The organism is Avibacterium sp. 20-129, from assembly GCF_026226845.1.
In the GTDB taxonomy this organism is placed as follows: Bacteria; Pseudomonadota; Gammaproteobacteria; order Enterobacterales; family Pasteurellaceae; genus Avibacterium.
On record NZ_JAKKOE010000002.1, the window covers coordinates 345769 to 394855 of the forward strand.

General features: G+C 38.9%; 44 protein-coding genes, 3 tRNA genes and 1 pseudogene (1 of these 48 cut by a window edge). 29 read left to right on the forward strand and 19 right to left on the reverse strand.

The window, feature by feature from the left end; translation table 11 throughout:
• The 5 genes from L5B90_RS09250 to L5B90_RS09270 form a co-directional block, all read left to right on the forward strand.
• Positions 1-28 carry the final stretch of a TSUP family transporter gene (locus L5B90_RS09250; protein WP_250363375.1) on the forward strand. Its footprint begins 737 nt before the window's first position, so only the last 28 of its 765 coding nucleotides appear in the window; its start codon lies off the left edge, out of view; the stop codon is at positions 26-28.
• Positions 29-38: 10 nt separating this feature from the next.
• On the forward strand, positions 39-992 hold the full coding sequence (lpxM, locus tag L5B90_RS09255; protein ID WP_250363374.1) for a lauroyl-Kdo(2)-lipid IV(A) myristoyltransferase: 954 nt from the start codon (positions 39-41) through the stop codon (positions 990-992).
• Between the two features lie 81 nt (positions 993-1073).
• Positions 1074-1616, forward strand: a complete 543-nt coding sequence (apt, locus tag L5B90_RS09260; RefSeq protein WP_250363373.1) for an adenine phosphoribosyltransferase — start codon at positions 1074-1076, stop codon at positions 1614-1616.
• 21 nt (positions 1617-1637) lie between these two features.
• On the forward strand, positions 1638-3728 hold the full coding sequence (gene dnaX, locus L5B90_RS09265; RefSeq protein WP_265762729.1) for a DNA polymerase III subunit gamma/tau: 2091 nt from the start codon (positions 1638-1640) through the stop codon (positions 3726-3728).
• A 269-nt stretch (positions 3729-3997) separates the two neighbouring features.
• Positions 3998-5485, forward strand: coding sequence for a carbon starvation CstA family protein (locus tag L5B90_RS09270; protein ID WP_265762730.1), 1488 nt, complete (start codon positions 3998-4000; stop codon positions 5483-5485).
• A gap of 70 nt (positions 5486-5555) precedes the next feature.
• Here the strand turns inward: L5B90_RS09270 and L5B90_RS11645 are convergent.
• From L5B90_RS11645 to L5B90_RS09295, 5 genes and pseudogenes are all read right to left on the reverse strand, one after another.
• Positions 5556-5672: pseudogene (locus L5B90_RS11645) on the reverse strand (hypothetical protein); the annotation flags it as partial.
• A gap of 135 nt (positions 5673-5807) precedes the next feature.
• Positions 5808-6722, reverse strand: coding sequence for a siderophore ABC transporter substrate-binding protein (locus tag L5B90_RS09280; protein ID WP_265762732.1), 915 nt, complete (start codon positions 6720-6722; stop codon positions 5808-5810).
• Positions 6723-6736: 14 nt separating this feature from the next.
• Positions 6737-7510, reverse strand: coding sequence for an iron ABC transporter ATP-binding protein (locus L5B90_RS09285; protein ID WP_250349779.1), 774 nt, complete (start codon positions 7508-7510; stop codon positions 6737-6739).
• Positions 7501-8469: an iron chelate uptake ABC transporter family permease subunit gene (locus tag L5B90_RS09290; RefSeq protein WP_265762733.1), complete on the reverse strand. Its 969-nt coding sequence runs from the start codon at positions 8467-8469 to the stop codon at positions 7501-7503. Before L5B90_RS09290 ends, L5B90_RS09285 begins: the two co-directional genes overlap by 10 nt.
• Positions 8462-9418 carry an ABC transporter permease gene (locus tag L5B90_RS09295; protein ID WP_268738985.1) on the reverse strand — a complete coding sequence of 319 codons (957 nt, stop codon included), beginning with the start codon at positions 9416-9418 and terminating at the stop codon, positions 8462-8464. Before L5B90_RS09295 ends, L5B90_RS09290 begins: the two co-directional genes overlap by 8 nt.
• A 206-nt stretch (positions 9419-9624) precedes the next feature.
• On the opposite strand from L5B90_RS09295, the gene L5B90_RS09300 reads away from it, so the two are divergent.
• Positions 9625-10764 (forward strand): NADH-dependent flavin oxidoreductase, encoded by a 1140-nt coding sequence (locus tag L5B90_RS09300; protein ID WP_265762734.1) that lies wholly within the window; start codon positions 9625-9627, stop codon positions 10762-10764.
• 243 nt (positions 10765-11007) lie between these two features.
• On the opposite strand, the gene L5B90_RS09305 is transcribed toward L5B90_RS09300, so the two are convergent.
• The 3 genes from L5B90_RS09305 to L5B90_RS09315 all read right to left on the reverse strand — a co-directional run bounded on the left by L5B90_RS09305 (position 11008) and on the right by L5B90_RS09315 (position 13509).
• Positions 11008-11093 (reverse strand) — tRNA-Leu (locus tag L5B90_RS09305).
• Positions 11094-11108: 15 nt separating this feature from the next.
• Complete coding sequence (secG, locus tag L5B90_RS09310; RefSeq protein ID WP_250349781.1) at positions 11109-11447, reverse strand: preprotein translocase subunit SecG; 339 nt, start codon at positions 11445-11447, stop codon at positions 11109-11111.
• A gap of 133 nt (positions 11448-11580) precedes the next feature.
• On the reverse strand, positions 11581-13509 hold the full coding sequence (locus L5B90_RS09315; protein WP_265762735.1) for a DNA topoisomerase III: 1929 nt from the start codon (positions 13507-13509) through the stop codon (positions 11581-11583).
• Between the two features lie 117 nt (positions 13510-13626).
• Here L5B90_RS09315 and L5B90_RS09320 point away from each other — a divergent pair, with 117 nt between their 5' ends.
• Positions 13627-13956, forward strand: a complete 330-nt coding sequence (locus tag L5B90_RS09320) for a YbaB/EbfC family nucleoid-associated protein (RefSeq protein ID WP_103853095.1) — start codon at positions 13627-13629, stop codon at positions 13954-13956.
• Between the two features lie 82 nt (positions 13957-14038).
• The gene (recR, locus tag L5B90_RS09325) at positions 14039-14644 is read left to right on the forward strand and encodes a recombination mediator RecR (protein WP_250349783.1); all 606 of its coding nucleotides are present in this window, start codon (positions 14039-14041) and stop codon (positions 14642-14644) included.
• Positions 14645-14676: 32 nt separating this feature from the next.
• On the opposite strand, the gene L5B90_RS09330 is transcribed toward recR, so the two are convergent.
• Positions 14677-14753 (reverse strand) — tRNA-Val (locus L5B90_RS09330).
• A 204-nt stretch (positions 14754-14957) separates the two neighbouring features.
• On the opposite strand from L5B90_RS09330, the gene pyk reads away from it, so the two are divergent.
• Positions 14958-16397 carry a pyruvate kinase gene (pyk, locus tag L5B90_RS09335; RefSeq protein WP_250349784.1) on the forward strand — a complete coding sequence of 480 codons (1440 nt, stop codon included), beginning with the start codon at positions 14958-14960 and terminating at the stop codon, positions 16395-16397.
• A 164-nt stretch (positions 16398-16561) separates the two neighbouring features.
• Positions 16562-17224: an NAD(P)H-dependent oxidoreductase gene (locus L5B90_RS09340; RefSeq protein WP_265762736.1), complete on the forward strand. Its 663-nt coding sequence runs from the start codon at positions 16562-16564 to the stop codon at positions 17222-17224.
• 305 nt (positions 17225-17529) lie between these two features.
• Here L5B90_RS09340 and L5B90_RS09345 read toward each other — a convergent pair whose 3' ends face one another.
• Together L5B90_RS09345 and L5B90_RS09350 are read right to left on the reverse strand one after the other, a co-directional pair.
• Positions 17530-17787, reverse strand: a complete 258-nt coding sequence (locus tag L5B90_RS09345; protein ID WP_250349786.1) for a DinI-like family protein — start codon at positions 17785-17787, stop codon at positions 17530-17532.
• 74 nt (positions 17788-17861) lie between these two features.
• The gene (locus tag L5B90_RS09350) at positions 17862-18296 is read right to left on the reverse strand and encodes a LexA family protein (protein WP_265762737.1); all 435 of its coding nucleotides are present in this window, start codon (positions 18294-18296) and stop codon (positions 17862-17864) included.
• A 346-nt stretch (positions 18297-18642) separates the two neighbouring features.
• Between L5B90_RS09350 and sstT the strand changes: the two genes are divergently transcribed.
• The 6 genes from sstT to L5B90_RS09380 all read left to right on the forward strand — a co-directional run bounded on the left by sstT (position 18643) and on the right by L5B90_RS09380 (position 24092).
• The gene (sstT, locus tag L5B90_RS09355; protein ID WP_250349788.1) at positions 18643-19887 is read left to right on the forward strand and encodes a serine/threonine transporter SstT; all 1245 of its coding nucleotides are present in this window, start codon (positions 18643-18645) and stop codon (positions 19885-19887) included.
• A gap of 76 nt (positions 19888-19963) precedes the next feature.
• A complete protein-coding gene (gene modF, locus L5B90_RS09360) occupies positions 19964-21409 on the forward strand; it encodes a molybdate ABC transporter ATP-binding protein ModF (protein ID WP_265762738.1) in 1446 nt (481 codons plus the stop codon).
• A 47-nt stretch (positions 21410-21456) separates the two neighbouring features.
• Positions 21457-22377, forward strand: a complete 921-nt coding sequence (locus tag L5B90_RS09365) for an SPFH domain-containing protein (protein ID WP_250349790.1) — start codon at positions 21457-21459, stop codon at positions 22375-22377.
• Positions 22378-22437: 60 nt separating this feature from the next.
• Positions 22438-22890: an NfeD family protein gene (locus L5B90_RS09370; protein ID WP_265762739.1), complete on the forward strand. Its 453-nt coding sequence runs from the start codon at positions 22438-22440 to the stop codon at positions 22888-22890.
• Complete coding sequence (locus L5B90_RS09375) at positions 22891-23523, forward strand: NAD(P)H-dependent oxidoreductase (protein ID WP_265762740.1); 633 nt, start codon at positions 22891-22893, stop codon at positions 23521-23523.
• A complete protein-coding gene (locus tag L5B90_RS09380; protein ID WP_265762741.1) occupies positions 23523-24092 on the forward strand; it encodes a TorD/DmsD family molecular chaperone in 570 nt (189 codons plus the stop codon). Before L5B90_RS09375 ends, L5B90_RS09380 begins: the two co-directional genes overlap by 1 nt.
• 160 nt (positions 24093-24252) lie before the next feature.
• On the opposite strand, the gene L5B90_RS09385 is transcribed toward L5B90_RS09380, so the two are convergent.
• On the reverse strand, positions 24253-25188 hold the full coding sequence (locus L5B90_RS09385; RefSeq protein WP_265762742.1) for a Kdo(2)-lipid IV(A) acyltransferase: 936 nt from the start codon (positions 25186-25188) through the stop codon (positions 24253-24255).
• 132 nt (positions 25189-25320) lie between these two features.
• On the opposite strand from L5B90_RS09385, the gene hldE reads away from it, so the two are divergent.
• The 3 genes from hldE to L5B90_RS09400 all read left to right on the forward strand — a co-directional run bounded on the left by hldE (position 25321) and on the right by L5B90_RS09400 (position 28279).
• Complete coding sequence (gene hldE, locus L5B90_RS09390) at positions 25321-26748, forward strand: bifunctional D-glycero-beta-D-manno-heptose-7-phosphate kinase/D-glycero-beta-D-manno-heptose 1-phosphate adenylyltransferase HldE (RefSeq protein WP_250363351.1); 1428 nt, start codon at positions 25321-25323, stop codon at positions 26746-26748.
• A gap of 222 nt (positions 26749-26970) precedes the next feature.
• Complete coding sequence (locus tag L5B90_RS09395; RefSeq protein WP_265762743.1) at positions 26971-27309, forward strand: YegP family protein; 339 nt, start codon at positions 26971-26973, stop codon at positions 27307-27309.
• Positions 27310-27448: 139 nt separating this feature from the next.
• Positions 27449-28279 (forward strand): DUF5718 family protein, encoded by an 831-nt coding sequence (locus L5B90_RS09400; protein WP_265762744.1) that lies wholly within the window; start codon positions 27449-27451, stop codon positions 28277-28279.
• Between the two features lie 53 nt (positions 28280-28332).
• Here the strand turns inward: L5B90_RS09400 and birA are convergent, their stop codons facing one another.
• Positions 28333-29265, reverse strand: coding sequence for a bifunctional biotin--[acetyl-CoA-carboxylase] ligase/biotin operon repressor BirA (birA, locus tag L5B90_RS09405; RefSeq protein ID WP_265762745.1), 933 nt, complete (start codon positions 29263-29265; stop codon positions 28333-28335).
• A 133-nt stretch (positions 29266-29398) separates the two neighbouring features.
• Between birA and guaB the strand changes: the two genes are divergently transcribed.
• The 3 genes from guaB to guaA all read left to right on the forward strand — a co-directional run bounded on the left by guaB (position 29399) and on the right by guaA (position 33470).
• Positions 29399-30862 (forward strand): IMP dehydrogenase, encoded by a 1464-nt coding sequence (guaB, locus tag L5B90_RS09410; protein ID WP_250349799.1) that lies wholly within the window; start codon positions 29399-29401, stop codon positions 30860-30862.
• 112 nt (positions 30863-30974) lie between these two features.
• The gene (locus tag L5B90_RS09415; RefSeq protein ID WP_265762746.1) at positions 30975-31865 is read left to right on the forward strand and encodes a DMT family transporter; all 891 of its coding nucleotides are present in this window, start codon (positions 30975-30977) and stop codon (positions 31863-31865) included.
• Between the two features lie 45 nt (positions 31866-31910).
• Positions 31911-33470, forward strand: coding sequence for a glutamine-hydrolyzing GMP synthase (gene guaA, locus L5B90_RS09420; protein ID WP_265762748.1), 1560 nt, complete (start codon positions 31911-31913; stop codon positions 33468-33470).
• A gap of 291 nt (positions 33471-33761) precedes the next feature.
• Here guaA and ettA read toward each other — a convergent pair whose 3' ends face one another.
• Positions 33762-35432, reverse strand: coding sequence for an energy-dependent translational throttle protein EttA (gene ettA, locus L5B90_RS09425; RefSeq protein ID WP_250349802.1), 1671 nt, complete (start codon positions 35430-35432; stop codon positions 33762-33764).
• 352 nt (positions 35433-35784) lie between these two features.
• On the opposite strand from ettA, the gene zevA reads away from it, so the two are divergent.
• On the forward strand, positions 35785-36417 hold the full coding sequence (gene zevA, locus L5B90_RS09430) for a zinc transporter binding subunit ZevA (protein ID WP_265762749.1): 633 nt from the start codon (positions 35785-35787) through the stop codon (positions 36415-36417).
• Positions 36408-37436, forward strand: a complete 1029-nt coding sequence (gene zevB / locus L5B90_RS09435) for a zinc transporter permease subunit ZevB (RefSeq protein WP_250363346.1) — start codon at positions 36408-36410, stop codon at positions 37434-37436. The genes zevA and zevB overlap by 10 nt, the downstream gene beginning before the upstream one ends.
• Before the next feature lie 66 nt (positions 37437-37502).
• Here the strand turns inward: zevB and L5B90_RS09440 are convergent, their stop codons facing one another.
• Both L5B90_RS09440 and L5B90_RS09445 read right to left on the reverse strand, forming a co-directional pair.
• Positions 37503-38474 (reverse strand): calcium/sodium antiporter, encoded by a 972-nt coding sequence (locus L5B90_RS09440; RefSeq protein ID WP_250363345.1) that lies wholly within the window; start codon positions 38472-38474, stop codon positions 37503-37505.
• A 162-nt stretch (positions 38475-38636) separates the two neighbouring features.
• Positions 38637-38712 (reverse strand) — tRNA-Asn (locus tag L5B90_RS09445).
• Positions 38713-39102: 390 nt separating this feature from the next.
• Between L5B90_RS09445 and uvrB the strand changes: the two genes are divergently transcribed.
• From uvrB to L5B90_RS09470, 5 genes are all read left to right on the forward strand, one after another.
• Positions 39103-41139, forward strand: a complete 2037-nt coding sequence (gene uvrB / locus L5B90_RS09450) for an excinuclease ABC subunit UvrB (protein ID WP_250363344.1) — start codon at positions 39103-39105, stop codon at positions 41137-41139.
• Positions 41140-41156: 17 nt separating this feature from the next.
• Positions 41157-42332 (forward strand): glycosyltransferase, encoded by a 1176-nt coding sequence (locus L5B90_RS09455; RefSeq protein WP_250363343.1) that lies wholly within the window; start codon positions 41157-41159, stop codon positions 42330-42332.
• Between the two features lie 2 nt (positions 42333-42334).
• On the forward strand, positions 42335-43480 hold the full coding sequence (locus L5B90_RS09460; protein WP_250363342.1) for a glycosyltransferase family 4 protein: 1146 nt from the start codon (positions 42335-42337) through the stop codon (positions 43478-43480).
• Between the two features lie 234 nt (positions 43481-43714).
• Entirely contained in the window at positions 43715-44395 is a 681-nt protein-coding gene (locus tag L5B90_RS09465) for a glycosyltransferase family 25 protein (RefSeq protein WP_250363341.1), read from the forward strand.
• On the forward strand, positions 44391-45416 hold the full coding sequence (locus tag L5B90_RS09470) for a glycosyltransferase family 9 protein (protein ID WP_250364583.1): 1026 nt from the start codon (positions 44391-44393) through the stop codon (positions 45414-45416). The genes L5B90_RS09465 and L5B90_RS09470 overlap by 5 nt, the downstream gene beginning before the upstream one ends.
• Before the next feature lie 47 nt (positions 45417-45463).
• On the opposite strand, the gene L5B90_RS09475 is transcribed toward L5B90_RS09470, so the two are convergent.
• The 3 genes from L5B90_RS09475 to L5B90_RS09485 all read right to left on the reverse strand — a co-directional run bounded on the left by L5B90_RS09475 (position 45464) and on the right by L5B90_RS09485 (position 48869).
• Positions 45464-45871, reverse strand: a complete 408-nt coding sequence (locus L5B90_RS09475; protein WP_250363340.1) for an OsmC family protein — start codon at positions 45869-45871, stop codon at positions 45464-45466.
• A gap of 273 nt (positions 45872-46144) precedes the next feature.
• A complete protein-coding gene (locus tag L5B90_RS09480) occupies positions 46145-47104 on the reverse strand; it encodes an AEC family transporter (protein ID WP_265762750.1) in 960 nt (319 codons plus the stop codon).
• A gap of 127 nt (positions 47105-47231) precedes the next feature.
• Entirely contained in the window at positions 47232-48869 is a 1638-nt protein-coding gene (locus tag L5B90_RS09485; RefSeq protein ID WP_265762751.1) for an NAD-dependent malic enzyme, read from the reverse strand.
• Positions 48870-49087: the final 218 nt, after the last annotated feature.

Here is a 49087-nt window from a genome sequence, read left to right on the forward strand (position 1 = left end):
GGCCTATGATCAAGGCTGGTTTGGGTAGTTGAGGATTTATGACACAACAAGATGATGTACGTTTAACCGCGCGCATAGGCTATGATCCCAAATGGCAATGGGCGTTTTTATTGCCAAAATATTGGGCTGTTTGGCTAGGTATTTTGGCTTTGGCGTTATTCGCCTTTATACCTTTTCGTTTCAGGGATAAGCTTGCGGCGAAAATTGGTTTAATTGTAGCGCAAAAAGCAAAAAAACAACGTCATAGAGCGAGCGTGAATTTACAATATTGCTTTCCTGATTGGACAGAAGAGCAACGCGAAAAGGTGATTGACGAAATGTTCATCACCGTAAGCCAAGTGATGCTGGGCATTGGGGAAATTGCATTGCGTTCCAAAAAACATTTGCAACAGCGTAGTGAATTTATTGGTTTAGACGTTATTCAGCAGGCCAAATCGGCAGGTCATAATATTATTTTAATGGTGCCACACGGTTGGGCAATTGATGCTTCGGGTATTATTTTACATACTTATGGAATGCCAATGACGTCGATGTATAATCCACATCGTAATCCCTTAGTGGATTGGCTATGGACAATGGCACGTCAGCGTTTTGGCGGAAAAATGCACGCTCGTCAAAATGGGATCAAACCCTTTCTTAATGCGGTCAAAAAAGGCGAAATGGGGTATTATTTGCCCGATGAAGATTATGGCGAAGAATTAAGTGAATATGCTGATTTTTTTGCCACTTATAAAGCCACTTTACCGGGGCTGAATAAAATGGCAAAACTTGCTAAAGCCGTGGTGATCCCAATGTTTCCTCGTTATAACGCAGAGCGGGGCAAATATGAAATGGAAATTCATCCACCAATGCCAATCAGCGAAGATCCCGCACAAATGGCACGGGAAATGAACAAAGAAATTGAGCAATTTGTAACCCCAACGCCAGAGCAATATGTATGGATTTTACGTTTATTAAAAACCAGAAAAGATGGTGCGGATATTTATCGTTAAATTAAATAATCTGTGGTAATATGCGTGCCGCTCTTTTTTATAGAAAACGGTCGAAAATTTGACCGCACTTTAGGTAAGAAAATGAACAAACAATTAGAACTGATTAAATCATCGATCAAATCTATTCCAAACTACCCGAAAGAAGGCATTATCTTTCGTGATATTACAAGCCTCGTTGAAGTCCCAGAGGCGTTCAAGGCAACTATTGATTTAATCGTGGCGCAATACAAAGACAAAGGGATCAATAAAGTTATTGGCACAGAAAGCCGTGGTTTTATTTTTGGTGCACCCGTGGCATTAGCGTTAAATGTTCCTTTTGTATTAGTGCGTAAACCAGGTAAATTACCTCGTGAAACGATTGCCCAATCCTATCAATTAGAATATGGTCAAGATACCTTAGAAATTCACACTGATTCTATTCAATCAGGCGATAACGTATTGATTATTGATGATTTATTAGCCACAGGTGGTACGGTAGAAGCTACCGTGAAATTGGTTGAACGTTTAGGTGGGGAAGTGAAAAATGCCGCTTTCGTCATTAATTTACCTGAACTCGGTGGTGAACAACGGTTACGTGATTTAGGGGTAACGCCATTTTCCTTAGTGAATTTTGACGGACACTAATTTATCCTAAGCGAGCAAGCAATGAGTTATCAAGTATTAGCAAGAAAATGGCGACCGCAAAAGTTCTCCGATGTAGTAGGACAGAAACCTGTTCTTACTGCACTTGCTAACGGATTGAATGAAAATCGCTTACATCACGCCTATCTTTTTTCGGGAACGCGTGGCGTGGGGAAAACTTCGATTGCTCGCCTGTTCGCAAAAGGATTGAATTGTGTTGAAGGGGTAACAGCGAATCCTTGTGGGGTTTGTGAGCATTGCAAAGCCATTGAAGAAGGGCGTTTTATCGATCTTATTGAGATTGATGCCGCTTCACGTACTAAGGTAGAAGACACCCGTGAACTGCTTGATAATGTGCAATATAAACCGGTGCAAGGGCGTTATAAAGTGTATTTAATTGACGAAGTGCATATGCTCTCTCGTCATTCTTTCAATGCGTTACTGAAAACCCTTGAAGAACCGCCTGAATATGTCAAATTCTTACTGGCAACCACAGATCCGCAGAAATTACCGATTACTATTTTATCACGTTGTATTCAATTTCATCTTAAAGCACTTGATCAGCAACAAATTGCCGATCATTTAGCCTTTATTTTACAGCAAGAGAAGATCCCTTTTGAACCGCTTGCCATTGAAAAATTAGCGAAAGCCGCACAAGGCAGTATCCGTGATAGTCTAAGCTTAACAGATCAAGCTATTGCAATGAGCAACGCGAATATTACCCTTGATGTGGTAAATACAATGCTTGGCTTACTCGATGATAGCCAGCCTATTGATATTTTGTATGCCTTACAGCAAGGTAACGGCGAAGGCTTAATGAAGGCAATTCAAGCGGTGGCGGAAAAAGGCGGTGATTGGAACGAATTGTTAAAAGCTGTGGCAGAAAACCTGCATAAAATTGCAATGTGTCAATTGCTACCACAGGCGCAAATTAGTGATGAAAGCCATATTGGCTTTTTGGCAAAACACCTTCCACCAGAAGATGTGCAATTTTTCTATCAAATTATCTTAAACGGACAGAAAGAGCTTTCCTTTGCACCAACCCAGCGAATGGGCGTAGAAATGATTTTACTACGTGCGTTGGCTTTTCACCCTAAACTTATCCAAGCAGCGCCTGAAATGCAACCAGTGGAACAAGTGAATTCCTCCCAGAATTCAGTGCAAAGTGCGGTACAAAATCACACAAAATTAGTGGAAATGCCCGTGGTATCGCAACAATTTAAGGCACATCCAGAATCAAAAACAACGCAATTTGTTGCGCAACCACAAGGACATTCAACATCAAATCGTCCATCTTCTGCGATGAGTAATGCAGCGTTAGAAGTGATGGATGCATTGGATCAACTTTCTTCCCCGGTAACGAGCGAAAAAAAAAACACTAATACCAATCAAGTGACGGATCTCCCTGTGGTAGAACGCAAATTTAGCCAGCAGAAAAACACTGGGCGATCTATCCATCAGCAGATTTCTCAGCCATCAATTCCTCAACCGCTAGAAGCAGAGATACCACCAATGGATATGCCTGTCATTCAAAGTGCGGTGCAAAATCAGCCAGATTTTTCTGCTGATCTTGATCAGGAAGATGATCTCAATTTAGCTGAAAACTACCGTTGGAACTGGAGCAATCCAGCAATGGCAGAAGAACAGGATAATGCAAGTCCGTCAGAAATTCGCAAAGCCATTTTAGAAAATACAACGCCAGAACTAAAAGAAAAAGTACTGACTATGGCAAAAGCGAAGGATAAATGGACGGATATTATCGAACAGTTAGCTATTTCAGGCTTGGCAAAACAAATGGCAATGAATTGCGTAATTTTAAGCCAGAGTGAAAACCAAATTCAGCTAGGCTTGCACCGAGATAAATTGCATCTGAATAATGAAAAACTTCGCATTCAGTTACAAACAGCCTTAAGTCAATTTTATCAGCAAGATGTGGCACTTTCTGTGGAAACTAATGCAGATCTCCAACAGCTCACCCCAATGGACTACCGTAAACAAATCTACCAAGAGTTAAGCGAACAGGCGCGAGAAAATTTACAAGCAGATGAACGTTTACAGCGCTTCTGCGAAGAATTTGATGGCGTATTGGCACTTGATAGTGTTCGTCCAGTTTAATCATTTGAAACGCAGTTTATGGCTAAAAAATAAAGTGCGGTGATAAATTAGGGCATTTTTTCGCTTAAAAAATCATCACTTCATTGTTATATTGACCACGCGAAATACCCATAAAGAAGTATAAGGATCGGATTGACGGATCTTTTTTATCAATCCTTGCATAAAAACTGTGCGGAAGATCACATAAACTGCAACAATATATTTACATCAGATTTACTCTTGTTAAACTTCCGCACGAAATTTTATGTTTAATTTTTATGAGGTTCTTTATGTTATGGTTTCTCTCCTGCGTAGCCTTGCTTTTATTGGGCTACTTTTTATACGGTTCTGTGGTTGAGCGTGTCTTTAAGATCAATCCAAACCGTGCAACCCCTGCTCATACAATGGCTGACGGCGTCGATTATGTGCCGATGTCTAAAAAGAAAATCTGGCTTATCCAATTATTAAATATTGCAGGAACGGGGCCAATTTTTGGTCCAATTCTTGGTGCATTATATGGACCTGTTGCGATGCTATGGATCGTTTTTGGCTGCATTTTTGCAGGTGCCGTACACGATTATTTCTGCGGAATGCTAAGTGTTCGCAATGGTGGACAATCAGTGCCTAACCTTGCGGGTAAATATTTAGGTGCGCCAGTTAAGCATTTTATGAATGCCCTTGCCCTTGTATTGTTAATTCTTGTTGGGGTTGTATTCGTCATTTCACCAGCCAGCTTATTAACCAATCTAACAGTGGATAATGTCGGTGAAATGTTCAACCTAGAAACGAAAAGCACGTTATTAGTTTGGACAGCAATTATTTTTGGTTATTACATCATTGCTACTTTAGTGCCGGTGGACAAAATTATTGGTCGCATTTATCCATTGTTTGGTGCGTTATTGCTATTTATGTCTTTTGGAATGTTATTTGCCTTATTATTTGAAGACAAAGCCTTATTCCATACTGTTGGTGAGATGAGTTTCTCGAAATTCTTTGAAAATATGCATCCAAAAGATTTACCAATTTGGCCATTGATTTTCGTTACCATTGCTTGCGGTGCGGTTTCGGGTTTCCACGCAACACAATCTCCATTGATGGCACGTTGTATGGAAAATGAAAAAGAAGGTCGCTTTGTTTTCTATGGTGCGATGATCGGCGAAGGGGTGATTGCCTTAATCTGGTGTACGGTTGGCTTAACTTTCTATGATAGCCCAGCACTAATGAATGATGCAATCACTACAGGTACACCATCAAAAGTGGTTTATGATTCCGCCACCCATATGCTAGGCTACTTCGGTGGTATTTTAGCGGTGCTTGGTGTGGTGGTATTACCAATCACTTCTGGCGATACCTCGTTCCGTGCTGCACGTTTGATTATCGCGGAATTTTTCAAAATCGATCAGCGTAATTTAGTTAAACGCTTAATGATCGCTATTCCATTATTCGTACTAGGTTTCATCATTTCTAAACTCGATTTCCAAGTAATTTGGCGTTACTTCGGCTGGGCAAACCAAACGACTGCAATGGTTATGTTATGGACAGCAGCGGCTTATTTATATCGCTATCATAAATTCCACTGGATTTGTACAATTCCAGCAATCTTTATGACAATGGTTTCTGCCACTTTCCTTGCTTATGCAAAAATTGGCTTAGGTTTAAGCTATGATGTGTCTGTTTGGGTAGGTACAGGCTTAACACTATTAGCGATCATTTGCTTCTTCACCTTGTTAAAACCAATTTCCAATGGTGATCCTGATTCTGAAACAGTCAGAAATTAAAAAAACTCCACAAAATTCACCCGCACTTGAGAAACCAAGTGCGGTTTTTTTATTCTCACGTTTAGATAAGTTATTTTCCTATCATTTGGAAAGAACGCACATAGCTCAATGACATTATGCACGGTATGCAGCCAAGTAAGGAATTTGAGAAATTACTCACAGGGGAAGCAGCAAGAGCGGCGATTGCAACTGCTGATGCCTGTACAAAATCTCGTTATGAAAATCGTAAAGTTGAGGTGCGAGAGGTAATGTAATGTGAGATAAAAAATTCCCCCTTTAAAAAGGGGGAATTCATAGTTTGTTGTTTGTGATAAAAAATGCCCTATTTTTCCACCGCACTTTTCACTTCATCGATCATAATCCCCATACTTTCCAAACCACCGAAAGTTAAATACCAATTTGCGGCATTTAAGTAAACAATATGATTATTTTTATACGCTTGAGTTTGGTGAATAATAGCGTTATCTAACACGGTTTGGGCATTATTGGCTTTGTCCGTAATGGCTGCGGTACGATCCACGATCAATAAATAATCTGGATTTTTTTCTAGCACATATTCAAACCCAATGCTCATTCCGTGGGTGGAGGATTTAATATTTTTATCAATAGGGGTGAAGCCAAAACCACTATAAACGATACCATAGCGAGAGTTTTCACCAAAAGCACTCATACGGCTTTCATTGACTAAAGCAAGTAGGGCGGTTTTGCCTTTGGTTTTCTCTGCAAGGGCTTTCATTTGTTTGTCTAGCTGTGCCAGTTTTTCATCTGCCACTTGTTGTTTATCAAAAATTTGTCCAAATGCGTGGATATTTTGTTGGAAACTTGGATAGAAATTATTGTAGTCCACTTTAACAAAAAAGACTGGTGCAATTTCTTTTAAGCGATCCAATACTTTTTCTTGGCGACCGGTGGCGATGATAAGGTCTGGGTGAAGATCATTGATTTTCTCAAACGCAGGCTCTGGTGGCACGCCAACACTCGCGTAATGTTCTTTGCTAAATTCGCTTAAATATTCAGGCACTTTGCCGGCATTGCTGATGCCAACAATGCGATCTTTTGCACCTAGCGCGCGAAGGGTATCCACAGCTGAGAAATCAAGCACCACAACACGCTTAGGATTTTGTGGCACAACTTGTTTGCCAACTGCATTTTCTACGGTAATATCCGCTGCATTCGCACTGGCAACGCCGAGTAAGGCGCAAAGACTGAGGGCAAGGGTTGAGAAGGTTTTTTTCATAGCATACTCCTATATTAAGCTGATTGATGTCGAAAATACACAGCAATTTTGTGCTGATTAATTTGTTGAATTGGGATTGGCATATCGTAAATGCTCGCTAAAACGGGTTCTTGCATCATTGTGGCAACGTCTCCTTGATGAACTAATTTGCCGTCTTTCATTGCAATAATGTAATCAGAATAACAAGAGGCAAAATTAATATCGTGGATCACAATGACCACCGTTTTATTCAATTCAGTAGTGAGCTTGTGTAGCACTTGCATAATTTGGACGGAATGTTTCATATCTAAATTGTTCAGTGGTTCATCAAGCAAAATGTAATCTGTATCTTGCGCTAAGGTCATTGCGATATAGGCACGTTGGCGCTGCCCACCGCTAAGCTGGTTGATATATTGATGACGAAACTCGCCTAGATCCATATAGGCAATCGCATTATCAATAAAAGTGCGGTCGTTTTTGGTTAAATTTCCTTGGCTATAAGGAAAGCGCCCGAAGGCAACCAATTCTTCCACCGTTAAACGCAAGTTGATGTGATTAGATTGTTTTAGAATAGAAAGTTGTTTAGCAATGTCACTGCTTTTTTGCTGATGTAATGGCACCCCATTTAGGCTTACCGTGCCGCTATCCGCACGCAGTAAACGGCTGATAATGGCAAGCACCGTGCTTTTTCCTGCACCATTTGGGCCGATAAACGAGGTAATTTTACCTTGCGGAATGGTAACCGAAAGGTTATCTACGACTTTTTTAGTACCATAAGATTTATTAATATTTTTAATCTCTATTGCCATTTTTTATTTGTCCTTAATAACAGATAAAGGAAATAGACGCCACCAACAAAGTTCACGATAATGCTCAAGGTGGTGTTAAAGGTGAATACTTGGGAAACCAGTAATTGCCCGAAAACAAGGGTGATCACGGCGATCAGCATTGCGGCGGGGATTAATATTGTGTGGCGATAAGTACGAATAAATTCAAAGGTAACATTCATCACCAATAAGCCCAAGAAGGTTAAAGGCCCAACAAGTGCGGTGGAAATTGACGTTAAAATCGCCACAACAATGAGTAATCTCTTAGTGATCGCGGGATAATCCACACCTAAGTTAATTGCTTGTTCACGTCCAAGAGCAAGCACATCAAAATAACGCACATAGCGTAGGGTATAAAGCATTGTGGCAAGTAAGCCAGCTAGCGCGATCCATAAAATATCAAGATTGATACGGTTAAAACTGGCAAAGCCGATGTCTTGTGCGATCTGAAATTCATTGGGATCGATGAGTACTTCCATAAAAGAAGTTAAACTTTGGAAAAAGGTGCCAAAAATGATCCCAACTAAAAGCAAGAAAAACAGGCTTTGTTGTTCATTTTTAAACAAAAAATGATAGAGACCCAGTGCGAATAACATCATCAAACTGGTGCAAACAAAAAATAATACAATGGGGTTCATTGAGGTTAATGTGCTTGAACCAAAGAGAAAAATAATCAGGGTTTGAATGAGCAAATACAGATTATCCAAGCCTAAAATACTCGGCGTTAAAATGCGATTATTTACAATGGTTTGGAAGATCATCGTAGCCAGTGCAATTGCCACACCTGTCATTACAATAGCAAGTACGCCAAGAGCGCGGTTATATAAGGCATATTCCCAGCGAGTAGGGAGATGATAAAACACATACAGCACTATGCTAAGTAATGCGAAAATACTCAGTAAAATCAATGATTTTTTAGGATCGTAAACGTGCTTAACCATTTTGAACCCTTTGTTTTAACAGCATATAAAGAAAAATGGCACTGCCGAATACGCCCACAATGGCGTTAATGGAAATTTCGTAAGGATAAATCAACGCGCGCCCCAGAATATCGCAAAACAGCACAAAAACAGCACCTAAAAGTGCGGTGTGAGACAGCACTTTTTTCAAATTATCCCCCAAATAAAGGGTAACAATATTGGGAATAATTAGTCCGAGAAAGGGGATAACGCCCACCGAGACAATGATGATCGATGATACCGTTGCAACTATGGCTAAGCCTAAATAAAGCACTTGCTGATAGTTCAAACCAAGATTGACTGCAAAATCCTGCCCCATTCCTACAATGGAAAAGCGATTGGCAAAAAGATAAGCAAGCACCAATGCCGGAAGGCTGAAATATAACATTTCATAGCGCCCAGCCATTACTAAGGAAAAATCGCCTTGCAACCAACCAGAAAGGTTTTGTAACAAATCTTGTTGATAGGCAATAAATGCGGTGATAGCGCTAATAATATTGCCAAACATAATGCCGACTAACGGCACAAAAATGCTATCTTTAAATTTCAGCTTAGAAAGCAACGTCATAAACAACAATGTGCCACAAAAAGAAACCAGAATTGCAACACTTGTTTTGAGTAACATTGAAGCAGAAGGAAATAGTAATATTGCAATTAAAATGCCTAGCCTTGCGCTATCCATCGTGCCTGCCGTGGTTGGGGAAACAAACCGATTACGGCTTAACTGCTGCATAACCAATCCACAAATACTCAATGATGCCCCAGCAATCAAAATACTGACTAAACGGGGCAAGCGGCTAATCAAAAATATTTGCCACTGCTGAGCATCAAAATTGAGTAATCCTTGCAAATTAACGGTACTTACGCCTAAAAAGAGGGAAATACCCGAAAGTAACAATAATAAGATAAACAAATAACGGCGTTTAATCATATTAATAGATTTTAAAAATGAGAATAATTAGCATAATTATATTGAATGTTATCACGTCAGCGTTGAAGAGCAAAGAAAAATCAAAGTGCGGTGCAAAAATCCCTCATATGTATTAAATTTTCCTCTTGTAAGGGAAAACACTATTTTTCTTATCATTTGGCGCGTATGATAGAAAAGATTTTATAAATAAATGAATGAGGAATCGAATGGAACAGCAATTTTCAGCGTTATTTCAACCGTATTTTTTGAATAACAATGTTGAAATCAAAAATCGTTTAGTGGTTGCCCCTTTAACCCATTTTGCATCAAACCCTGATGGCACATTAGGAAGCCAAGAGGCTCAATTTTTGCAAGGGCGTGCAGAAAATATGGGAATGTTTATTACCGCAGCAACATTGGTGTCAGAAAATGGTAAGGCATTTCAAGGACAGCCAGAAGCGTTAAATGAATTTCATTTGGAAAGTTTAAGTAAAACTGCGGAGATTATTAAACAGCAAGGTGCAAAAGCCATTCTGCAACTTCATCACGGCGGAAAATTAGCGCTATCTGAATTATTGAATGGAAAAGAGAAAGTGGCTCCCTCAGCAGATCCTGACACACAAACAAGGGAGTTGACTCAAGAAGAGATTTTGCAAATTATTCAAGATTTTGCTTTCGCCACAGAGCTTGCTATTCGCTCGGGGTTTGATGGGGTAGAAATTCACGGGGCGAACGGTTATTTAATTCAGCAATTTTTCTCTAAGCAAAGTAATCAACGTACCGATGAGTGGGGAGGGAATTTGACAAATCGTTTGCGTTTCCCACTTGCTGTGATCGATGCAGTGAATGCAATGCGTGAGAAACATCAATGCCCAGCATTCATTATTGGCTATCGCTTATCGCCAGAAGAGCCGGGTGAGAATGGATTAACAATGACAGATACGCTTGAATTGGTGTCCGCTTTAGCTGAGAAGCCATTACAATATTTACACGTGTCATTGTGGGATTTTTATAAAAAGGCTCGCCGTGGTGCAGATACTCATTCTGCTCGTCTTGAATTAATTCATCAACGTCTAAATGGCCGTTTACCGCTTATTGGAGTGGGAAATTTATTCAGCGCAGAACAGCTTGTTGGCGCCTTGAATACAGGATGGGTAGAGTTTGTTGGTGTGGGTAAGTCTATAATGATTAACCCAAATCTTGCGACGTTAATTGCCCAAGGAAAAACGCAAGAAATTATCACCGCACTTGATCCTGAGCAGCCAGATCATTATTGCATACCTGATTATTTATGGTCTTTATGTATAAAAGGCAGCCCTTGGTTACCACCAGTGAAAGGGCAAGATTGGCAACCTGTGGATATTTAAAACGCAAATAGCACTCGGTATGGGTGCTATTTTTATATCCATTAAGTGCGGTGTACTTTTAGTCACTATTAAAAATGAGATCGTAACGATATTCCTCTCATAGTTAGCATTATAGTTATTACGATCCGCCCTTTAACTCAATTAGCTACGGTTAGTTGCGATAAGCAAAATAGGCTAACGCCTTGAAATTACAGGCATTAAAAAAGCCTTTCGAGTGATTACGAAAGGCTTAGTTAAGTGTTATGGTGCTCTGAGCGAGACTTGAACTCGCACGTCCTATGGACACTACCCCCTCAAGATAGCGTGTCTACCAATTCCACCATCAGAGCAAAATTCGGTTTAGATTATTGTGGGATATCTGAATTTTGTTTTTCTTCCACTTTTGGTTGCTGTTCTTGAATTTTTTCTGCAACTTGTGAAAGATTATCAAATTTGCCTTGTTTTACCTCACCGTGGTGAGAGTTAATGTTAGCAATAGCAAGGCTAGTAACAAAGAAGATAACTGCTAAGATTGCGGTTGTACGGGATAAAAAATTCCCTGCACCACTTGCACCAAATACTGTACCTGATGCACCGCCTCCAAATGAAGCACCTGCGTTTGCACCTTTACCTTGTTGGATTAAAATGAAACCAATAAGAATAACAGATACAACTAAGTAGATAATTAACAGTGCTTGATACATTATTTCTTCTCTTGTTATTGGATACCAAAAATTAACGGGCGAATATTAGCGAATATTAAAACAGCGCGCAAGCGATTTTCTTTAAAAAATTGTCGATTGTTTTAATTGTAAGCAATTTAACTTGCCGTAAAACTTATGATTTTTCCACCGCACTTTTCTTTTTCGTTGCGCTTGCATTTTTTGTCGTCATTTGTTGTCGAGATAATGCACTAAGCTGCCGCAACGCATCGAAATTGGTATAACTGAGCAGGGCAGGTAGGGATTGTACCAATTCGTGCATAAATTGGTGATAATTCAATTCTTTTTGGCTAATGCTGTTGAGCTGGGCTTCCCAATGTGCGGTCATATCGGGCAGCGTGGCAATATCAGGTAACGCTTGGATTAAAATTCGCCCGGTTTCGCTACTGTGAATATGACGCCCTTTTTTATAGATAAAACCACGTTTAAATAGCAGCTCAATGATGCCTGCACGAGTGGCTTCTGTGCCTAAGCCATCTGTTTCGCGTAGGATTTTTTTTAAGGCTTTGTCTTGTACAAAACGTGCGATCCCTGTCATTGCTGAAAGTAGGGTCGCATCAGAAAATGGTTTCGGTGGCTGGGTTTTCTTGCTGAGAATTTCCCCTTTTTCACAGAATAATTCTTGCCCTTTTTTTACTTCAGGAAGCAAGGGTTCGGCGTTATTTTGCTCGTCATTTTCTTTACCCCAAAGCTCTTTCCAGCCAGCCACTTGTAGATTACTGGCTTGGGCGATAAATTTTCCCCCTGCTATATTTAAGGTGATTTTGCAGCGACGATATTCCGCATCAATACAGAATTGGGCTAAATATTGACGAGCGATAAGCTGATAAATATTTCGTTCTGTTTGTGTGAGATTAACGGGGGTATTTTTTGCCGTTGGGATAATGGCGTGGTGTGCTTCCACTTTTTTATCATTCCAGCAACGATTTCTCTGTTCAGGATTAATGATACTGGGTAATGATTGATAATCGGGGGCTTGTGCGGAAATCGCATTCATCACCTTGTGACGATCAGCAAAATGCTCTGTGGGTAAATAACGGCAATCTGAACGTGGATAGGTGATCAAGCGGTGCGTTTCATATAAACGTTGGCAGGCATCCAACACCTCTTGGGCGGAAAGTCCATAGCGTTTTGCGGCATCAATTTGCAAGGCAGAAAGGGAATAAGGCAAGGGAGCGGCTTCCTTTTCGCGTTTGTCTTGATAATCCGTCACTATTGCAGGTTGTCCTGTGATACGTTTCACGACATTTTCTGCTAAGGCTCGTGAGAGTACGCGTCCGTCTTCATCTTGATAATCTTCACAGGCTTTGCTTGGTTGCCAAAGTGCGGTGAATGTTTGCGCGATTTCTTCCGTTGTTTGCACGAAAGCCTGCACTTCAAAATAATCTTTTGGTTGGAAGTTTTCAATTTCCAGATCACGGCGAACGATCAAACCCAATACTGGGGTTTGCACACGACCCACAGAAAGCACGCCGCGATAGCCCATATTTTGCCCACGTTTCGTGTAGGAACGCGTCATATTAATGCCATAAAGCCAATCGGCTCTAGCGCGGGCGAGGGCAGATGTCGCAAGGGGAATAAAGTGTTGATTAGATTGTAATTTTTTTACTGCTTTTTGCACCGCACTTGGGTTTAAATCACTAATTAAGCAACGTTGGATTTGAGCTTTTTTCTCGGCAGAAAGATTGGCATAACTAAACACTTCATCGACTAAAAGCTGCCCTTCACGATCAGGGTCGCCGGCATTGATCAGTTCATCAGCTTGATGAATGAGCTTGATTACGGTATCCAATTGTTTTTTCACCGCTTTGCGTGGAATAAGCAACCATTTTTGCGGCACGATGGGTAAATCTTCCAAGCGCCACATTTTGAATTTGGGATCGTAAGCCTCCGGTTCGGCTTGCTCTAATAAATGGCCAACACACCAAGTTACGCAATCATTTTCGCCACAACGAATAAAACCATCGCCACGCTGATGGGGTTTGGGCAACACATCGGCAATGGCGCGCGCAAGGCTAGGTTTTTCGGCTATAAATAATCGCATAGGGACAACATCAATTAGCTAAAACAAAGCTCTGCATTCTAACACAGATTTCATTATTCCCAATTTATTAATTTTTCGTTAGAATGTTGCGACTTATTAACACTGAGGATAAAAATTATGTTTGGAAAAGGTGGCTTAGGCAACTTAATGAAACAAGCCCAACAAATGCAAGATCGTATGCAAAAAATGCAAGAAGAAATTGCACAGTTGGAAGTAACGGGTGAATCTGGCGCTGGCTTGGTAAAAATTACGGTAAATGGGGCGCATAACTGTCGCCGTATTGAAATCGATCCTTCTTTAATGGAAGACGATAAAGAAATGCTCGAAGATCTGATTGCAGCCGCGTTTAATGATGCTGTTCGCCGTGCAGAAGAATTGCAAAAAGAAAAAATGGCATCGGTTACCGCAGGAATGTCATTACCGCCCGGCTTTAAGATGCCGTTTTAAATTCCCCTAATTTTGCACCGCACTTCATTTTTTCTTAAAAATCAAAGTGCGGTGTGTTTTTTTATTTATTTTAGGCAAAACAATGCAAACAAGCCCATTATTAGAAAATCTTATTGATGCACTTCGCTGTTTACCCGGAGTGGGACCGAAATCGGCACAACGTATGGCATATCATTTACTGCAACGGGATCGCAACGGAGGAATGGAGCTAGCGCGTGCTTTAACCGCCGCAATGTCGCAAATTGGGCATTGCGAACAATGCAGAACCTTTACTGAAGAAGATGTGTGTACCATTTGTCATAATCCACGTCGTCAAAACACTGGTTTGCTTTGTGTGGTGGAGCAACCTTCAGATATTCAAGCCATTGAACAAACGGGGCAATTCTCAGGGCGTTATTTCGTCTTAATGGGGCATCTTTCCCCTTTAGACGGTATCGGGCCAAAAGAAATCGGTTTAGACTTGCTTAATAGACGGTTGCAAAATGAAACCTTTAATGAAGTGATTCTCGCCACCAATCCAACGGTGGAAGGTGAGGCAACCGCCAATTATATTGCAGAACTTTGTATGCAATACAATATCAAAGTCACTCGTATTGCGCACGGTATCCCAGTGGGCGGAGAGCTAGAAACGGTGGATAGTAACACGCTTGGACATTCTTTTTCTGGGCGCAGAGAAATTGAGTATTAAATAAGAGAAAATTTAGGGGGAATTAGAAGAAATGGTGCGACTAGCTGGACTCGAACCAGTGACCCCCACCATGTCAAGGTGGTGCTCTAACCAACTGAGCTATAGTCGCACTGAAATTTGGTGCGTATCTTAGCGACTTTTGCCGTGTAACACAAGGGCATTTTTCATATTGTATGATTAATTGCCATAAATTTAATCAATGGCTTAGCGTTTTTTGCTGTTTTTCGCGTAGGCGATCTCGATCTTGCTGGGTTTTAGGCGTATAATAGCCCGCAATTTTTAGTTTGTATTTTGAAGAACAATGGAGTAAGTAATGTCTAGAAGACTAAGAAGAACCAAAATTGTATGTACTATGGGGCCTTCTACAGACCGTGGTAATAATTTAGAAAAAATTATTGCAGCGGGTGCTAATGTAGTGAGAATGAACTTTTCTCACGGTACGCCTGAAGATCACATTGGGCGTGCGCAACGTGTGCGTGAAATTGCACAAAAATTAGGTAAAACTGTGGCGATTTTAGGGGATTTACAAGGGCCTAAAATTCGTGTTTCTACTTTTAAAGATGGCAAAATTTTCTTAAATGTGGGTGATAAATTTGTTTTAGACGCAGAATTACCAAAAGGTGAAGGGGATCAAGAAGCCGTTGGTTTAGATTATAAAACCTTACCACAAGACGTTGTTCCGGGTGATATTTTATTATTAGATGATGGTCGTGTTCAGTTAAAAGTATTATCAACTGAAGGCGCAAAAGTCTTCACTGAAGTGACTGTCGGCGGGCCTCTTTCAAATAATAAAGGGATCAATAAATTAGGCGGTGGGTTATCTGCCGATGCCTTAACGGAAAAAGACAAAGCAGATATTATTACTGCAGCGCGTATTGGGGTGGATTACTTAGCCGTGTCTTTCCCTCGTTCAAGTGCTGATTTGAACTATGCACGTCAATTAGCGGAAGAAGCCGGTCTTAAAGCGAAAATTGTGGCAAAAGTAGAACGTGCGGAAACCGTAATGAGTGATGAAGCGATGGACGATATTATTCTTGCTTCTGATGTGATTATGGTTGCCCGTGGTGACTTAGGCGTTGAAATTGGCGATCCTGAATTAGTGGGCGTACAGAAAAAATTAATCCGTCGTTCTCGTCAATTAAATCGCGTGGTGATTACCGCAACGCAAATGATGGAATCAATGATCAGCAACCCAATGCCAACCCGTGCGGAAGTAATGGACGTAGCCAATGCGGTATTGGACGGTACAGACGCAGTAATGCTTTCTGCTGAAACCGCTGCGGGGCAATATCCTGCTGAAACCGTGGCAGCAATGGCGAAAGTGTGTTTAGGGGCAGAAAAAATGCCTAGCGTAAACGTTTCACGCCACCGTGTTGATCGCACTTTTGATACGATTGAAGAAGCAGTTGCGATGTCAGCAATGTTTGCTGCGAACCATATGAAAGGGGTTGCCGCAATTATTGCAATGACAAACAGCGGACATACAGCGAAATTAATGTCTCGCATTAGCTCTGGTTTACCAATTTTTGCCTTATCTCGTAACCAAGAAACATTAAATCTTTGTGCATTATATCGTGGTGTTGTACCTGTTCATTTCGATCAAGAAAGCCGTACCATTGAAGGATTGAAAGCGGCGATGCAATTATTGAAAGATAAAGGCTACTTAGTAACGGGTGATCTTGTGTTATTAACTCAAGGTGATCTTCTAACCTCTGGTGGAACAAACACTTGTCGCACATTAGTGGTTGAATAATCTGATTTTTTAAACAGAACTTAAACCTAGATTAAAAAAGTTACCTAACAAAAATAGGTAACTTTTTTATTTGATGCCTATCAACTTTAATTGTCATAGCATTTCCTGAATTTTTACTGTGCTTGCTATAATGATGGCATTTAACCTTATCGGGAGAAAGTATAATGAGTGTAATCAGTAAAGAACAAGTATTAGAAAGATTTCGTTTTCGTGCCGCAACACGTTATTACGATCCAAATAAAAAAGTGAGCCGTGAGGATTTTGATTATATTTTAGAGCTTGCTCGTTTATCACCAAGTTCAGTGGGATCAGAGCCTTGGCATTTCGTCGTGATTCAAAATCCAGAATTACGTGAAAAACTTAAACCGGTGAGCTGGGGAATGGCAACTCAGCTTGATGAAGCGAGTTATGTGGTGGCGATTTTAGCAAAGAAAAATGCGCGTTACGATTCAGAGTATTTACATAATGCCTTAATTAAGCGTGGATTAACGCCAGAACAAATGGAAAAAGCGAAAGAAAAATACCGTACTTTTCAACAAAATGATATGAACGTGCTGGAAAGTGAACGGGCATTATTCGATTGGACAAGTAAACAAACCTATATCGCATTAGCAAATATGATGACGGGCGCGGCATTTATTGGTGTGGATAGCTGTCCAATAGAAGGCTTTAATTACGAAGCAGTGAATCAAATTTTAGCTCAGTCAGGCGCATTTGATCCAGTGGAATGGGGCGTTTCTGTGATCGTTACCTTTGGTTATCGGGCGAAAGAGATTAAAGCGAAATCAAGAAAACCGATGGAAGAATTGGTCACTTGGCTGGAATAAATTGTTAAAAAACACCGCACTTTATTTTTTTCTTCGATGAATATTTAGGGCAAACCTTATTGGGTATGTGAATAATGTAATGGTCTAAAATTCCCAAACCCTGCAAAACTTTGTGAAATAGCTTGAGAATATCCCAGTTCTCTGCATAATTTACCTAGTTTTGCTAGCGATTTTGTCTCTTTTTAGTCGCATTATTCAAATAGAGATCCACCTAGAAGCTAATGGCATAGATAAACTAAAGTGCGGTGGTTTTTTTATGATTTTTTATGATGAACGCAATGGATATTAGCTTCTGTCTTGTTTTATCAATCCAGCTCAACCAACGAACTGTCGTTCCAGAGTTCTTCTAAATATTCCATTAAACGTTCTTTTTCGTCTTTATTTTTGATACCTGTTATCTCCACGCCTGCCGCACTGGAAAAACGGATACGAACGTGAATATCTTCAAATTTCTCTGCGATCTTTCGAGGCAGTACGTCTTGCAGCTTAGCAATGATTTTTAATTGGTATTCTTGGCGTTTTGTGTCGCTTTCTTTCATAAAACGAATGTCTAACTGCTTCATTATATGCTTCCTATTTTATTTGTCCTAAACAGTAAAAATGAAAAAATTTGCACCGCACTTTTCGTTTCAATGAGTTAAGCGGCAAATCGCATTTGCTTTTTAGGTTTTATTTGATGAATGGTATTTGTAATTACGCCAATAATGGGTAAGGCAGACCATTTTTCACATTTTATGCTTTTCATTTTGGCATCCAGCGGTAGAAAGATAAATGCTTTATCTTCATAAGCAACAAACTCATATATACAGAATTGATGATTTTGTTCCATTACCACTAAATCCCCAATGCTAAGATGATCATTTTGTTCCACCACGAGCATATCGCCCATTTCAATTCCCCACGCCAGCATATTTGGGTTTGTTACCTGAATAAAGCAGGTTTTTTGGGGGTGTTTAATGCAATAAAGATTTAAATCAAGTTTTCTATTAAAGGTGGAATTGAAAGATTTACTATCAGTTAAAAATGGCATTGGCTGATAGGAGAACGGGGTTTGTTGGTTGAGGTAATTCATCTTGATGCTCCGCTTATCATTAAATTCACTGGGTTTTTATACAGTGAAAATAATACTGTTGTTTTATACAGCTCGTCAATACTGTATAAAAATTTTTTTCACATTTTTGTGTTACTGCACAAGATTTAGGGCAAAAAGGAGAAAATAATGAATTTTATTTAATTTAGGGGGAAATATTTCTATCTTTATGTAAATAATATGCGTTAATTTACGATTTTATATTTTCTTTAGTAAAAAATTAGGCTATCTTTACAAGGGCTATGGGGGATCTAATTTTAGATCTGAATTTTAACTCGTTGCTGACCCATTTATTCGGTTCAGCTTAAACACAACATCGTAAATTATTATGAATACATCTCGTTTATATTCTTTGTTTTTTCACGGAAGCTTAGTGAAAAGAATTTCTATCGGTTTAGTGCTAGGCTTACTTTTGGCGATTATTGCACCAAGCTTACAATCAATGCTCGGCTTTAATCTTGCTGAAAAAGCGGGTTTTTTAGGTAAAGTATTTGTGCGCTCATTGCGTGCGGTTGCACCAATTCTTGTCTTTTTATTGGTCATTTCAGCCATTGCGAATAAAAAAATTGGTACGCAAAGCAATATGAAAGCCGTGGTGATTTTATATTTGTTAGGCACTTTCCTTGCGGCATTAACTGCGGTGTTATTTAGCTTTGCTTTTCCAACAGAAATTGCATTGCAAACACAAGAAAATTCTTTATCACCACCAAGCGAAGTTTCTCAAGTGTTAGGAACCTTAGTGTTAAATGTGGTGGATAATCCAATCAATGCACTGTTTAATGCAAACTTTATTGGGATTCTTTCTTGGGCGATTGGTTTAGGTTTAGTGTTACGCCACGCATCAGACACCACTAAAAATGTGATGAATGATCTATCTGAAGGGGTATCAAAAATCGTTCACTTCATCATTAGTTTTGCCCCAATTGGGGTGTTCGGTTTAGTGGCTGAAACCCTTGCGGATAAAGGCTTAGGCGCATTATTTGATTATGTGCGTTTATTATGCGTATTAATTGGTGCAATGCTATTTACTGCTTTTGTCGTAAACCCAATTTTAGTGTATTGGAAAACTCGCCATAACCCATATCCATTGATCTGGACTTGTGTGCGTGAAAGTGGTTTAACTGCGTTCTTCACGCGTAGCTCAGCGGCAAATATTCCTGTAAATATGGAGTTAGCAAAACGCTTAAACTTAAATGAAGATACTTATTCTGTTTCTATTCCACTAGGGGCAAGTATCAATATGGCAGGTGCGGCAATCACAATTACGGTATTAACCTTAGCTGCTGTGCATACCTTAGGTGTGGAAGTATCTTTCCCTACCGCATTATTATTAAGTGTGGTATCAAGCGTGTGCGCTTGTGGTGCATCGGGCGTTGCGGGTGGTTCATTATTATTAATTCCATTAGCTTGTAGCTTGTTTGGTATCTCAAATGACATTGCTGCGCAAGTTATCGGCGTAGGCTTTATCATTGGCGTATTACAAGATTCCGCAGAGACCGCGTTGAATTCATCTACTGACGTAGTATTTACGGCGGCGGTGTGTATCTCTGAAGAGGAAGCACAAAAAGGTTAATCTTTTTGTTAAAGATGAAAAGATGTTAAATAAGAAAGAGCGGATTAAATTTCCGCTTTTTTTATAGGTGGCTAGTATGATTACGATTCAAAATGCAAGATTTCAACTTGCTTATCATCAACGCTTAAAAATAGATGAATTATCCATTCAGCCCAATGCCTATTGGAGTGTCGTGGGCAGCAATGGCAGCGGTAAAAGCGCACTTGCATTGGCGTTAGAAGGCAAGCTGCCTTTGCTTGAGGGGAAAATGGAAAATCGGTTTCAAACTGTTTGTTCCCTCTCTTTTGAAAAACAGCAAAAAATTGTCAGTGAAACCTTTAAAGATCGCAATAATGACGGCGTAAGCCCTGATGATTTTGGCAAAACTGCCAAACAAACCATTTTTGCAGAAAACGCGGATCTTGCTTTATTTGAAGAATATAGTTCGTTGTTAAAAATTACCGCACTTTTAGATCGCCCATTTATTCAACTTTCTACCGGAGAAAGTCGTAAAGTGTTGCTATGCCAAGCCTTAGTACAACAGCCTGATTTGCTCATTTTAGATGAACCTTTTGAAGGATTGGATCAACAATCGGCTAAAGAATGGAAAGTGTTGCTTGCACAGTTACAAGCAAAAATCGCAATTTTGCTGATATTAAATCGCTTTGATGATATTCCTGATGAAGCCGATCATCTTGCCTTGTTAGAGCATCAGGAAGTGATTTTGCAGGGGGAACGCAATACCATTGCGCAACAAAGCCTTTATCAACAACTTCGCTATGCGGATTCTGCGCAGCATATTCCCTTACCTGAACGTGCGATGCCAGCGATAAAACTTGACGAAAATCAACCGCTCTTTGAATTAGAGCAGGTAACCATTCAATATGGTGATAAAAAAATTCTGGATAAGCTCAATTGGCAAGTAAGGCGGGGGGAAAACTGGTGGATAAAAGGTCCAAATGGCGCAGGAAAATCGACCTTGCTTTCCGTGATTAGTGGCGATCATCCACAATCTTATGCTAATAAAGTGCGTTTATTTGGCAATCAACGTGGTTCTGGTGAAACCATTTGGCAGATCAAACAAAAAATGGGGTATGTCAGTAGCCAATTGCATATGGACTATCGGGTGAATTGCTCAGCGCGTGATGTAATCCTTTCTGGCTTTTTTGACAGTATTGGTGTTTATCAAAAAGTGCCAGATGCTTTGCACATTAAAGCAATGGAATGGCTTGCCCGATTGAATTTAACCGCACAAGCAAATCAGCCGTTTAAATCTTTATCTTGGGGACAGCAGCGTTTATTACTGATTACAAGAGCAATGGTAAAACACCCACCTGTATTGATTTTAGATGAACCCTTGCAAGGGTTAGACGGGGTGAATCGTAAACTGGTAAAACACTTTATTGATCAGCTGGTAATGAATAGCGAAACGCAATTATTGTTTGTTTCACATCAAGAGCAAGATGTGCCAAGTTGTATCACTCATTTATTTGAGTTTGTTAATAAAAATGGCGGATACGACTATATACAAAAGCCAGTGTAATTGTTAGACTTCGGCATAACTATTTATCATTATAGTAGGAGAAAGAGATGGAATTATTAGAGGGGTTGCCAACGGCTGCCATTATTTTTTTAATCTTAGTCGGCGTAGTTTTATTTTCTACCCTTAAAACTGTGCCACAAGGCTATCATTGGACGATCGAACGTTTTGGTCGTTATACTCGTACACTTACCCCCGGGTTAAATTTTGTTGTTCCCTTTGTTGATCGTGTCGGTCGCAAAATTAATATGATGGAACAAGTATTAGATATTCCTTCGCAAGAAGTGATCTCGAAAGACAATGCCAATGTTTCTATTGATGCGGTGTGCTTTGTGCAAGTGATCGATGCTCGCCGTGCGGCTTATGAGGTGAACCATTTAGAGCAAGCGATCATCAATTTAACGATGACCAATATTCGTACCGTGCTAGGCTCAATGGAATTGGATGAAATGCTTTCACAGCGTGATAATATCAACGGACGTTTGTTATCCATTGTGGATGAAGCAACGAATCCTTGGGGAATTAAAGTAACGCGTATTGAGATCCGTGATGTACGTCCACCGCACGAATTAATCGCAGCAATGAATGCGCAAATGAAAGCGGAACGTAATAAGCGTGCTGAAATTTTAGAAGCCGAAGGGATTCGACAAGCTGAAATCTTACGTGCGGAAGGGGAGAAACAATCACGTATTCTCAAAGCCGAAGGGGAGCGAGCAGAAGCCTTTTTACAAGCCGAAGCGCGTGAACGTGCGGCGGAAGCAGAAGCTAAGGCCACACAAATGGTTTCTGAGGCGATTGCAGGTGGAAACACCAAAGCGATTAATTACTTTATTGCCCAAAAATATACCGAAGCGTTAAAAGAAATAGGCGGCGCGAATAATAGTAAAGTGGTATTAATGCCACTTGAAGCTGGTAATTTAATTGGCTCTGTGGCAGGTATTGCTGAGTTGTTAAAAGGTGAAAAGCAGTAAATCTACCAATCATTATCAGGGGCATTTGCCCCTTTCAATACATAAAATAAGGGGATAAGTATGGAATGGCTCGCAACTTGGTCAGTGTGGCATTGGCTTATTTTAGGTTTCGGTTTATTGATTGCCGAAATTCTTATTCCGGGCGTGTTTTTACTCTGGTGGGGCTTAGCCGCAATTATTATCGCTGGAGTGATGGCACTATTTGCAACTTTATCCTTAACTTTTTTAGTGATTGGCTATGCCATTTTAGCCATTATTTTAAGTTTTTCTTGGTGGAAATACCAACACGGTAAAGATCTGCAAGATCAATCACATTCCTCATTAAATCAACGAGATCACGCAATGCTTGGGACAAAAGGGAGCGTGCAAGAAATCAATGAAAACGGCATTGGTCGAGGCTATTTTGGCGATACGACTTGGCGAATTCAAGGTAAGCATTTACAAGTGAATGATGTGATTGAAGTGTATAACGTGGAAGGGATCACCTTATTTGTTAAGAAAGTAGAAGAGTAAATGAAACATTTAATTATTTTTGCCCATCCAAATGGGCAGGGCAGTTTTAATCGTAGCATTTTAGACCGCGTAAAGTCCACAAGCGAAAAGCGAGCGGTAGAAACGCAAGTACGTGATTTATATCAGCTTAACTTTAACCCTGTGATTTCGTGGAATGAATTACAAGGTGCGAATCAAGGGATTACGCCAGAAGAAATTCGTTATGAACATCAGTTAATTCGCGAGGCGGATTTAATCACGCTCATTTATCCCCTATGGTGGATGGGGTTTCCAGCAATTTTGAAAGGCTATTTAGATCGCGTGTTAAGCCACGGTTTCGCTTACAAGACAGAAAACGGGCAATCCGTGGGATTATTACAAGGTAAAAAAATGCAACAATTTATTACCATCGGCAGTAATGTTGAAAAATATCAACAGTTTGGCATTGATAAATCCTTGCGTGATTGCTTGGTGGATGGGTTGTTTAATTTCTGTGGAATTAAAGATATTCAGCATAAATTTTTTGGTGATATTCATATTATTGATGATAATGCTCGCCAAAAAATGCTTGAAGAAGTGGAACAAATAACTTCACAAAATTTAACTGCACTTTTATCCACTCAAGAAACCTTAAACAGCAAGGAAAGCGCATAATGAACAACGAAAACAGCCTTAACCATTTTTCGTTAATTAGCCGATTATTTGGCAATCTCTTTTACCGTTCACCGCAAGATGCCACGTTGCAAAATGTCTTTGCGTGGTTGCACCAAAAACCTCTCAATGAACTGTGGCCGTTAGAAACAGATAAACAAAGCGAACAAGCCCTTGAGGCATTGCAAATGAAGATTGATTTAGCCTTATTAGATCAAGAATATCAGCGTTTATTCTGCGGAAAAAATGCTCTCGTGCCAATGAATATTGACGCTTATGATCTTAAATCGGCTGATTTCATCGCTTTTCGTCAAGAACGGGGAATGCCAGAACTGGAACAAAGTGCGGTGAATTTTCCGCTAATTTTTCTCACTGCGTCTTGGATTGAGGATAACCTTAATTCCCTTGAAGCTCAACAAACCTTGTTTGCTGAATTTTTATTACCTTGCGCGACTAAATTCTTAAATTTAGTAGAAACCCAAGCAAATTTACCTTTTTATCGCTCACTTGCCTTTCTCTCACGGGAAATTCTTTCTGCGATGGCTGATGAATTGGAAGAACAGCAATCTTAGCGGTTTTATGAAAAACTAGGTGATGTCGTGTAGCCTTATTTAGCCTGAATATTTCATTCCAACCTTTAGAGTAAGAAAAATTTGTGAAAATTTTACCGCACTTTAGATTTGGTAATATTTATGACAAAGGGTGAAAGCGTATTGCTTCACCCTTCATTTTCTAATCATATAAACTTGTATCACTTTCTTGTGGACGGGTTTTAAATCGGCGGTGTAGCCACATATATTGTTCCACACCTTGCAAAATTTCTTGTTCAACCACTTGATTCATTCGAGTGGCAATTTCTATTTCAGTGCTGAGGTTTGAGAAATCCGCAGGGGCAGAAACTTTGACGGTATAGCCTGAGCCGTCCTTATTGCGTAATGGTGCAAAAGGAATGACTTTGCTTTGCGGTGAGGATTTTAATAAGTAATAACTGCCCGTGGTGGTGGCCGCCTCTTTCACTGCAAAGAAAGGGACGAAAACGGCATTTTTTCTGCCGTAATCGTGATCTGGCGCATACCAAATAATTTCACCACGGCGTAATGCTTTGATCATATTACGTAAATCTTTGCGATCGAGCATATCTTTATTAGAACGTAGCCGACCCCAAGTTTGTAGCCAATCCATTAGTGGATTATCATTTGGGCGATAAACGCCAATACCCGGTGTGTAAAGCCCTAGAATTCTCGCTCCCAACTCAAGGGTAAGAAAATGCACACCGGTCAAAATGACGCCATCTTTTTGGTAGGTTTTTAGGTAGTCAATCCCTTCCACTTTTGACCATTTTTTGATGCGCTTATCCGACCAAAACCACGCCATTCCTGTTTCAATAATTGCCATTCCCGTAGCTTTCACATTCGCTTGTGCAATTTCATTAATTTGCTGTTCACTATAATTAGGAAAGCAAAGGGTGAGATTGCGTTTGGCAATTTTCATTCTTCGTTTGCCAACAGATAATTTAGAAAATAGCCAGCCAAGCCTATTGCCAATTTTGCATAAAATAGGGTAGGGGAGAAAAAGAATAAGGCGCCAAATGGCTAAACCAATCCAAAATGCCCAGTATTTTGGAGCAAGAAATGCGAGTTGAAATTTTGGAAGTGATGAATTTGCCATAATTAAAAAAGAGCTATTTGTTAAAATTGGTTTAATTAAAGGGCTAGTTTAGCGGAAATTTTAGTAAATAGCATTTATCCTATGGTAAAATCTGCAAAAATTTGTCATTTAATGAAAAAGAATGAGGTCAAAATGGCGCAATATTCTACTCAATTTCAACAAGCAAAAGTGCTTGTGCTTGGCGATGTGATGTTAGATCGCTATTGGTTTGGTGCAACGCATCGTATTTCTCCTGAAGCCCCTGTGCCAGTGGTACGAGTGCAAGAAAATGAAGAGCGTGCTGGTGGTGCAGCCAATGTGGCGATGAATATTGCCTCCTTGAATGTTCCTGTTCAGTTACTTGGTTTAACAGGGCAAGATGAGGCAGGTATCGCACTCTCAACAATGTTAGAAAAACAGGGCATTGATTGTAATTTTGTGCAATTAGCGAGCCATCCAACGATTACTAAACTCCGTGTGCTTTCACGTCATCAACAACTATTACGCCTTGATTTTGAAGAAGATTTCCACAATGTAAAAAGCGATTTATTGTTGGATAAATTACAAAGTGCGGTGCAAAATTTTGGCGCTTTGATCCTTTCTGATTATGGCAAAGGTACACTTAATGAAGTGCAAAAAATGATTCAAATTGCCCGTCAAGCTAAGGTGCCAGTGTTAATTGATCCTAAAGGCACGAATTTTGAACGCTATCGTGGTGCAACTTTATTAACGCCAAATATGTCAGAATTTGAAGCGGTTGTCGGTCAATGCCATAGCGAAGATGAGATTGTGGAAAAAGGCTTAAAATTAATCCAAGATATTGAATTAAGTGCTTTGTTGGTTACCCGTTCAGAAAAAGGAATGACCTTACTCCGCCCTGAACAACCACCATTCCATTTGCCAACAGAAGCGAAGGAAGTGTTTGATGTGACTGGGGCGGGCGATACCGTAATCAGTGTTTTAGCAACGGCATTGGCAGATGGGCGTAGTTTTGAGGAGGCGTGTTATTTGGCTAATGTCGCGGCGGGTATTGTGGTTGGAAAATTGGGAACTTCTACGGTGTCTAACGTGGAGCTAGAAAATGCCATTCACGGGCGTACCACCACAGGCTTTGGGGTAATGAATGAGCAACAGTTAAAAGAAGTGGTTTCTCAAGCTAAACAGCGCGGCGAAAAAATCGTGATGACTAATGGCGTGTTTGACATTATTCACCCCGGTCATATTTCTTATTTAGATAATGCCCGTAAGCTTGGTGATCGTTTAATTGTGGCAGTAAATAGCGATGCTTCGGTAAAACGCTTAAAGGGGGAAAGTCGCCCAATCAATCCATTAGAAGCCAGAATGGCTGTTCTCGCAGGACTTGCAGCGGTGGACTGGGTTGTTGAGTTCACTGAAGACACACCGCAACGTTTAATCAGTGAAGTGCTACCTGATCTATTAGTCAAAGGCGGTGATTACAAACCCGAAGAGATTGCCGGTGGCAAAGAAGTCATCGCCAACGGCGGTGAAGTAAAAGTGTTAAATTTTGAAAATGGTTTTTCCAGTAGTAATGTGATTAATAAAATTCGCTCGTTGAAGTAAGGCAACTAGATAGAATGGGAGAGGTATAGGGTAAAAAGTGATGATTTTTTAATTTGATAACCCTAGACCCTCGTTGGCGTATTACATTTACCTTGGTTTCAGTTTTGGTAATATCACCTAATCGGTTGAATTAAGGTTTCTAATAAACGCATTGAAAAAACAGAAAAAAAGCTTATGATGAACGCGTGGAATATCCCACGACTTATTAAGAAGGAAAATATTATGGCATTAGGTTGGTATGAACTAAAACAAGCAAACGATGGTCAATTTATGTTTAATTTATATGCAGCAAATTCACAAATTATCTTGACCAGTGAATTGTACAAAACCAAAGCATCAGCATTAAATGGTATTGAATCTGTGCAAAAAAATGGTAGTGATGAGGCAAATTTTGAGTTCCGCGTCGCGAAAAATGATAAACCTTATTTTGTATTGAAAGCAAAAAACCATCAAGAAATTGGGCGTAGTCAATATTATGCTTCACAAGAAGGGGCAAAAAATGGTGTAAAATCAGTGATGAACAACGCACCAACTACCCAAATTAAAGATTTAACTGCCTAATCTAAAAGATAAAAGCGAGAGTTTCTCGCTTTTCTTTTATTCCCATTATGGATGATTGAATCCCTTCAATTTCTTCTTGAAAATCCCTTCTAACCTTGTAGGATTTGAGAGAGATGATCAACATAAAAGGAGCAATAAAATGACAAAAAACGTTATCGGCCTTGGTGTCGCAGGCAATTTTGCGGGACATTTAGAGCAAGCGGGTGAGGCGAAGGATTTTGAGCAAGTAGAAACAGCAGAAAGGCATCAGCCGAAAGCGATTTTTCCTTTTTATGTACCTGCAGAGAATTTGGGGGAATATGACTTTTTAGCGGTAAATCCGTTAAGTGCCACGCATATTCGTTTTCCGCAAGCAGGCGCAGATAATTTGCAGATTGAGCCTGAAATTGCATTATTGTGCGATATTCAATATTCTAACGAAAAAGTAACCGCACTTTTACCTTACGCTTTTGCCGCTTATAACGATTGTTCTATCCGCCGTCCTAATGCCAATAAAATTTGTGAAAAGAAAAACTGGGGTGAGGAAACCAAAGGTTTAGCAGAAAAAACGATTCCGCTCACTTCTTTTACATTAGGTAGTGAAATTGATGATTATCGTATTGCTTGCTTTCATAAACGCCGTGGTGAGATGAATACTTATGGCGTGGATAGCCCAGCCTTGGGATACAGTTATTTTCATCAGAGATTGCTAGATTGGATTGTGGAGCAAATGAATCATCAGCCTGATTTTGGACCAATGAATGATATTGCAGTATTCTTAAAGAATGCGAATTATCCAACCAAAGCCATTGTCAGTATTGGCGCGACCCGCTATACAGAATTTGGCACAAGTCATTTTTTGCGGCCTGATGATGTGAGCATTGTGGTTGTGTATAACGGAAAGAAATATACATCGCAACAAATTGAACAAATGGCGGCGCGAGAACGTTTTGCGGAAGATATTTCAGCGCTAGTGCAAAGGGTGGTTTAATAAATTGACGCAAAATAAGGGGAACGCTTCCCCTTATTTGTTGCTTTCTATATTTATACTTTTCGGCGTAATGACACTTCACCGCCATTAAACCGCACTATGCCTTGTTTTGTTTCTAATAAAAGATAACCTTCGCGATCTATGCCTCGTTCAATACCGTGCTGGCTGCCATTTTCGCTGATCATACTCACCGGCTGGTTAAGAAAAGCGTCCCACTCTTCCCAGCGTGAATGGAAGAATTCCATTCCTTCTTGTTCAAACAGGTCAAGATAGTGGTAAAGTCGTTGTACCAAAGCAATGATGATTTCATCACGATCAAAGTGCGGTAGAATTTCCCTTAATTCTGCCCAAGGCTGATTAATGCTTGCCTGTTTTGGTAAGGCAAGATTAATGCCAATACCAATAACCAAATTCAGCAAACCATTTTTACGATTGGCGATTTCAACAAGCACACCAGCCAGTTTACGCCCTTGTAATAACACATCATTTGGCCATTTTAACCCTATGCTTTGCGCGCCAAAGGTTTGTAAGGTTTCCGTAATGGCGATACCGATAACTAAACTTAGCCCATTAAGGGAAATATTCGGTGGAAATGTCCAATAGGCACTGAGAATGATCTGCCCAGCAAAAGGGGAAAGCCAATCTCGCCCCCTTCTGCCTCGCCCAGCATATTGATATTCAGCCAAGCAAAGCTGCCCTTTTTCTAGCTGTTCAAGCTGTTCTAGCAAGAATTGATTTGTGGAATGAATCACGGGTTTAACCACAACAGGATAAGGGGCAAGACGCTGTTTAATATGCTCGGCTGAAAGCAACGGCAATTCGGGTTTGAGCTGGATTTCATCGCCATTCAATTCAAAGTGAATGCCCTGTTCACTTAACGCTTGAATATGCGTATTCATTTCGCGTTCATCGCAATGTAAAAGTGCGGTCAAATTTTGGCGAGAATTTTTCTTGCCATCGGCTAACAACGTTAAAAGCTTAAACATTTTCTTCCCTTATATCGAATTTTTTTAATTAAAAAAATATTTATAATTTGCCATTCCCAAATCAGCATAAACTCTGTATAATCTCGCCGCAATATTTTTTAACATTAACCTCATAAAAAGAGAGAATATTGCTATGCTACGCGTACTAAAAGAAGCCCTTACTTTTGATGATGTGCTACTTGTTCCCGCACATTCTACCGTATTACCAAATACTGCCGATCTATCCACTCAATTAACTAAAACCATTCGTTTAAATATACCTATGCTTTCAGCGGCAATGGATACCGTTACTGAAGCAAAACTTGCCATTTCTCTTGCACAAGAAGGTGGTATTGGTTTTATTCATAAAAATATGAGCATTGAACGTCAAGCTGATCGTGTACGTAAAGTGAAAAAATTTGAAAGTGGTATTGTTTCTGAACCCGTTACGGTTTCACCAGATCTCACTTTAGCAGAATTGGCTGAATTAGTGAAAAAAAATGGCTTTGCGGGTTACCCTGTTGTGGATAGCAAAGGGAATTTAGTAGGAATTATTACTGGACGCGACACGCGTTTTGTTAATGATCTTAGCCAAACAGTAGAAAAAATGATGACGCCAAAAGAGCGTCTTGTTACGGTAAAAGAAGGCACAGCTCGTACAGAAATTTTAGCATTAATGCACAACCATCGCGTAGAAAAAGTGCTTGTGGTGGATGATAGCTTTAAACTGAAAGGAATGATTACAGTCAAAGATTTCCAAAAAGCAGAACAAAAACCAAATGCTTGTAAAGATGAATTTGGTCGTTTGCGTGTAGGTGCGGCTGTTGGCGCCGGAGCGGGCAATGAAGAACGTATCGAAGCGCTTGTGCAAGCGGGGGTGGATGTATTATTAATTGATTCTTCTCACGGACATTCTGAAGGCGTGTTACAACGTGTACGTGAGACTCGTGCAAAATACCCAAATTTACCAATTATTGCGGGTAATGTTGCCACTGCAGAAGGTGCCATCGCCCTTGCGGATGCGGGGGCTAGTGCGGTTAAAATTGGTATTGGTCCGGGGTCAATTTGTACCACACGTATTGTTACTGGCGTGGGTGTGCCACAAATTACCGCCATTGCCGATGCGGCGGAAGCTCTAAAAGATCGTGGTATTCCGGTGATTGCGGATGGCGGTATTCGTTATTCTGGTGATATTGCCAAAGCGATTGCCGCTGGCGCGAGCTGTGTGATGGTTGGCTCAATGTTTGCGGGGACAGAAGAAGCACCGGGAGAAATTGAACTTTACCAAGGACGTGCATTTAAATCTTATCGTGGAATGGGTTCCTTAGGTGCTATGAGTAAAGGCTCATCAGATCGTTATTTCCAAAGTGATAATGCTGCAGATAAACTTGTACCAGAAGGCATTGAAGGGCGTATCCCATACAAAGGCTACTTAAAAGAAATTATCCACCAACAGATGGGCGGTTTACGTTCTTGTATGGGCTTAACAGGTTGTGCCACTATTGAAGATCTTCGCACCAAAGCCCAATTTGTGCGAATCAGCGGTGCGGGCATCAAAGAAAGCCACGTGCATGATGTCACCATCACCAAAGAAGCACCGAATTATAGAATGGGATAAAATGATTTGATTTTTATCTGTTTAAAATAGCGTAAAAAAGCGATGTTAATAATGGCAAATTATAGAGTTATCACCTTGATAGTTAATCAATTAATGATTAAGAGGGAAAATAATGCTAAATAACCGTTATTTCATCGCTTTTATCTATGTGCTTGCCATTGGTTTAGCATTCCCCATTATCCGCTATGTGAGTTTGTCTTTTCACATTTTGAATAATAATGCGGTTAGGCTACTTTCAGCGGGTGTGATATTTGTTGCAATCGTACTATGGAAATATCGCCAACAACTGGTACTCATTGCTCAGCAACCGAAGTTAGTTTGCTATTTAATCTTAATTGCTGTGATTATGGTGCTTAATATTTATCTTTCTACGGAAGGAATAAAGTACACGACAGCACTTACGGGAAGTATCTTTGGCATTATTATGATGCCTGTGGCAACAATAATGGCAGCAATATTCTATCAAGATGAGCGTAATCATTTAGCTTCACGGACTTTTTACATCGGTTCAATTATCGCACTTATTGGCTCATTTGCTTTCGTACTATTGGGGCAACATCAAGGCGAAAGCAGTAATTTAACGACAGGAATTATACTTCTCACAGGTTGGATTATTGTACAACCATTACAAAATCTTGTTGTAAAAAAAGCCGCACTTGTGCTTCACCCGATTGTTATTAGTGCCTCAACAGCAATACTATCAGGCATTATTTATCTTTGTTTAGCAATAGATGATGGCGTCATTATTCAATTAGCAGAAACCTCAGCCACGATGTTAATTATCTTAATCCTTGCCGGAATTTATTGCTTAATGGCAGGAATGTTTTTAGCATTCTATATTGTACAACAACAAGGATTAGTCTTTTTTAATATTCTGCAACTCTTAGTACCGATTTCAACAGCGATTATCAGTTTTATTTTACTTGGTGAAACCGTTAATATGACTCAAGTTATTGCAATGTTACTTGTGATGTCAGGCTGTTTTATCGCATTAAGAAAATAATTTTTTATTTACCCTAATAAGGGTGTAACACATTAAAGGTAAACAATGAACAACATTCACAACCATAAAATTTTAATCTTGGACTTTGGTTCACAATATACCCAGCTTATTGCACGCCGTGTACGAGAAATTGGCGTATATTGTGAACTTTGGGCGTGGGACGTAACGGAAGAACAAATCCGTGAATTTAACCCAACAGGCATTATTCTTTCAGGCGGACCTGAAAGCACCACGGAAGAAAACAGTCCGCGTGCGCCTGAATATGTGTTTAATGCGGGCGTGCCAGTATTAGGGATTTGCTACGGAATGCAAACAATGGCAATGCAGCTAGGTGGTTTAACCGAAACCTCTGATCACCGTGAATTTGGTTATGCTTCCGTTTCTTTACAAAATCCAACCGCACTTTTCGCCGGTTTAGATGACGGTGATCATAAATTAGATGTTTGGATGAGTCACGGCGATAAAGTTACCCAATTACCACCGCACTTTCAAATTGTGGGGGTTACGCCAACTTGTCCTATTGCCGCAATGTCCGATGAAAATCGCCACTTTTATGGTGTGCAATTCCACCCTGAAGTTACCCACACAAAAAGCGGCTTAGCCCTTTTAACTAATTTTGTGGTGAATATTTGTGGTTGTGAACGTAACTGGACACCAGAAAATATCATTGAAGATGCGATCGCTCGTATCAAAGCGCAAGTTGGTAATGATGAAGTCATTTTAGGTTTGTCAGGCGGTGTGGATTCTTCCGTTACGGCTTTATTATTACACCGTGCTATCGGTAAAAACTTACATTGTGTCTTTGTAGATAATGGTTTGCTACGCCTTAATGAAGCAGAGCAAGTAATGGCAATGTTTGGTGATAAATTTGGCTTAAATATCATTCATGTGAATGCGGAAGATCGCTTTTTAAATGCATTAAAAGGCATTGATGATCCAGAAGCGAAACGCAAAATGATCGGTAAAGTGTTCGTTGATGTGTTTGATGATGAATCGAAAAAACTCAGCAGCGTAAAATGGCTAGCACAAGGCACGATTTACCCTGATGTGATTGAATCTGCCGCAAGTAAAACAGGCAAAGCACACGTGATTAAATCGCATCACAACGTAGGCGGATTGCCGGATTATATGAAACTTGGTTTGGTAGAGCCATTACGCGAATTATTTAAAGATGAAGTGCGAAAAATCGGATTAGCTCTCGGGCTACCTGCTGAAATGCTCAACCGCCATCCATTCCCCGGTCCGGGCTTAGGCGTGCGTGTGCTGGGTGAAGTGAAAAAAGAATACTGTGATTTACTCCGTCGTGCCGATGCTATCTTTATTGAGGAACTGTACAACTCAGGTTGGTATTATAAAGTTAGCCAAGCGTTCACCGTATTCTTACCGGTAAAATCTGTTGGTGTAATGGGCGATGGACGTAAATATGACTGGGTTGTCTCTCTTCGTGCCGTAGAAACCATTGATTTTATGACCGCACACTGGGCGCATTTGCCTTACGACCTACTCGGAAAAATCTCCAATCGTATCATTAATGAAGTTGATGGTATTTCCCGCGTAGTCTATGACGTCAGCGGAAAACCACCTGCGACGATTGAATGGGAGTAGCAAGTTTTTAAGCTCAAAAGTAGGTATTGATCCTACTTTTGAGAGCTAAAATTTAAATATATTTTTTCAAAGCTGGCATTGTAGTAAATTAGCGTAATTATTTGGATGTCTCTTGTAGAGTTTTCACAGAAAAGTAGACAGACTGACGTATTAAACTGGTTGCTATATATTGGGGTCGGAAATTGGCGTGGTATCTACGATTTTCAAATTTTTCCATTGATTAAAGGCGTTGATTTTATATACCGTTTATAACAAAAAGGCGAAATCATCATTTCGCCTTTTTTAATGCCATTATTTTGCTATACGTTTGTATTTAATACGATGCGGTTGTAGGGCATCAGCACCGAAGGTTTTCTTTTTCCATTCTTCATAGTCTGAGAAGTTGCCTTCATAGAAAGTAACTTTGCCTTCATCGCCGTAATCCAGAATGTGGGTAGCGATACGGTCTAAGAACCAGCGATCGTGGGAAATTACCATCGCACAGCCCGGAAATTCTAAGATCGCATTTTCTAAGGCACGTAAAGTTTCCACGTCAAGATCGTTGGTTGGTTCGTCTAATAACAGCACGTTCCCCCCAGCTTGTAATAACTTGGCTAAATGTAAACGCCCACGTTCCCCACCAGACAATTCACCAACACGTTTTTGTTGATCGACGCCTTTGAAATTAAAACGTCCAACGTAGGCACGACTTGGGATTTCAAAGTTACCAATACGCAGAATATCTTGTCCGTGCGAGACTTCTTCCCATACTGTTTTACTATCGTCCATTTCATCACGGAATTGATCCACAGAAGAAAGCACCACGGTTTCACCAAGCGTAATATTTCCACTATCAGGTTGTTCTTGCCCAGAAAGCATACGGAAAAGGGTCGATTTTCCTGCACCGTTCGCCCCGATAATCCCAACAATCGCGCCTTTTGGAATACTGAAAGATAAATCATCAATTAATGTGCGATCACCATAGGCTTTAGTTAAATTGCTCACTTCGATAACTTTATCCCCTAAACGTGGACCCGGTGGAATAAATAATTCGTTGGTTTCGTTGCGTTTTTGATATTCACCGCTGTTTAATTCTTCAAAGCGAGCCATACGGGCTTTGCTTTTTGCTTGGCGGCCTTTTGGATTTTGGCGAACCCATTCTAACTCTTTTTCAATGGATTTTTGACGAGCAGATTCTGCCGCCGCTTCTTGGGCAAGGCGTTTTTCTTTTTGCTCTAACCACGAAGAATAGTTGCCTTCCCAAGGAATGCCTTCACCGCGGTCAAGCTCTAAGATCCAACCTGCGACATTGTCTAGGAAGTAACGGTCGTGGGTAATGGCAACCACAGTCCCTTCGTAATCGTGTAAGAAACGCTCTAACCAAGCGACTGATTCTGCATCTAAATGGTTGGTTGGCTCATCTAATAACAGCATATCTGGTTTTTCAAGCAATAAGCGGCAAAGTGCTACGCGACGGCGTTCCCCTCCTGAAAGATGCTCGATCTTGGCATCCCAATCCGGTAAACGTAACGCATCAGCGGCACGTTCAAGTTGGTTTTCTAGATTATGTCCATCGTGCGCTTGAATAATAGCTTCTAATTGTGCTTGTTCGGCGGCAAGTTTATCGAAGTCAGCATCAGGATCGGCATAAAGCGCATAAACTTCATCTAAACGTGTTAAGGCATTTTTTACATCGGCAACGGCTTCTTCCACGGCCTCGCGTACGGTCTGTTGTGGTTCTAGCTTAGGTTCTTGTGGGAGATAACCAATTTTAATTCCGGGTTGTGGACGTGCTTCCCCTTCAAATTCTTTATCTACGCCAGCCATAATGCGAAGCAGGGTGGATTTCCCTGCACCATTTAACCCTAGCACACCAATTTTGGCACCCGGGAAAAAACTTAAGGAAATATCTTTTAAAATATGACGTTTCGGTGGCACAACCTTACCGACACGATGCATAGTATAAACAAATTGTGATGACATAAATTGTTCTCTTAGCTGTAAAAAGTGCGGTTATTTTACTTGATGTTTTTGTTTTTGGCGAATTGAAAGCGAAAAAAAACCTCCCAAACGGGAGGTAGGAAAGTAGTTTAGCTATTTATTTTGATTATTTTATTTAGGAACTTTATGAATATCAAGCTGTCACTTGACGGTGTATATACTACAAAGAAATTGTGTATAAAGAAATGATCAACTTACATTTTTTTGATGTAAATCACATAAATACCGTTTTTTTATACTATTTAAGCAAGTGAATTTCCAGCGAGCATTTTGTTTCAAATGGGGTTTAGTGATAGGATTCGTTTTTTGAGAATAATTTTTATTAAGGTCAGTTATGTTAAGAAAGTGCTTAAGTGTATTGGTGCTATTGCCTTTATCTTGTTTTGCCCACCCTCACGCCTTTATTGATATGCGCAACAAAGTATTGGTAGAAGACGGAAGATTAGTGGGCTTTTCAATGCAGTGGGTGTTGGATGAAGCAAGTTCTGCCAGTATTATTTATGATTTAGCGCAATCCACTCAGCCGAGTGATAAGCAAAAGTTGATTGATGAGGCAATGAAAAATATTGTGAATGAGCATTATTTTAGCTATCTCTTTGATAAAAATAAGAACAAGATCAAATATAAAGCACAGGCACAGCATTATGGAATGAAATCAAATGGTACACAAGTGATGTACTATTTTGATTTTTTGTTGTCTAACCCCCAACTGCTAAAGGGAAATCAGTTTGAATTAGCAACATACGATCCCACTTATTTTGTGGCAATGACGTATCCAACACTTAATAACAAACAAAGTGCGGTGGATTTTTCACAACTTCCTGCGCAATGTTCGGGCAAAGTAGTTGAACCGAATGTGGATCAGAAGGTGCGCGAATATGCGGCTTCTTTAGATCGCAGTCAGCGTAATGAGGACAGTTCCCTTGGCGAAGTGTTTAGCCAAAAAGTGGAGATTGTATGCAATTAAACAAGCACACAAAAAGAGGGATTAAGTACCTCGCAATATTGCTGTTACTGGTGGGACTGGGGTTTTATGTCTTACCTTATTTGTTTGGTCAAACGATGAGTTGGCAGAAAGCGTTTAACCAAAGTATTTCTGGATATTTACACCAAATCAATCACTATCCCGTGCAAGCGGGGTTAAGCTTAATGCTGATAAGTTTTTTGTATGGGGTGCTACACGCCCTTGGTCCCGGACACGGTAAATTTGTGATTGCCAGTTATTTATCTACCCATCAATCTCAATTGAAAACCAGTGTTCAGCTCACCTTATTGTCTTCTTTAATGCAAGGCTTGGTGGCAGTGGTGGCAACATCTATTCTCGTGGCGGGGTTGCAATTGTCTTCCCATTATTTCAAATTGAGCCAGCTTTGGCTTGAACGTTCTGCGTTTATTTTGATGTTCTTATTGGGCATCTATTGGATTTATCAAAGTGCGGTGAAATTTTTGCACAAATTTCGTCAGAGTAAACGCACTGCTTCACTGGGGAAAATTCATTCTATTAAGCCTACCTCGGCAAAAAATAGACTGGAGAAACCTGTCCAGGTTGCACAAATCCATTGTGATCACGAAAAAGGTTGCAGCTGTGGGCATCAACATTTACCCAGTTCACAGCAATTAGATCACGCCACAAATTTTAAATCCCGCTTGCTTGTGATTTTAACGATTGGTATGCGACCTTGCTCAGGGGCGATTTTTATTCTTTTTCTTTCCTATATGCTCAATCTTTATAAGTGGGGAATCGCAGCCGCGATGGCAATGGCGGTTGGTACAGGAATGACGCTCTCTTTATTTGCGTTGATTGTGCAATACGCAAGGCAAACCGCGGTGAAGTTGGGGCGTTGGTATTTTAGTTCGGAAAATTCGCCTTATGCTGAGATTGTCGTGAAATTGATCGCAGGCGGCGTGGTGATTTTCTTTGCTACGGCACTTTTTTATGGCACAACCTTGCCTATGCGTGGTGGCGCGGTGCTATTTGGAGGATAATCTTTCCGGTGAAAAATAGGGGTGAAAGATCACCCCTTTTTTCTTTTGATTGTCTTATTATTCAAATCAAAGTGCGGTGTAAATAAGCAAAGAATTATACGCCACATAAGCGAGAAATAACATTAGCCCTTCAAGGCGGTTAATCTGCCCTGTTCGTCCTTTGAACCCATAACCAAATAAAAACAGTAAACCCGTCAAGGCGATCATAACGAGCATATCTCGACTAAACACTTCGGGCGTTGCTTGAATTGGGGTAATAGCACCTGCAATCCCTACTACCGCAAGTGTGTTAAACAAGTTAGAACCAATAATATTGCCCACAGCGAGATCTAATTCATTTTTTCTTGCCGCCATAATAGAAGCTGCTAATTCAGGTAATGACGTACCGATGGCAACAATGGTTAAGCCGATAATTAAATCACTCACACCTAAATAAGTGGCGATATTTACTGCCCCCCATACTAATAATTGCGAACTGCCCATTAATAATGCCAATCCAATGACTAACCATAATAAGGCGGTTTTTAGCGGCATTTGTGATTTTTCTTTGAGTTCATCGGTAATGTCTTGCCCAAGGCTATCGCTTGAATGTTTTGTGCCTTGCCAAATTGTCCAGCCCATATAGAGCGTGAAAACTGCCAATAAAATCACGGCATCAAGACGAGAAATGGTGGCATCATAAATTAAACAAGCAGAAAGTAGGGTAACAAACATTAACACAGGCAATTCTTTTTTTAGCACTTGTGAATTGACGATAATTGGCTTAATAATGGCGGTGACACCTAAAATTAACGCAATATTGGTGATGTTTGAGCCATAAGCATTGCCCAGTGCAATCCCCGGGCTGTGGTTGAGGGCTGAAAGGGCAGAAACAATGATTTCAGGCGCAGAGGTGCCAAACCCAATAATAACAATGCCAATTAATAGGGGCGACATCCCTAAATAGCTGGCAAGAGAAGCAGCACCATCAATAAAACGATCTGCACTCCAGACTAAAATCACTAATCCGATAAGTATAGCGAGAAAAGATAAAAACATTTGCTTGTCCTATAAATGATGAAAAGTAACGGATATTATCATTCTTATGAAAGGTTAATTAGAAAAAATAAAAGCCCATAAGGAGGATATGGGCTTTAAGCTCTTTTGGAATTAAATAGCTTTTATAAAAGGAGACAAATAAAAACTGCCAAAAGAGAAAATTGGCTCCTCCTGCTGGACTTGAACCAGCGACATACGGATTAACAGTCCGCCGTTCTACCGACTGAACTAAGGAGGAATAATTCTGTATCACAAGGAATTGGTCGCAGATGATAATGATCTGTCTTTCCTTTGTCAACAGTGAAATTAAAAAAATGTTGAAAAATTATATTCTTTTTTTATATCCACAGTGCCTGTGGATAAGTCTGTGGGTTCTTATTTGAAAAAATCGCTGATCCCTTGAAAAAACTAGGTGTTTACTGATTAGCAATAAAATTGATTGCAAAATAACATTTCCTTATTTATCAATTGGTTAATAAAAATCTAGAAATTTTTTTAAAATTTTTTTTGATTTTGTGAGATTTCAATCTTGACAAATATAACTCTGTGTAAAACTTAATGTTTTGTTCAAGCCGAAAGGAAAAAATTATGCTAAAATTGACCGCACTTTTCTAATAGGGCGTTTTTTATGAGTAACAAAATTCACAGCAAACCGTTTATTCTGCATTCCGATTTTTCTCCCTCGGGCGATCAACCTCAGGCGATAGAAAAGCTGAGCGAAAATCTTAATGATGGTTTGGCTCATCAAACGCTACTTGGCGTAACGGGATCGGGTAAAACCTTTACCATTGCCAATGTCATTGCCAAACTTAATCGCCCTGCAATGTTGTTGGCTCCGAACAAAACCCTTGCAGCTCAGCTTTATGCCGAAATGAAGACGTTTTTCCCTGAAAATGCGGTGGAGTATTTTGTTTCTTATTACGATTATTATCAGCCAGAAGCCTATGTCCCAAGTAGTGATACGTTTATTGAAAAAGATGCGTCTATTAATGACCAAATTGAACAAATGCGTCTGTCTGCAACAAAATCCTTTTTAGAACGGCGTGATACCATTGTGGTTGCCTCCGTTTCTGCTATTTATGGTTTAGGTGATCCCGATAGCTATTTGAAGATGATGTTACATTTACAAACGGGCGCGATTATTAACCAGCGACAAATTTTAGCGAAATTAGCGGAGTTGCAATATACTCGCAATGATCAGGCATTTCAGCGCGGGACATTCAGAGTGCGGGGAGAAATTATTGATATTTTCCCAGCAGAATCTGATGATCAAGCGGTTCGTATTGAATTATTTGATGATGAAATTGAACGTTTAAGTTTATTTGATCCGCTCACTGGCGCCAATTTCGGTGCCGTGCCGCGTTACACCATTTATCCGAAAACCCACTATGTTACCCCGCGTGAACGGATTTTAGATGCCATTGAGCAAATCAAAGCGGAGCTGGCGCAGCGCCGAGAGTATTTCATCAAAGAAAATAAATTGCTAGAGGAACAACGTATTACCCAACGCACTCAGTTTGATATTGAAATGATGAACGAATTGGGTTATTGCTCAGGCATTGAAAATTATTCTCGCTATTTATCTGGGCGTAAAGAAGGTGAGCCGCCTCCGACGTTATTTGACTATATTCCCGCTGATGGCTTATTGATTATTGATGAATCTCACGTTACTGTGCCACAAATTGGCGGAATGTATCGTGGCGACCGTTCACGTAAAGAAACCTTGGTGGAATATGGCTTTCGATTGCCTTCCGCGTTGGATAATCGCCCATTACGTTTTGAAGAATTTGAACGCCTTGCTCCGCAAACCATTTATGTTTCAGCGACGCCCGGCCCTTACGAATTAGAAAAATCAGGTAGTGAGATTATCGATCAAGTCGTACGCCCAACGGGGTTACTCGATCCTGAAATTGAAATCCGCCCCGTAGCGATTCAAGTGGATGACTTACTTTCCGAGGCTCGCCAAAGAGCGGATAAAAATGAACGCGTTTTAGTTACTACACTCACTAAACGAATGGCAGAAGATCTGACCGATTATTTAGAAGAACACGGTGTGCGCGTGCGTTATTTGCATTCTGATATTGATACCGTAGAACGGGTAGAAATCATTCGAGATTTACGTTTAGGGGAATTTGATGTATTGGTCGGAATCAACTTATTACGTGAGGGCTTAGACATTCCCGAAGTGTCTTTAGTCGCAATTTTAGATGCAGATAAAGAAGGCTTTTTGCGTTCCGAACGATCATTGATCCAAACCATTGGACGTGCGGCACGAAATTTAAATGGTAAAGCCATTTTGTATGCTGATAGTATTACCAAATCAATGGACAAAGCCATTAACGAAACCAACCGCCGCCGTGAAAAACAAATGAAATACAATGAAGAACACGGCATTGTGCCACAAGCGTTGAATAAAAAAGTCGGCGAATTGCTTGATATTGGACAAAGTGCAACCAATAACAAAGCAAAAAGCAAGCAAAAACAAAAATCAGTGGCAGAACCTACCGCACTTTATCAACCAACCAGTACAAAAGAACTTCAGCAACAAATCAAAAAGCTGGAACAACAAATGTACAAACACGCCCAAAACTTGGAATTTGAAAAAGCCGCTACGGTACGTGATCAGTTGCATCAGTTAAGGGAAAGGTTTTTGGTAGAAGAATAATTCTAGGAGAATAAATTATGAAAATATTATTTTTGCATAAGTGGCTTATAGTTGGTGGTATTGAAAGAGTACTAGTTAATTATTTTAAGTTATTATATGATATAGATAACTTAGATATAGATAACTTAGATATAGATCTTCTAATTGCCTTTGAAAAAGAAAAATCTCCTTTTATAGAGGAAATACCTAATAATATAAATATTTCTTATATTTTTAATAAAGATAAAACACTGCAGATAGAACATAGTGAAAAATATAGAAAAAATAATTTATTACATAGAGTATTTTATAAGTTAAGAAAGCTTCAAGATAAAAGCTTTTGTAAAAGAACTTTATCAAATGTTATTTTGAATGGTAATTACGATGTGATTATTAATTTTAGCAATCACTTTGATCCTTATTTAGAATTTAAAAATATATCTGTTCCAATTATTAGATGGCAGCATTTGGCGTTAGATATTGGGAATGTAAATTTAAAAAAAGAAAAAAATATCTTAAAAAATTATACTAAAGTGGTTTCAATTTGTAATGAAATGACTGAGCAAATAAAAAGATATACAGGGTTAGAGGATGAAAAATTATTTACTTTATTTAATCCAATAGATTTTTCTACTATAATTGAAAAATCTTTAAGATCTATTCCAGATATTAAAAAACCTTATTTCATTCAAGTTGCAAGATTAGATAAGATAAAAAGACATAAGGATTTAATTAATATTTATGCAAAGTTAGTTGATTTAGGAATTGAAGAGAATCTTTATATAATAGGTGATGGAGAAGAATATTCTAATTTAATGAATCAAATAAAAAAATTAAATTTGGAAGATAGGTGTTTTTTATTAGGGGAAATAAAAAATCCATATCCATATATGAAAAATGCTAAATTGTTTTTACATGTATCAGAAAGAGAAGGATTACCTACGGTTCTTTTGGAAAGTTTAATTTTAAACGTTCCTGTTATTGCTATGAATTGTGAGACAGGAGTCAAAGAAATTCTCAATTATGGGAAATGCGGAAAACTCATAGAGTTTTTTAATCAAGAAAGTTTCATTGAAGAATGTTTTAAACTATCACAATGTAATAGTTCACTTGAAAAGTATAAAATTGAGATTCGAAAACATTTGTCTTTATTCTCAGAGGAAAATATTAAATATCGCTTTTTGACGTTATTAAAAAATTTATTGAGGAAATAAATATGAAGAAAGTTAAGGTTGCACTTTTAATTAATGAATATTTTGGCGCATTAAATACTGGCTATGGAGGGTATGGATTTTTAGCAAGAAGGCTAATTACTAAATATTTACCAAGCGATGATATACAGATAGATGTATTATTAAAAACAACATCTAAATGCTTTGGGATGTTTGCAAAAAAGCATATTATAGATGGTATAAATGTTTATGAGTTACCTAAAAAGCCTTTTTTTGCTAAGAAATGGTTAAAATCTCAAAATTATGATCTTTATCTTACGATAGAAGTCACTTTTGATTATCCTTTACTTCAAGAAGATTTGAATAAAAAAGTAATATTCTGGATACAAGACCCTAGACCTAAATCAGATTGGGAAGAAATTGAAACAGTAAATTTATTTCCTGAGCCAAATTATTATGATCAAAAATTATATGATAATATACATAATCTATATAAAAAAGAAAGAGTTAAATTTATATCCCAAGCATATTTTTTAAATGATAAAGCGAAAGAATTATACTCTCTTGATAATAATGTAGATATTCAATACTTACCTAATCCAATAGATATTGACTATGAGTTCGATGTGAAAAAATTTCCTAAGAAAAATAATATAATTTTTTTAGGTAGGATAGAGTCAGTAAAAAGAGGATGGTTATTTTGTGAGATTGCTAAAAAATGTCCAGAGTATGATTTTTATATGTTAGGGCAATCATTCCATGATTTTGAAAGAAACTCTTCTATTATGAGTAAGTATAAAAATATTTCTAATCTCCATTTTATGGGACATGTTGATGGTGATGAAAAAAATAACTATTTGAAAAATGCTAAAATCTTAGTAAATACATCTATACATGAGGCTCTACCTATATCTTTTTTAGAAGCGCTTTCTTATGGAACTTTAATTGTAAGTAATCAGAACCCAGAAAATTTGACTTCTCAATTTGGTGTTTATGTTGGAACAGTATTAGGGGATGGCTTTGATTGTGTGGATAAATATGTAGATGCTATTAGAAAACTGATGTTAGATGAGCCATTAAGAAGTGAGCTTGCAATAAAAGCAAATCAATATATAAAAGAATATCATAATATTCCTAGATTTATTTCAGATATGCGAAATGTTATTTTTAATTTAGTAAAGGATAAATAATGGAAACTTTTGTAATTAGCTTAAAAGAAAATAATTATTTAAGAAGAGATCATATTTTTAATCAATTTAGGATATGTCAATTGGATTTTACTTTTTTGATGTGTTAAAGCAATAAAAATAGATGTTTTTATCAGAAATAAGATTTTTGATAAAACATCTACCTTATTGTAAATAATTGTATAAAATATTCAAATTTTATTTTTGAAAAAATTAGAGTTTATATTGAGTGAAGCTATGAAGAAAATAAAATTTCCTCCTATATTTATCATTAGTCTTAAAAATTCATCTAGACGAGAAGTTATTGCAAAACGTCTTCGTAGTTTAAATCTTGATTTTGAATTTTTTGACGCGGTTTATGGAAAGGAATTATCAAAAGATCAATTATCTAAGGTTGATTTTGATTTTTATCCTAAAGAGCATAATTCTCCTAAACCTCTAACATTAGGTGAAATAGGCTGTGCTATGAGTCATATTAAGCTTTATGAACATATTGTAAAAAACAATATTTCTGAAGCAATTATTTTTGAAGATGATGCTATTGTTTCTCTCTATTTTGAAGAAGTATTAAAAGTTGCTTTAGACAAAATATCTTCGGCTAAAGAAATTTTATTTTTAGATCATGGGAAAGCAAAAGTATGGCCTTTTATGCGTAACTTACCTGAACGTTATCGATTAGCGAAATATCGTTCTCCATCTCGAAATTCTAAACGTTGTATTATTAGAGCTACAGCATATTTGATTACTTTGACTGGAGCTAAAAAGCTATTAAGACAAGCCTATCCCATAAGGATGCCTGCGGATTATTTGACTGGGCTATTGCAATTAACTCATATTAATGCTTATGGCATAGAACCTCCCTGTGTATTTGGTAGTTATGATTCAGAAATTGATGAAATAGAAAACCGTTATGATTAAATTAAAAGATTTGCTAAGACGTTGGCGTCTTGCTTTGGGAAAATTTCTGCTAGATAAAAAAATAGATGATAATAGTATACTTCCACCCAAGAGTATTTTATTTCTTCGGCAGGATGGGAAGATAGGTGATTATATTGTTAGCTCTTTTGTATTTAGAGAGATAAAAAACTTTGACGCTTCAATAAAGATTGGGGTTGTTTGTACTAAACAAAATGCCTATTTATTTGAACAAAATCCTTATATTGATCAATTATATTTTGTGAAGAAGAAAAATATTATTGACTATATTAGAAATGGGCTAAAGATAGGCAAGCAATGCTATGATCTAGTTATCGATCCTACGATAATGCTACGCAACCGAGATCTTCTTTTTTTACGTTTAATTGGCGCAAAAAATTATCTTGGCTATCAGAAAGAAGATTATAAATTGTTTAATCTTAACTTATCACAAACAGATCTTCATTTTTCCGAAATATATCGACAGGCATTAGAAAAAATTGCTATTCCAGTTAAGTCAATGAAATATGATATGCCAATGAGAGAAAAAGAGCAAAATGAAGTTATTCAATTTTTGCAAAAATATAATATTGAGAATTATGTTGCAATTAATTTTTATGGTGCTGCGCGTTCAAGAAAATTTTCTGATGAAAATATAACGAAAATCTTATGTTATCTGACAAGTCAAAAAACAGATCGAAAGATTATTATTTTGGGATATCCAGATGTGAATAAAAAATTACTCAATATCGCTTCAGATTTTTGTAATGTATTTGTTTATGATACACAAAATATTTTCCATACAATTGAGTTAATTAAGCATTGTGCATATCTGATTTCTCCTGATACATCCACTATTCATATTGCATCAGGCTTTAATAAACCGATTATCGGTTTTTATAGTCAAGATCAAGTAAATTTTAACCATTGGAAACCAACGTCAAATATAGTTAATATTTTATTCTATGAGAAAGATATTAATGAGATTTCTCCACTGCGGTTTTATGAAGACTGGTTTAAATAATTGAAAGTGAGAGCCTTATTTTCTATGAAAATAAGGCTTTTTTTCCACTATTCGTAATGAAAACGAAACTCTTGTACTAAATCTGCGCTGAGGCTTTTGGCAACAGGGCAGGTGTGAGCCGCGGCTTCGAGCGTGGCACGCGTGCGTTCATCAAGCGCTTTGTTAAGATAAAAATCTAATACAATACGTGCGACTCGGCGTGGGTTGAGCGCCATTTCTTTTTCTACTTCGATGCGTGTGCCTTGCAAATCCACGCCAAGATCTCTTGCTCGAATTCCCATAATTGTCATTGCACAGGCGGCAAGTGAAGCAGCAAGTAAATCTGTTGGTGAAAAGGCTTCACCTTTACCATTATTGTCCACAGGGGCATCAGTGGAAATTTTGTTTCCACTTTGTAAATGGATTAAATCATTGTGCAAATTGCCAGTGTAATGAATCGTTGAAATGTGTGACATAGGAACTCCTTATTAGACTAATTTATAGCTCAATTAGAGTAAAAGGAAAGCTGGGGAAGTGCAAGATATATTATTTTTTTATTTAGAAAAATAATGAGGGAAATTAAAGTGGAATAGGATGAATTTGATTATTTTGCTTTATGGAGAGATTAATAGGATTTTATAAGAATTATCTCTAAGTAACAAAAGAACCTAGAAAAAATAAAATGATACAAAATGCTGTTTAAATCAGATAAACAGCATTTTTATAAGTGCGGTGCTTTTTTCGTAAATTTAGTTTAAAAGCCCAAGTAAACCATCAATCAGTGGCACAATAGGAATAAATAATAAGGTGCTTGTGGTAACAATATTGGTAGCAAAAGACACGTCACCTTTGGCTTCATTGGCAAGAATAGGCAATATGGCAAGAGCAGAAACGGAGGATTGTAGAATCAGAGTTTGTGCCTCAATCGTTGGCAATGGTAGCACGGTTTTACCAATAAGAATGAGAAATACCATAATCGCTGGGGAGATAGCAAATTTGCCGATGAGTGCGGTAATGGTGTCTTTATCAAATTTGAGGCTTTTTAATCCCGCATCATAAAGCGTGATGCCAATATAAATGAGTGAAAGTGGCGTAACCATTGCCCCTATATAGCTTAATGCGCTATGAATAAAATTTGGTACAGGAATATTGATGAGTAAAAAAATGAGGGCAACAAGAAACCCGAGTAACGGTGGAGGTAAAAGTTTTTTCCAGTTAAATAAGCGATGTGGTGATGATTGTGATTGGCTGCTATCTCGTGCAATCAGCCAAGCGCCAAAAGTCCAAGTGGAAATGGTATTTAGTACATAATAGACCAAAAAATAAGGCATACTATTTTCACCAAATAATGCAATATTTAAGGGTAAGCCGATAAATATGGTATTAGCGTTTACTATCGTATTAATAAAAACACCTTTCCGCCCTGCACGAATATTGAAGGCTTTTGTCATTAACCACGCAATAATATAACCTAAGAATATTGCAGCAGTACCATAAATTAATCCATCTGATAGCGAAAATAATTTTTCACGAGTAAGGTAACTTAGCACAGAAATAAAAATAGAAGCTGGGAGGGCAATATTCATAATGAGTTTAGAAATATTGCCAGCAAAGCTGTCTGCAAAATAGCCTTTATGGCGTAAATAAAAACCTAATACAATAATCAGAACGATAGATAAGACACTTTCAAGTGCGGTGAGAAAAAGCATTATATTTTCCTCTGTTGGAATAATTTCTTTTTTAGGATTATTTTGAAAGCGCTTTGTGAGATTAATTAATAAAAGCGCCGTCTTTTTTATAAAAATGCCGCCTGATTTTCAGACGGCATAGGCGTATTTAGCGATAAACGGCTTGCCACATTGCGTTTTGCACGCTTTGTACCCAGTTATCACTCTGTTTGGTTGCAACACCATCTTTTATTGCTTGTTTGGCGACAGCGACAGCCACCGTTGCTGACGAAGCGCGTAAATTATCTACTGAGGGAAGTAACGCTGCCCCTAAATCTTGTGGATTGACTTGGCTTGCAACAGCTTCAGCGGCAGCGAGTAACATTCCGTCAGTGACTTGGCTTGCCCCTGATACAATGACACCTAATCCTAAGCCGGGATAAAGCAGCGCATTGTTACCTTGCCCAATATAGAAAGCCGTTCCGTTATATTGCACAGGAGATACTGGAATACCCGTTGCGATTAAGGCTTTACCTTTTGACCAAGGGATTGCATCTTGCGGCATCACTTCAATACGCTCTGTTGGGTTAGAGAGCGGTAATAAAATTGGACGTTCTACGCCTTCACAAAGTGCTTTGATGACTTCTTCAGTGAATGCACCGTGATCTGTGGAGGTGCCAATTAAAATGGTTGGTTTGACTTGTTTTACGACTTCTAACAAACCAATTTTACCCTCTGAACGTTGCCAATCTGCCACTTCAGCCGCAGAGCGTGCATATTCTTGCTGGTAATTCGGTAGATTTGGCATATCATCAGTGACTAAGCCATTAATATCAATGAGCCATACGCGTTTTTTGGCTTCTTCGCGAGAAAGTCCATTACGTTCCATTGCGGCACTAATTTGATCTGCCATTCCTGTTCCCGCAGTTCCCGCTCCATAGACGACAAGGCGTTGTTCAGCGAATGTTTGTTTCGTAACTTTTAAACCTGAAATGACTGCTGCCATAACAATTGCGCCAGTGCCTTGCATATCATCATTGAAAATACGGTATTTTTCACGATTTTCAACTAAGATGCGACGTGCGTTGGAAGGACCAAAATCTTCAAAGTGCAAGAGGGCATTTGGGAACATTTCACTTGCTATTTTTAAATATTCATTAATTAAGTGATCATAGCGTTCACCACGCACACGAGCGTGTCGATTACCAAGATAAGTTGGGTCATTTAGCAATGCTTCGTTATCGGTACCAACATCTAAATTCACTGCAATGACACGGCTTGGATCGATGCCCGCAGCGGCAGTGTAGACGGCAAGTTTACCAACAGAAATATCCGTTCCGTTCACGCCCCAATCGCCAATACCAAGGATTTCTTCTGCATCAGAACAGACTATGAGATCAACATCCTCAGCGCCAAGCCCTAATGTTTCAAAAGAAGCACGAATATCTTCTGGACGGTTCACATTTAAATAAACGGCACGAGAACGGCGATAATCACGACTCCATTGTTTTATTGCATCACCTACGGTTGGGTCATAAACAATAGGTAACATTTCGGCGAGATGATCGGTAAGAAGACGATAATAAAGCACTTCATTACGATTATGTAGTTGGTCGAGGAAAATGTATTTTTCCATTGGTTTTTCATAACGAGAAAGTTGCTCATAAGCACGTTTGGCTTGTTCATCAAGGGTTTCCACAGCAGCAGGTAATCGCCCGGTTAAACCTAACTTATTACGTTCTTCAAGCGTAAAAGCCGTGCCTTTATTGGTTAGTGGATTAGTTAGAATATCAGGGGTATGACTCATTATTAACTCCTTATTTATGAAATAGATTATTTGTCGAGAGGTAAAATAGCTATTTGCTACTGAGTATAGGCGCATAAATAACAATTTCAAGTGGAGTGAATGTTATTTTTTTTTTTTTTTTTTTTTTTTTTTTTTTTTTTTTTTTTTTTAATATATTGATTTTGAAAGGTTTTTTGTAATTCGGGTTTTTGTTTATTTTGTTTTGTTATTTTTTTTTT

Bases quoted from the DNA above. Each gene is read 5' to 3' on its own strand.
- lpxM (WP_250363374.1), top strand. From the start codon at position 39: ATGACACAACAAGATGATGTACGTTTAACCGCGCGCATAGGCTATGAT.
- apt (WP_250363373.1), top strand. From the start codon at position 1,074: ATGAACAAACAATTAGAACTGATTAAATCATCGATCAAATCTATTCCA.
- dnaX (WP_265762729.1), top strand. From the start codon at position 1,638: ATGAGTTATCAAGTATTAGCAAGAAAATGGCGACCGCAAAAGTTCTCC.
- L5B90_RS09270 (WP_265762730.1), top strand. From the start codon at position 3,998: ATGTTATGGTTTCTCTCCTGCGTAGCCTTGCTTTTATTGGGCTACTTT.
- L5B90_RS09280 (WP_265762732.1), bottom strand. From the start codon at position 6,722: ATGAAAAAAACCTTCTCAACCCTTGCCCTCAGTCTTTGCGCCTTACTC.
- L5B90_RS09285 (WP_250349779.1), bottom strand. From the start codon at position 7,510: ATGGCAATAGAGATTAAAAATATTAATAAATCTTATGGTACTAAAAAA.
- L5B90_RS09290 (WP_265762733.1), bottom strand. From the start codon at position 8,469: ATGGTTAAGCACGTTTACGATCCTAAAAAATCATTGATTTTACTGAGT.
- L5B90_RS09295 (WP_268738985.1), bottom strand. From the start codon at position 9,418: ATGATTAAACGCCGTTATTTGTTTATCTTATTATTGTTACTTTCGGGT.
- L5B90_RS09300 (WP_265762734.1), top strand. From the start codon at position 9,625: ATGGAACAGCAATTTTCAGCGTTATTTCAACCGTATTTTTTGAATAAC.
- secG (WP_250349781.1), bottom strand. From the start codon at position 11,447: ATGTATCAAGCACTGTTAATTATCTACTTAGTTGTATCTGTTATTCTT.
- L5B90_RS09315 (WP_265762735.1), bottom strand. From the start codon at position 13,509: ATGCGATTATTTATAGCCGAAAAACCTAGCCTTGCGCGCGCCATTGCC.
- L5B90_RS09320 (WP_103853095.1), top strand. From the start codon at position 13,627: ATGTTTGGAAAAGGTGGCTTAGGCAACTTAATGAAACAAGCCCAACAA.
- recR (WP_250349783.1), top strand. From the start codon at position 14,039: ATGCAAACAAGCCCATTATTAGAAAATCTTATTGATGCACTTCGCTGT.
- pyk (WP_250349784.1), top strand. From the start codon at position 14,958: ATGTCTAGAAGACTAAGAAGAACCAAAATTGTATGTACTATGGGGCCT.
- L5B90_RS09340 (WP_265762736.1), top strand. From the start codon at position 16,562: ATGAGTGTAATCAGTAAAGAACAAGTATTAGAAAGATTTCGTTTTCGT.
- L5B90_RS09345 (WP_250349786.1), bottom strand. From the start codon at position 17,787: ATGAAGCAGTTAGACATTCGTTTTATGAAAGAAAGCGACACAAAACGC.
- L5B90_RS09350 (WP_265762737.1), bottom strand. From the start codon at position 18,296: ATGAATTACCTCAACCAACAAACCCCGTTCTCCTATCAGCCAATGCCA.
- sstT (WP_250349788.1), top strand. From the start codon at position 18,643: ATGAATACATCTCGTTTATATTCTTTGTTTTTTCACGGAAGCTTAGTG.
- modF (WP_265762738.1), top strand. From the start codon at position 19,964: ATGATTACGATTCAAAATGCAAGATTTCAACTTGCTTATCATCAACGC.
- L5B90_RS09365 (WP_250349790.1), top strand. From the start codon at position 21,457: ATGGAATTATTAGAGGGGTTGCCAACGGCTGCCATTATTTTTTTAATC.
- L5B90_RS09370 (WP_265762739.1), top strand. From the start codon at position 22,438: ATGGAATGGCTCGCAACTTGGTCAGTGTGGCATTGGCTTATTTTAGGT.
- L5B90_RS09375 (WP_265762740.1), top strand. From the start codon at position 22,891: ATGAAACATTTAATTATTTTTGCCCATCCAAATGGGCAGGGCAGTTTT.
- L5B90_RS09380 (WP_265762741.1), top strand. From the start codon at position 23,523: ATGAACAACGAAAACAGCCTTAACCATTTTTCGTTAATTAGCCGATTA.
- L5B90_RS09385 (WP_265762742.1), bottom strand. From the start codon at position 25,188: ATGGCAAATTCATCACTTCCAAAATTTCAACTCGCATTTCTTGCTCCA.
- hldE (WP_250363351.1), top strand. From the start codon at position 25,321: ATGGCGCAATATTCTACTCAATTTCAACAAGCAAAAGTGCTTGTGCTT.
- L5B90_RS09395 (WP_265762743.1), top strand. From the start codon at position 26,971: ATGGCATTAGGTTGGTATGAACTAAAACAAGCAAACGATGGTCAATTT.
- L5B90_RS09400 (WP_265762744.1), top strand. From the start codon at position 27,449: ATGACAAAAAACGTTATCGGCCTTGGTGTCGCAGGCAATTTTGCGGGA.
- birA (WP_265762745.1), bottom strand. From the start codon at position 29,265: ATGTTTAAGCTTTTAACGTTGTTAGCCGATGGCAAGAAAAATTCTCGC.
- guaB (WP_250349799.1), top strand. From the start codon at position 29,399: ATGCTACGCGTACTAAAAGAAGCCCTTACTTTTGATGATGTGCTACTT.
- L5B90_RS09415 (WP_265762746.1), top strand. From the start codon at position 30,975: ATGCTAAATAACCGTTATTTCATCGCTTTTATCTATGTGCTTGCCATT.
- guaA (WP_265762748.1), top strand. From the start codon at position 31,911: ATGAACAACATTCACAACCATAAAATTTTAATCTTGGACTTTGGTTCA.
- ettA (WP_250349802.1), bottom strand. From the start codon at position 35,432: ATGTCATCACAATTTGTTTATACTATGCATCGTGTCGGTAAGGTTGTG.
- zevA (WP_265762749.1), top strand. From the start codon at position 35,785: ATGTTAAGAAAGTGCTTAAGTGTATTGGTGCTATTGCCTTTATCTTGT.
- zevB (WP_250363346.1), top strand. From the start codon at position 36,408: ATGCAATTAAACAAGCACACAAAAAGAGGGATTAAGTACCTCGCAATA.
- L5B90_RS09440 (WP_250363345.1), bottom strand. From the start codon at position 38,474: ATGTTTTTATCTTTTCTCGCTATACTTATCGGATTAGTGATTTTAGTC.
- uvrB (WP_250363344.1), top strand. From the start codon at position 39,103: ATGAGTAACAAAATTCACAGCAAACCGTTTATTCTGCATTCCGATTTT.
- L5B90_RS09455 (WP_250363343.1), top strand. From the start codon at position 41,157: ATGAAAATATTATTTTTGCATAAGTGGCTTATAGTTGGTGGTATTGAA.
- L5B90_RS09460 (WP_250363342.1), top strand. From the start codon at position 42,335: ATGAAGAAAGTTAAGGTTGCACTTTTAATTAATGAATATTTTGGCGCA.
- L5B90_RS09465 (WP_250363341.1), top strand. From the start codon at position 43,715: ATGAAGAAAATAAAATTTCCTCCTATATTTATCATTAGTCTTAAAAAT.
- L5B90_RS09475 (WP_250363340.1), bottom strand. From the start codon at position 45,871: ATGTCACACATTTCAACGATTCATTACACTGGCAATTTGCACAATGAT.
- L5B90_RS09480 (WP_265762750.1), bottom strand. From the start codon at position 47,104: ATGCTTTTTCTCACCGCACTTGAAAGTGTCTTATCTATCGTTCTGATT.
- L5B90_RS09485 (WP_265762751.1), bottom strand. From the start codon at position 48,869: ATGAGTCATACCCCTGATATTCTAACTAATCCACTAACCAATAAAGGC.